Here is a 57,671-nt window from a genome sequence, read left to right on the forward strand (position 1 = left end):
ACCAAAAAGCCTACATAGACTTGGAGGCGTTTACTTATTTTAAAGGAAAAGTCAGCATTACTTTGCTGATCGAAGAAATAGAAAGCATTTTAAAATACTAAAAAAGGGATTTACAAATAAAAGGAATTTATCAATGAGTGAGAATACTCTTGAAAGTCTTGGTTACAAGCAGGAGCTTTCACGAACACTAGAGCTAAGAGATCTTGTGATCTACGGTCTTATCTTTATCGTTCCTATTGCACCCTTCGGCATCTTCGGGCATGTAATGAGCGCCAGTGGTGGTACGATTGTGACCGCTTATATAATAGGGCTGGTAGGTATGCTATTTACTGCTGTGAGTTACTCACAGATGGCTAAAGAGTTTCCTGTAGCAGGTTCTGTGTACTCGTATGTTTCTAAAGGAACCAACAGTTTTGTCGGTTTTGTCGCTGGTTGGATCATGCTATTGGATTATGTTCTTATACCTGCATTGCTTTATGTTGTAGGCGCATTTGCTATTCACGACATTTTCCCTTCGATTTCACCAGTATTCTTGATCATCGCTTTCGTTATCTTTAACACTTATGTCAATATTCGTGGCATCAGCTTCACTGCATTGTTCAATCGTTGGATGTTAATCGCTGAACTTATCGTTCTTGCAATATTTCTGGTAGTAGGGGTTGTTGCCATTAGCAATAATGTCAACGGAGCTATGTTTTCGATAGCTCCTGTTTACGATGTAGACAACTTTTCAATGGGATTAATTATTTCTGCAGTACCTATTGCTGTACTAAGTTTCCTTGGTTTTGATGGTATTTCTACCCTAGCTGAAGAAGCTAAGGGGGGTGGTAAGGCAGTAAGTAAAGCGATTTTCCTAGTGCTGTTTATTATTGGTGGCTTATTTATTGCTCAAACGTGGATTGCGGCCTTGATACAACCTGATCCAGAACAGTTCAACAACCTTGATACTGCATTTTATGAAACGGCTCGTATTGCTGGTGGCGAATGGTTGGGAGTGCTGACAGCAGCAACGACAGCGATTGCCTGGGGTATCGCGGACTCACTAGTCGCGCAGATCGCAACAGCGCGTATTCTTTACAGTATGGGACGTGATCGCCTGTTGCCATCGGCACTTTCTCGTGTGCATTCCCGCTACAAGACACCATATGTCAGCACGCTGTTGGTAAGCGTGATATCTATTGTGGTTGCGATTGCTTTTATGTCTCATCTTGCTCTGCTGACATCTATTGTCACTATTGGTGCTTTAACAGCCTTCTTGATCCTAAATATTAGTACCATCTATTACTTTGTGCTTAAGAAAAAGTCTTATAACTTCTTTCTACATATTTTGAGCCCGTTGCTTGGCATGGCTGTTGTGGGATACATATGGAGTGGCTTTGAAAGCTATACTATTATTATTGGTGCCATCTGGGCTGCAATAGGCGTTGGCATTTATTATTTGGCAAAAATGCGTGGCCGCCAAGTCAATATGGAGATTTAATATGAAATTCAAGACGATTCATGATGTTCATCATTGTTTTGATCATGATCTTAAGCCTGTTGAAACTATAAGTTCCGGTGATACCCGACGATTCGATATTCTCGATGCTAGCGGAGGGTTGATTACTCGTGACAGTAAGGCTGAGATTCTTACTCGATTGCCTATGGATGCTCTAAATCCTGTCTGTGGCCCGCTATTTATTGAAGATTCTGAACCAGGTGACGTTATCGAAATTGAGCTTTTAGATTTCGAACCTGGTGGCTGGGGATGGACAGGAATAATACCTAGTTTTGGTTTGCTGTCTGAAGAGTTTACAAAGCCATGGTTGAAAATTTCAGAGTATGATAATGAATCAGTATATTTTCATGACGATGTCGTTATTCCTTTCCGACCATTTGCAGGGACTATCGGATTAGCACCTGCTGAGCCTGGTGCGCACTCCATTGTTCCTCCGCGCATATGTGGCGGAAATCTAGATATTCGCGATCTAGTAAAGGGGTCTAAGCTCTACTTACCAGTTCAGGTGCCAGGCGGCCTTCTTAGCATTGGCGATACACATGCATGCCAGGGGGATGGGGAGGTATGTGGCACTGCGGTTGAAACGCGGATGGCAGCTACAGCGACAATCAGACTGCATAAGGGCGATAGTATTCCTGCTCCCATGTTTGATATGCCCGCTGTTGCCAGCGATAACCATAATGAGGGGTATATTGTTACCACGGGAGTGGGTCCAGACCTTATGGAAGGTGCGAAAAATGCTGTTCGCTTCATGATTGATCGGCTGAATAAAAAAGCTGATATGGACGAAGAGTTAGCTTATGCCCTGTGCAGCGTAGCCGGACAGCTAAAAATAAGTGAAATCGTTGATCAGCCGAACTGGGTAGTGTCATTTTACATTCCTAAATCAATTTTTAAGTCACATAGTCTCAAAGCTATGTAGATTTCAGTGAATTATTCAATCTTGGCCGGATTTACTATTTGGCTATGATTGAATACGCCATCTAGCGTATACCATCTATTAAAAGACAATTGACTTCTCACTACCGGCTCAAAGAGTGATACACCGCTTAACTCTATTAGGTAAGTGTCTTATATTTGGGATGATTATCCTTCTATCTAAAGTTATTTACCATAACCTCTCACAAGCGAGAGCGACCGTATTTTCATAACTCTGCTTAAGCTTATCAAATCTAGTTGCAACTACGCTGTAGTTTTTCAAACCCCCATATTAAGATCCTTACCTAGATAAAAACATGTGATCGATAAAGCCTTTCAAGCTATAAAGCTTGAAAGGCTTTATTGTGTTTTGAGAATGAGGAGTTGCGTTTATATTTTTAATGGATTTTGAGATTCTAAGCGCCTTGAAATTAAAAGCTTTGGCTCTCAACTCATTTCATAAAAACATGAATATTTTTCAATATATAATATAATATAACGAAAAATATTAAACTAAAACCAACTCAAAAGATTCTTATATTAAATAAGAACAATCTATTTATTCATAGTGATGCTAGAAAGTAACCAACATAGACCTACCTTTAGATGATTTTTGAGGCCCGAACATTACTAATATTTTCAAAAGATTGTTACTGCTTGACCCTTGACAACAGTTGATGATATATTTCGTAGCGTGGCGGATTCCAACCAAATTTAGGGTGTTTCGATAAATAATCTTAGGAATAAAAATAAATGATAAAAAGATTTGATCGGGCGGATGTTGAAAAGCTTTCACTAGAGTTTGCTAAAGAAATGATCGATTTTAGCGATGGTGGTAGTAATGCAATGATTGAAGGTCATTTAATCAAGCGTGCTACAAACATGGCTATTGCTTGGCTTGAAGGAGAGGATTTACGTTCGAAAATGTTTGAGCAGCAATGTGCTAACTGGATCGATTTGGCTGAGGTAGATATTTCAAGCCTTAATTTAGAGTCATATAAAAAATATTGGTTTATAGCGCGCGAGCACGGTTCTACTAATCCTCTTGAGTTGATTCATGGTAAATTTATAAAGCCAGTTGAAAGTAAGCTTGTAGATGCCGGAAAATACAACAAATACTATGCCTCGTTTGCTGATATTCAAGATGACAGAGGCACTAATTACATAGCTCAGTATATTATCCCTGCAGAAGATGGGGCGATATTTAATCAAGACTTTGAGCCATTAGCACCCAAAGGTGTAGTGGTTAAAAATAAAAGCTTTTCGTCTACTATACATATACAGCCGAAACACTAATTGAGTTCGAAAAACGGTATTATGATAATTTAACCCTGTTAGGCATCGCTGCCTGACTCAAGTAAATCAGCCTCCGATATACTCGGAGCGGTTCAGTATTTTCAGATACCTGCTAGAATACCTTTAAAATGCTGTATGAAAATACATCGTAAGTTATATAAAGCCAGGATGTAATATATTAAATAATCAAAAGACCCCACAGCGTATAGGCTATGGGGTCTTTTGATTGCTTCTGATAATATTCGTTGGTGCGCCCACCAAGACTCGAACTCGGATCGATCGCTTAGGAGGCAACTGCTCTATCCTGTTGAGCTATAGGCGCATTATGGAGTGCTATTGTAAAAAAAAGCCTGTACAAAAGCAATGAAGAAAAGACAAATAGAGACAATTTAAATTTATTCGCTGTTGCTCAGCGCATCAGAGACATCTACTGGGTTGTTGCCTGTTGCTTTTTTTGCCCGTGATGTTGGTTTAAATAAGTCATTTACGCTGTTTTTGTAGCCACTGATGTTTTCATAATCATATTTCTTCAATATGTCTTGCCCTACACTTGAAAGTAAAAAGTTACGAAAGCCGATCGCTGTAGGGTTGTGTGTCAAAATAACACCATCAAGCGCATGCTCGTCTTTTAACGCATAGCTGAAAGAATTTAGGCGACGTGCTTCAGTATTATCCGTTACCGCAATTTTATTTGCTTTCACGCTATTAGAGTTATCTTGAGCGGTACTACCAGTCTTAGCTTTGCGCTGGTTGTGCTTGCCTTGCTCGACGTCGATTTGGGTTTGTAAGGGTGACAGTCGCTCGGCTGACAAGCCATCATCAGCAATAATTATATCGGTATTGTTGATAACAGACGTGCCATTAGTATCGCCCTCTGGCAAAGTCAAAAGCGCTGTCGAAGGTACATAGCTTGCCAATACCTGCACATGCGGATAGCGGGTTTTAAAGCGAGCGATAACCTGGTCTAGTGGGGTTTGCAAACTGTCCTCTACTTGCAAATACAAGGTGCTATCGGTGGTAGTTTTAGCATCGTTTTCAGTTGCCCCAGCCATTGGCTCATTTTCGCTTGCCATAATGGGCAGCGGGTCTATGTTTTTACGATTGCTACTCCACAGCCAAGTAAAGACAGCGATAAGTATAATCAGCAGCAGCAAAAGCAGGCCAGCCAATAGCAGCTTGTAGTCTTTCATATATTATCGTTCTTGTTTTAGTGGATTTAATTAAATCTTCAAATGGCATATAGTGAGTGATTTTCTGCTAAATATAAAGCTATTTATATAACACTTCCTCTACCAAGTCTGCCAGCATATCAGCAAACACATCCTTTGCTTGCAAGTTATCATCTTGTTTGCATACTTTTTTAGTATCGCTATTTTGTACACGGCTCTGCTGTCCAGCGCTCTTGTTATCGACTGAGGGTGACTTGCTGTTTAGTGTTGCAGTAGAGTCAGTTTCGCCATCGTTGATAGCGCCTGTCTCAGTATGCGCTGCTAATGGTGATTCACCTGTTAATAGTCTGTCTTTTAACCATTTAAACCCATGTGCCTCCCACCATGCTTCAAAACGTGGCAACGTGCTACCACGTACTGCTACAGGTAGATCTAGCGTTCTCAATTTCTGCGCAAGTAGAGGATCGCTGATAGCTTGATGAATACTCAGGTAAAGTGAGCTACTATCATCCTTATAGGGTCGTCTGTTCTGCCATGATCTGTCATCGATTTTCATACGTGGCAATTGCCACAAATCACCGCGATAATACACGACGTATAAGCGTTGTTTTGGGTGGACAAAAATGGCATCAATGGGACGCAATGGCATAATATTAAGTAATCCCGTCAATAGAAAGTGTTATTTATATACAGGTTGTAAAGGCCAATTTAAAAACCGCAATGAAATTATTTCATAGTAAATATGAATGATAGTATAAAACGACACTAAATGTCGCAAGCTTATTATAATGTCGGCATCTACACTAGTAAACGATAACCATCAATGGCACACTGATAGTGAATTCGGCATGTCAACGTCATCAATGGATATGTAGAATTTGCTACTATGGTTGTTTTTGTTTATGGCCCTCATGCTAGCAGAAATGCATAACAGTAACGACCATCAAACATGGATTGATGAGTATTGATTTTTGTCTGAATGTTTTATAGAGATTTTGAAATTGGATACAGACATCTCATCTATAAGTTAAACCTTTTTTATCAATCTTAGTATCTCACCCTTATTCCAATCAGATTATTGTCTATGTTCACTATTATTCAGTCGCACCGTACCGAAAATCTTGTAGATCAATTGCTTATACAATACCAGTCCAAGGATCAGCCTGTTTTTGAGCCTTTTATTGTCATTGTACCGTCAATGGTATTGGGTGATTGGTTGGATAAGACTATTGCCAGTCGCGCTGGCATTAGTACCTTGGTGCGTACTAAGTTCTGGGGTCAGTATCAATGGACGCTGATGCAAGATGTATTGACTCGCCATAATGCGTACTTACTGGCGCAAAACCCTGAAGCGACAACTCTAAACGTGCCGGAAGTGGCGGTGTTGTCACCAACGGTAATGCAATGGCGATTGTTTGGGTATTTGACTTACTATCAAGAGTCGATTGTTGCAGATGAGAAACATCCAGTCAATCCACTACTGGCGTCTTTGATTGATGAACCGCAGGCAGATGCTCAGCAGGACAATGTGCGACAGGATAAGGCGCAACAAGATGCCCGTATTTGGCAGCTGGCAAGCGATTTGGCAAGGGTGTTTAACCGATACTTAACCCATCGTGAGGATTGGCTGGCGCTATGGTCACATAATAAACCGCTGAATGTGGATGAGTTGATAGCGGATAAAGATGCACTGTCATTGCGTTTTGATAAATATGCGCGTGGCACGCCTGAGTGGTTGGTCGAGCATTATGTTGAGTTAGAAATCGCCCAACGATTCTTATGGTCGCATTTATTTGCTGATGTTCATCTACACCGTGTGGCACTGGAGCGTGCGTTCTGGTCGGCCTTAAAAAATAACAAGGCGAATGAGCGCGACCAGTTGCCAACCATATTGCGTATTTTTACCATCCAGCAACTACCACAGACAGAGCTAGATTTCCTACAGCGCCTGTCGCAATACATAAATATCACGTTATTACATTATAATCCATCAAAGCTGTTTTGGGCGGATATCGTCGATAAATCATGGTTACAGCGTCAGCAGATCATTAACCCTGAAAGTGTGTTCTTGCGTGATTATGGTCACAGTTTGTTGTCGCGTCTAGGGAAGCAATCGCGTGATGCTTTTGCAATGCTTGCTAACTTGTCTGGTAATGAGCAGTACGACGATGCACTGGTTGAATGGCAAGATAATTTTGATAGTGGTTTCAATGATGAGGTTGCTGCTGAGTATATTGATGATGCTAGTAGTACTCAAAATAGTCCAAGTTTGTTAAGGCGTTTACAGAACGATGTGTTGATGCTTGATGAGCAATCGACCCAGCAAGCAACAGCCGCTACAGTCTCGCAAGCAGTAAGCAAGCAACTAGAGCCAAGCTTTGATGAAGCTAAGCCAGCAACGGCTTGGTATGAAGATGAAGCGTTAGAGAATAAGCGCTTTGAGATAGACCGTTTTTGGGCAATCTCTTCGCAAGATAATAGCCTAAGCATTCATTCGTGTCATAGTTTGCAGCGCCAGCTTGAAGTGTTGCGTATCATGATTGGTCGTTGGTTGAATGAACCTATCAAACTGGGTGAAAAGAAACGCCATATCTCTGACATTGTTGTGCTGCTACCCGATGTTGAGCGTCATCATGCATTGATTGGTTCTATTTTCGTCAATGGTAAGGGTCAAGACGGTTTGACTTTGCCTGCTAAAGTGACTGGTGTTGTTGATGCGGACATTCGCCAGTTATGGGAAGCCATTATCGGTTTTTACAAACTATTGGGTAGTCATAGCGCTCGTTTTGAAGCGGCTGAAGTCTTAGACTGGCTCATGTTACCGCCTTTATTTGAAAGCTTCGGACTGACTCATGAGCAAATGAGCCGTGGTTGTGATTTATTGGTAGAGGCGGGCTTTATTCGCGGTTTCGACGAGCTGCATCTTAAGCAAACGTTGGACAGTAATGATTACGACTATCGCTTTAGCTTTGCGCAAGCTTTAGACAGATTGACCTTAGGTCTGGTCATGCCAGAGGCTGAGTTGAGCGACTGCTTGTATCCTTTAGATGAGGATGAATGGCCAAGTACAGCTTTACCAGAAATGACCTTACCGCTACCACAAGTGAGCCTAAATGATGCGCTGATTGTTGAAGCGCTTTGCCGCATTTATACCGGCTTGGTCGCACGACGTGATGATCATACACAAAAAATGAAAGCGGAAGATTGGCTCGATCAGATTGAGACACAAGTTATCCATCGCTACTTTGGCGACGTGGACCAAACGCGTACCATGCGCGCCATTTACAACGCAATGAATGGCTTTAAGTCGAGCTTGAGAGCCAATCGTCACTATAGGCAGTACGCTAGTGGTGATATCGACAACAGAGAAGTGGAACAGAGGCTGGCAGGTGTGGAGCAGTTGCCGCTCAAGCTAAGCTTTATGCTAGACAGTATCGAAAACGAGCTTGAAAGTCAGCAAGTCAGTGCGGAGCCAACGGGTGTAATTACCTTTGGTCGTTTCGGTGCACTAAGAAACGTGCCATTTGAGCTGGTGGTGATGCTCAATATGGATCTCTCTGAGTTTCCGGGGCGTGACCGTGATAACCGCTATGATTTGATGAAAGCAACCAATGCACGCCGCGGTGACAGAGTTAGTGAAGATGATGACAACGGCGCATTTTTAGATGCGCTACTGTGCGCGCGCAGTGCATGCTGGATGTTCTACAACGGCCAAAGCTTGACGGACACCCATGAGCATTTGCCAGCCAACCCAGTGAGCGAGCTATTGCAGTTCTTGCAAGGTGAGGTGCAGTGGCAGGTGAACTCGCTGGAGACATTGCCTAAGGATATTGACCCCACTACCGAAAGTCTCAAGCGCTATTTACCTAAATTGATTAAGCAGTGGTTGGTGACTGAGCATCCTGCACTACCTTTTCATGAGAGTCTGTTTGAAACGGCAATCGAAGGCAATGATATTTTTGAGCAAGCGTCTCCTGATATTGATGGCAATGCTAATGCCAACGTTAATGCCAACATTACTATCAATGCTCAGGATTCCAGCCCTGTCGATATGATTGATGAGTTGGATACTCTATTAAATACAGCCATGCGCAAAACCAAACTGGCTCAGAAAAAACAGTTTCCGCCTGCGCCGCTTTGGCAAGCGGTGTTTGACACATTAAAAGGGCGAGTATCTAGTGAGCATAAAGAGTTGGTCGGCCTACCCACAAAGTCACAGTATCAGTCAATCGCTCAGGTGCTTGGCCAAGGCTTGGGTCAGCTAGGTCAAGTAGACAATCAAACCTTGTCTGCATTGGCTGAATTGTTGGGGCTAGATACAGCTGTTGCTGCCAGCGATGTCAGTAGCATGACCGAGGCGCTCATCCAAAATTTATCTGATAGCATATTTAATATCGGAGAGATTGATATTGAAGGGGTGTTGGCTTACCAAGTACGCCATCCTGCCAAAGCATTTTTACGGTCTCAAAAGGTACATGTGGTACAAGGTGAAGAAGCGCTGTCGCAGCAAGAGCCGCTATTCTTAGACAGTTTAACTACCTATCAAATCAAAGATCATTTGATTAAACAGTTGGTTACTGATGAGGCTAAGAAGAATGATAGTGATGCAGCGGCTGAAAGTACCACTCCAATCCTGATGTATCAAAAAATTATGCCCGCTGGTGTCGCTCGCCAAACTACATTACCCAATCAACAAAAAAAACTACAACAGCAATGCTTGGAGTTCAAAGAGCAATTAATGGCTAATGGCTTTGATGAGAGCAGTATTCTCAACGAGAGTGGAGCAGATGTCGCTACAGTATTACAGCTATTGACGCCAACCGCCGAACATCCTGTTCAGATAGAACTAAAAAATATACTGAGTAGCACTGACAACGAGTCAAGTAATCAGACGAATATAGAGGGTATAGAAACACTGTTTAAGCTGTTGCCGAAAGTCATTAAGATAAAGGGCTCAGTACCAATATCAGCACCCATATCAGTTATTCAGGCAGGCGTGCCTTATGCTCAGCAATCGCCTAAGCAATGGTTAAATATACTGCCCAATTCTGCTAGCCCTAGGCATTTGCTCAAGTTTTGGTTATCACATTTGTATTGGCAAGTGGCCAGACGTACCACTGCCGAGCAAGTGGCATTAAATGATGGAGTAAGTATTTGGCGCTTCAATAAGGCCAGCTCACAAGTTGGTAACTATAAAGATGTAATCGCATTTAAACTAAGCCCGATCGTGTATGAAGATGCAGTAATTGAGCTGATAAAATGGGCAGTTTTTGGCAAGTTAACGGGTCAAGTACCTATTACATTATTACCAGAATATGCACTCAATTACCTTGATAAGTATCTAAAGCCTGAAGAAGGTGGCGGTAATAGCTATTGGCCAAAACGTGCCGACTTCTCCGACTGGTTAAGACCTAACTATAATTCAGATACGGTATACGATACTTGCTCGCAGCATGCCATTTGGCAATACGTACTGCGTGACCAAGATGCGTTTAAGGCTTTGTCAGCAGCGTTGACTACATTAGCTCAGCCACTGTATGAGCCGATGTTTAATGCGTTAACTAACTTAGATGGTTAGCTCATTATCTAGAACAGCCTCTAATTAGTTTTTGCTATTTTGTTTTAATAAATAATAATTAAAAGTATGCGCCCATATGACAGACTTTACCGACCCAACCAGTACCATTGACTTGTCTACACAACCGAATTTATTTGATGAATATTCAGATGAGCTGACTTTATCTGCTGTGCCTGAACGTAAAAATGATGTCATACCGGCAGTTGATGTTGATCTGACGGGTAAACACCTGATTGAAGCCTCAGCTGGTACTGGCAAAACTTGGACGTTGACCGGTATTGTACTGCGCCTACTGATCGAAGCGCGACGTGCACCAGAGCAAATCATTGCCACGACCTTTACTCGAGCTGCCGCTGCCGAAATGCGTCAGCGTATCCACGATCGTTTGGTAGATTTCTATCAGTTATTACAATGGGTTAATAGCCTAAGTGCTGATACTAGTAACAAAGAGAGTCTCTATCCCAATATACTACAAGTCATGCCTGAGGGTAATAAAGATACAAAAGCAGGCAATAATTCAGACGTAGACGCAAACGTTGAAACAGATATTGATGATTTAAATCAATACCTTGCTGCTGATAGGCAAGCGGCGGCAGAGAAACGTAAACAAGCAAAAAAAGATCGTGAGGATTGGTTGATTAATCAGGCCAAATATGTGCGTTTAGATGGCATGATGCAAGATCCTATTAACTTGCATCTAGTCAGTTATTTGCTAGATCACGTGTACAGTTACCCCATGGCGGAAGCTATCAGGCGTACGGCACTGGTACTAACCACATTGGATAAGCTATTTGTAGGCACGCTCGATAGCTTGGCGCAAAAGTGGCTGACAGAGTACAGCAGCGAAACTGGTCACCAGCAGGGTATGGGGATTATTGAAGACAGCAGTATTGAACAGGTGACTGACAGTATTATCCATGATGAGCTGCGTCAGTTTCAAAGCCGTTTGTATTATAAGCAGCCTAAACTTTACGCGCTAATGGATCAGCAAGGTAAGCTGACTGCAGTTGGCGATCATAAAAAGTATGTGACGCGCTCGCTTAAGTTTATCTCTGCGCCGATTGACGAGATAAGGCATGAGAAAAGCTTTGATTTTGAGGCATACGAAAAGCTAATCAATGAGTTTTCTCAGTTAGATTTAGCCGATATTCAGCCTTACTTAAATCCTGATTATAGAAAGTCTCAAGGATTTCGTGGTGGTTCTAATTTAACCAAACAGTTTGATGCCATTATTGAAGTGCATCAAAAGATATCAGAGTATCAGCTGACATTTAATAGCTATTTAAATGAGAGCGAGAATAAGATTTTGACATCATTGCAAGATGCCAGATATCCAGATGAAGATGGCAAAATCAAGAACTTTAATAAGAATAAAGAAAAAGAGCATCAGACGCTTTTTGAGTTAGAGACCATTAGTAAGTTAATGGCTATCTTAGACATGCTAGACAGTTTAAATCAGCATGTTTTATTGGTCTTAGCCAATCTTAACCGTCATATTGTGCTGGCTGTGCGTAATAGACTGCCAGTTATTTTAGAAGAGCGAGGGGAAACGACCTTTAGTTTGCAGATGGTACGTTTAAACCAAGCATTAACTGGTCGTCAAGGGGATAAGTTGGCACGTTATATTCGTCATCATTACCCAGTGGCATTGATTGATGAGTCGCAAGATATCAATGGCGAGCAAGCCATTATGATTGAAAGCATTTATTTGCCAAAGAACAAGCGTAAACAGTCGAACAGTGACAAGCAATCAACCACTAAGAAAGCCAATCATGAGTTTCTGCTATTGGTTGGTGATCCCAAACAGGCTATTTATGGGTTTCGTGGTGGCGATGTAGCCAACTATAACTATATGAAAGCCCAGTTTGATAAAAGCACTATTTGGACGCTTGATATCAATCGCCGTTCAAATGCCGGTGTGATTAACGCATTGAACTGTTGGTTTGGTATGGCTGATGCAAGAACTGCTGAGAATAAGCTGTCGCAACTAGGAACTGGTATTCATTACCAGCATATCAAAGCAGCAAAACCGGAATATGAGCTGTCTTGGTTTAATGCGTCAAATAGTCTAGATGATGTGCTGGTGACAGAGGTGCTTTCTGCTCAGCCAGTGAGCTTATTGCACCTGCCTTATGATAAGGACAAAGAGTTTGATTACGATGAGCATGAAATAACAGCTCGCCATATAGCCACTTTGCTTGCTAGTGGTCAGACGCTAAAAGGTAAGCCGATACAGCCGAGTGATATTGGGGTGCTGGCACGTGCCAAAAAAGATCTGAAAAGAGTCGAAGATGAGCTGGTAAAACTTAATGTGCCGACCTTGACCACCAGTGACGTCAGTATCTTTGAGACTATCATGGCAGAAGATGTGGCAGCATTACTAAGTGCCATGCTATACCCGTATCGTCATGACATGATTAATCGGGTGTTGACCAGTCACCTATATGGACTGAGTATCAAAAACATCAAAGCCATGATGACGGACCATGAGTCAGGCGTTACTGAGGGCAGCAGTACAACAAGCTTCCATTCACAAAACTCTAATTCGAAAGACCTCCCAGCCAATGAAGCTACTGATAATAAAAAGAGCTATCAAGACTTTATTACCTATCTAAAAGAAGGTGCACAGCGTTGGCAGCACTTTGGCATATTATCGGCGCTACATTATTTATTAGATAAAAGTTCCGTGCAGCCGCAAGGCGTATGGCAGGCCTTAGCTGCTCATCCAGAAGGTGACCGTCATATCATGGACTTGCGTCATGTGATGGATATCTTGGCGCAGTACGGCCTCGGTATGGGTGAGCATGAGCTACTGGCGTGGTTCAGGCAGCATATAGATGCAGCGCCTAATAGTGATTGGGCTAAGCAATATCCGCTACCGACAGAATCTGGCGTGCAACTGATGACCATTCATAAGTCAAAAGGGCTTGAGTTCCCTATTGTCTATGTATTGGGAATGGGTGATGCCAGTAGGAAATCTGGGAATAAGGAAGACTATGGGCTGTATCTATACAACGCGCAACAAGCGCCCTCAGCGTTATTACAGCAGTCGACAGATAATCAATCGGGTAATCAGCGCCGCTTCTCACCATTGCAAGGCTCTGCCACGGATGAGGGTTACTATACCGATATCGAGACACAGGAGGGTTTTGATGAGATAAGACGGCTTGGCTATGTGGCATTTACTCGAGCCAGTGAGCAGCTTTATGTTGTGTTACGAGATCCGAGTAACAAGACAGGGTTCGAGCTAAAGCCGATGTTTTATTGGTTTGAATCGCCAGAAGCAAAGTTCGAGCTACCAGATAGGCTCAAAGGCATCGTAGGCATGCTCAGAGGGTATAAGGTCAATGAGTTTTATGACAATAATTACGCCAACTCAGCAGGCGTAAATGACAGTGCTCAGCTAGCCGCAACCAAATCAAGTGCTCATAAGCCTACAACAGAGGCTATTGAGTACGCGCCATTTTCTGAGGTGATGAAAACCAATTATTTTTATGGTTGGGCTAAGACCAGCTTTACCGCTTTGGCACGTCAGCTAGATGAATCTACACAAGCAATGGCGATAGTGGATGAGCGTATTGATGATGCGATAGACATTGATATGACAGAGTCTACAGTTTCGGATATCTCTTTACTTAATAACGATGAATTTAGAGAACAAAACAGTGAACTCAGTCTCAAGTCAGAGGATGATATTCGTTTTACCTTTGTAAAAGGTGCCAATGCCGGTACGTTTTTACATGAGATATTTGAACAGATTGATTTCACCAATAAAGCCCAGTGGTCTCAGGTTATTGATAGAGCGATTAGTAGCTATCAATTGCCGCTGATATATAGTAGTGCTGAACAGCAAAGCCGCAGATCACAAGGCAAGAAACAAAGAAATAGTGATGGGTTTGATCTTGAGTCAATAGATACAACAAAGCATGAGGCATTAATCAATTGGATCGAAGAAGTGCTACATGCGCCATTATTATCTTCCAACCAACCTTTGATATCTCTTAATAAAGGTAAGCGATTTGCTGAGTTAGAGTTCAATATGGGGCTTTCAGAAAGGTTTAAAGCACAGGATATCAGTAAGCTTTTTCAACAGTACTTACCTGATGAGACAGATAAACACGTCACTCTAGTGCCACAAAACAAAGCACATCTATATCGTTATTTGCGTGGTGAGATTGACTTGGTGTATGAGCATGCTGGCAAGTATTATGTGGTCGATTATAAGAGTAACTTTTTAGGAAATAGCCTAAGCGATTACAACGAAGATACCCTCAAGAAAGCAATGTCTAAGGCAGGGTATTGGCTACAAGCAGCGATTTACCAAGTGGCTTTACATCGGTTCCTTGCCATGAGAATCAGTGATTATACGGGTAACGAAGATAAGTACTTGGGCGCTGTAGAATATGTGTTTTTACGCGGTGTGTATGATCCGAATGCTAAAATCGCTGACACTATATCTCAAGATAATAATAAGCCTAGCAGTAACAATTTAGAGAATCATAACTGCTATGGATTGGTCACTTGGGATATTCCCATCGACTTTATCAAAGGTTTAGATGCACTATTTGGCACGCCAGATTAATAAACTTAATATGACAATTAAATGGGCAAATATTGTTATAACATTTAATCAGATCAAAAAGAGACCAGCACACGATGAGTAATAACAACAAGAGCAAGTCAGCCATTAGCTTACAAGAGAGCTGGGCAAGTAATCTCAGTGATTATATTTTGCTACGCCGTCAGCAAACGCATGTAGCATATAACGTGACAGATATAAAGGTAGAGGCTGAGAGTAAACATATCGGTAAGACAGAGGATAACGGCTTATTTACGGCTTTATTCGTTATGTTGGCCACTCATTTGGAAGAGGGCCATACCGTATTGACCATTGAGGCAGCTGAGCATGACACGCCGCTACAAGGTCAAATTAATGGTGAGTTGGTCGCACTATATGCGTGGCAGCAGAACTTATTAGAGATGATGGCAACGCCAATACTCGCATTGATGGACGCTCAAATAGACGCGCCATCAAAAGATGACTCTTCAATCGAGCCACCATTATTTGGCTCATTAGATGCCTTGTTTAGTAAACGAGCTCAGCTATGGGCGCAGCTAGCACTTAGCAATCATGAAAAAGAGATGATGGTCAAACGGTTTGATACGATTGCTATGCTATATCAGCGCCTAAAAAACACGGACTTAACGACTTTCCTTCAGTCAATTCACGAGCATACGTTATTTTCTGACGTTAATGTAGACACTAGTAGTGTTGAAAATAGCCTAAGTAAAAACAGACCTATCATATACCAAGTGCAAAAAATCGAAACAGATAATGAAACAAAAATATCGCTCACCTTTTGGTTACACCGTGCTTGGCAAGCAGAGTTTAATTTAGGAAAAAATATCAACAATATCTTGAGTCAGCAAGTAAGCCCTTTACAGATAGCAATACCTGAAAATCTTCATGAGCACCAAGTGAAGGCTATTAATGTCGCTAATAATAATGCATTTAGTATTATTACTGGTGGCCCAGGGACAGGTAAAACATACACCGTGGCTCAATTGGTCATTGCGCTGCAGCAAGCGACAGAGAGTAGGGGCGATGATCTTGAGAACATTAGATTTAGCACAGACAGCGCTAGTCTAGCCTTGGCAGCACCGACTGGTAAGGCCGCCCAGCGAATGCAAGAGTCTCTGCAGGCGGCTTTAGATGCAGCAGATGTTGAGCTACAGTTGCAAGAAGCAAAAACCATTCATCGTCTGCTAGGTATCGGCCGAACAGGTAGACCTCGTTACAATGCGGATAATCCATTAGGTGAAGATATTATCATCGTTGACGAAGCATCGATGCTCGGGGTCGAGTTGGCCAACTATCTTGTGAGTGCGGTAAAGCCAGGTGCAAGGTTGATACTATTAGGCGATGCGAACCAGCTAGCAGCGGTAGATGCAGGGGCTGTACTGGCTGATCTATGCCGTATTCCACTACTGCAATCTATTCATGCAGAGCTAACAGAAAGCCGCCGATTTAGCACCGATTCAGGTATCGGCAAGCTGGCCTCGCAAATCAATAAAGCAGAGGTAGATACTCAGGCCATTTGGAATTTGTTAAAACAAGATGAAGCGTTGAGCTTTCAGTATGTGAATACGCTACAAGCAGAGTCTATATCAGATAATCAAAGAAAAAATAGCCTAAGCAATAAAAATTTATTCTCAAGAATAACCAAAAGTTATCATACATACGTAAGTAAAATTCAAAATTTACTAGAAAATCCAATCGAAAAATCCATGCCAGAATCAGTAAAAAGTACTGTAGCTCAATTAGTGGAAACATTTAATAAATTTAGAGTTTTGAGTGCTGGCCATAATGGTGAGTGGGGCGATCATTATATTAATAACTATCTCACCCAGTGGCATCTGGCTGAACTAAAACTACCGTTGGGTCAAAACACATGGTTCCATGGTCGACCTGTCATGGTTCTACAAAACAACTATGAACTAGGATTGTTTAATGGTGACATTGGCTTTTGCTTGCAAACTGGCGATGAAAGAAGCCGACTAGAAGTGTTTTTTGAGAATAAAACACAGGGAATTGCGGTCAATTTACTGAATGAAGAAGTCATCGCCACCGCGTATGCCATGACCATTCATAAATCGCAAGGGTCTGAGTTTGATCATGTGGCTATTACTTTTGATAATAGTCATGCAAGATTATTGAGCAAAGAGCTTATCTATACAGCAGTGACTCGTGCTAAGAAGCAAGTGACCATTTATAGTACCAAGCAAGCTTTCGAACGCGCTGTCAAAACACCAACTGAGCGCCATACGGGCTTGGCATTACAGTTTTCTAAGCTTTAATAGATAAGTATTACAGGACATGAAAGTACAAGATGTATAAAAGGAGGGTTAAAGTTGCATACCTTTGATAGTGTGCTAGATCATATCAATGAAATCATTTATGAGCCTCACCAATTCATTGTATCCTCAATTAAACAGGAAGTACAAAACTCTGAATACGCAGCAGGATTATTTACCTTATCCTCTCGGTCGGCTATTAAAACAGCTAGAGGTAGAGTGGCTAAGCAAACAACTACCAAAATAGGGCAGTTCGTTACCTTTTGGGAAAAGGATTCTAAAGGCATTAATCAACCTTTCCAATATGATCAGTCACCAGACTTGTTAGTAATCACGACATTTAAAGACAATCATACATTTGGTCAGTTTGTTTTTCCGAAGTATGTCTTGCTTAAGCATAATATTCTTCAGTCTCATTTTACAAAAGGTAAGATGGGTATGAGGATGTATCCTAGCTGGGATAAGCCAACCAGTAATACTGCTGTAAAAACTCAGACTTGGCAGCTCGATTATTTCTTCACGGTTACTGATACAGGCATACTACCTACAGGAAAAATACGAGCATTGTATGAGTTATAAAATATAAGCAATAAAAAAGCATCCAATTTGGATGCTTTTTTAGAACTCAAATATTTTTAAGCATTTAAAGTATAAGACTTAAATTTTGCCTTCTTTGATTGCATAGATACCAGGCAGATGGCGCAAGTAGCCATGAAAATCCATACCACAACCATAAACATAACGGTCTGCAACATCAATACCCACAAAATCAACGTCAAACCCTTCAACTTTACGATCGTGTTGCTTATTGAGTAGGACGCAAGACTCGATAGACAATGGCTTTTCTTTACCCAGTTCTTCAACAATGGCTTTTAGAGTGATGCCTTCGTCAAAAATATCATCAATCAATAAAACGTGTTCGCCCTCGATGTTAACATCAGGCTTAAATTTCCAATCAAGCTCACTGGTACCTTCGTTATCACGATAGCGTGAGGCATGGATATAATGCATGCGATGATAGAAAGTAAGGTGAGTAAGCAATTGACCGGCTGGGATAAGGCCACCGTTCATAACGACCATAACGATTGGGTTTAAACCCACATAATGTAGGTTGAGCTGCGCTGCAAGGCGCTCATAAGCAGCGGCTACTTCGATACTGCTGATAAGGCACTCTGAGTTGCGTAGGGTTTTTTCAATTTCTTGATTACTAATTTGGGTCATGAGTTGCGCCTTGGATAAAAGTGCCGCCTATTTTAGCAAATTTTAGCAAATTTGCCCAACACTACCTTTTTAATAAAAATATAAATTTTATTATGATGGCTTTTTGACAATGAACGGACGGTAATAATTGGCCAAACGATTCAGTGATGTATCAGGTAGGTCCGGCAATAACTTGTTCAGCGCCATACTCATTCCTTTATCAATGGCGGCTTTGGCAACTGGCACAGACTTACGTTTAATCATGCCAAGCTTCAGCGTTTCAGCAAAGCGACTGACAAAGTGGGTAAGCGTCTCTTCATTGACAGTTTCGAGTGCTGTTTTGAACTTCGCTCTATCCACATGCTCAGGTGTAATAGCGGCAAAACCTTCATCGATGGTTTTTGCATCTGAATCTGATAATTTGAAACCTATACGCTTGACGCCTTCATTGTCGATAAATGTGGCACGATCCCTTAGAAAATGAAAGCTAGGAAGCACTTCTTCATTGTTCTCTTTACCCAATAAAATATTGAGTAGAGTATCGGTCGCACGTTCAATCGTTACAACAATTTTTCGCATAGAGGCTTGACGCTCGGGATTAGGAATAATATCTACCAAGCCAACCAATAAGTTATCTGTAAGGTCGCGAGCCGTCTGATGAGTAAGCGCATCGCGATACGGGTAATAATCCACTTGCTCATTTGAAGCAATGACTTGCTCGGCCTCAATGATTAATGCTTTTAATTTATCTGAAGGTACGAATCCAAAATAATGTTCCATGATACTTCCTTTATTTGTTGTTTTTTATGTCTTACTAGCATTACATTTATCGTCAAATCGGTTATTATTTAAACAAAGTCTTTAATCTCAGGCTCATCACACGAGATGCGAATTAGTGAAATGCCCTAGTTATAAAATATATGACTTTTGCATGACTTTGTTGATTGGCAATAGTTTTACAAATTGCTAGGATTTACCTAAACGATAGGTTAGCTGAGTCAATCATCGCATACTAATTTAGCATATTTTTCATATTTTAATTCAAAAAGCTTGAACTTATAAGGCTACCGATACTTGTCTAGGGAGAGATAAGATGAATAGTGCTATTGTACTGGTATTCGCTGTGGCTGCTATGCTCTGCGGCTACGTGTTTTACTCAAAATTTATCGCCACCAAAATTTTAGCATTGGACAACAGTCGTCCAACGCCTGCACATACAATGAAAGATGGGGTAGATTATGTGCCTACCAATAAGTATGTATTGTGGGGACATCATTTTACGTCAGTAGCAGGGGCTGCACCGATTATCGGACCTGCTATTGCTGTGATTTGGGGCTGGGTGCCTGCCATCATTTGGGTGGTATTGGGCACTATTTTTATGGCTGGTGTGCATGATATGTCGGCCATTTGGGCGAGTATGCGCAATAGAGGCCAGTCGATTGGCTCTATCGCTGGTAATGTTATGGGCACACGTGTCCGTAGTTTGATGATGGTCGTTATTTTCTTATTATTACTAATGGTGAATGCTGTATTTGGTGTTGCTATTGCTAATATGATGATCAAAACCCCATCTGCTGTGTTACCAGTCTGGGGTGCCTTAGTGGTTGCCTTTATCATTGGACAGTGTATTTATCGCTACAAGATGAATTTGGTCTGGGTATCAATTATCGGAGTAAGTGCTCTATACGGGCTGATCTATCTTGGCCCTATGTTCCCTATTGTGTTACCTGAAACCGTCATGGGTTTACCTGATAACGCTGTCTGGATTCTTATTTTGTTTGGTTATGCGGCGGTCGCCTCATTATTACCTGTCTGGATGCTGTTGCAACCACGCGATTATATCAATGGCCTGCAGCTATTTGTCGGTTTGATTCTGCTGTACGCGGCTATTTTTATTGCTACGCCAAATATTGTCGCGCCCGCTATTAACACCGCGTTGCCAATTGGCACGCCGTCACTCATGCCATTGTTATTTGTGACAATTGCTTGTGGTGCGATATCAGGGTTCCATGGTTTGGTCGCGACAGGTACGACATCCAAGCAGATTGATAAAGAAGAAGACGTTCGTTTCGTTGGTTACTTCGGTGCGTTGGGTGAAGGCATGCTCGCACTCGGTGCAATTTTGGCGGCAACAGCAGGTTTTGCTACTCTTGGTGATTGGCAAGCGGTTTATCAAAAATTTGGTGACGGTTCTATCGGTGCTTTCATCGATGGCGGCGCGACCATCTTGAATGCTGGTGTTGGTATCGATATGGTGCTATCACAAACGATGTTGACAGTAATGGCTGCGCTATTCGCAGGTACTACAATGGATACTGGCGTACGTTTGCAACGTTATATCTTCCAAGAAGTTGGTGAGATTTACAAGTTGCCTGTACTGAATAAAAGTGTCGTCGCAACACTATTGGCTGTCGGAAGCTGCTTGCTATTGGCATTTGGTGCCGGTGGTATCGATGGTGCTGGTGGTATGATTATCTGGCCACTATTTGGTACGACTAACCAGTTAATGGCGGCACTAACACTTATGATTGTCACTGTTATCTTGTTACGTAAAGGCAAACCAGTCTGGTATACCTTAGCACCATTATCATTTTTACTAGTTATGACCGTATTTGCACTGCTGATTCAGCTCAAAACCTTCTTTACTGATGGTAATTGGCTACTTATAATTATGGATATCATTATATTGGTGGCCACGATTTTAGTGACATTTGAGAGTCTATCGGTATTGCGTAAAGAATGGTCGCTACACAGAGGTAAAAGCGGCGACGCTTAAACGCTAAATCATACTGAATGTCTATCTAACAAAAAACGCTAGCAGCAATTGCTGGCGTTTTTTGTATCGGATAGGCATGATGGATTATAAGTATTAAATAAAATAAGAGGTCATTATGGACGACGAAAACACACCAAATGAGCTAGAAAACACCCAACCATGGTGGCAACGGTTTGTGGCTGGATTGAATGAGTTTTACCATGCGCCTTATCGACAGACGATGGCGCGCGCTGCTCGTGATGAAGAAGATTTTTTTATGTTGCTTATGTTTGCTGAGAGCTTGGGAATTGATAACCCAGCCAGCTTTTATACACTAGAGCTACAGCCATTGTTTTTAGAAAATTTCCACGAATGGCACACGCGTATGGGGATGGATAGATGTCCATTTGACCATGTTGGTTGCTGCTAACAATCTGTTGATTATAAAAAATAAGTATTGATTGAATAACGAGATAAAAATATGGCATTACACCCTTTACATGGATTGGTAGAGCAGCTGGCGACGCAGCCGATTATATTTATCGGTGGGAAGGGCGGCGTGGGGAAAACCACCACTGCTGCTGCACTAGCCAGCTATTATGCAAGCCAGCAGCAAAAAACACTGATTGTTTCGACCGATCCAGCACATAGCTTGGGCGATGTGCTCAATATGCGTTTAAAGAATGAAAAAACTACGATATCGCCTTATCTAGATGCTATTGAGTTAAACCCTGACGTGATCATCGATGCGCACTTTGCTCAAGTTGAACGTACGATTAAATCCTATGCCAATCCAGATATGATGCCAAAAATTCGTGAGCATCTACGACTATCTAAGTCGGCACCCGGCGCCCAAGAAGCAGCGATGCTTGAATCCATGTGCCACCATTTAGTCGAGGCGGCACATGCTGGTTATGATCATATAATATTTGATACCGCGCCGACAGGTCATACCTTACGATTGCTGGTACTACCAGAGATGATGGGTGCATGGACGGATGGTCTACTGGCTCAGCAACGAAGGCAGGCGAAACTGCGCTCGGTAGCAACACATTTGGACAGTCACAATCAAAAGGGCGATCAAACAGACAGCCTCAAAAACGATGTTGCCAATCCGTTTGCCGCAAAGAAATCTGATCGCTGGGAGCAAGCAGTATCGGTGCTGGAGAAACGTAAAAAGTTGTTTAGTCAGGCGGGAGCACTGCTACATGACCGTAAGCAGACTGCTATTGTATTGGTTATGACCGCCGATGTCTTACCATTGGCTGAGACCAGACGTGCTATCGAACAGTTAGAAGACAGCAAACTCACGCCAGCAGCGATAGTCATCAATCAGCTCATCGCACCCGCACAGTCTGATGAGTTTTGGCGCCATCGTGCTGAGCGCCAGCAGCAGCTGATGCAAGATATAGAGAGAATTTTTACCAAGTATCCGCTATATCCAATTTATCTGCAGCAAACTGACGTACGCGGCACTGAAGCATTGAGTGCGTTGTTAAATGCATAGAGTACATAGATAGTTCGCTAGCAATTTATGACTCACGCTTATGTGATTGTAGCTTTCCTGAAAGTGACCATGCCATGTCCAACCGTAAACTTTGGGCAAGCTCTGCTTTACCACTACTGAGCGATGACCATTGCGGTTTGCCCCGTGCTTTTTTTAGCTCGCTTGGTAGCTTATTCGTTGGCCATGGTGTCACGTTATTGTCTTCTCCAGACAGATCGTTACTATCTTTATCACCTTTGTATAATAGCTGCGTGGCATCAGTCGCAGCGTGACCACGATGGCGTAGGGCAGTGAGTAAATCTATCGCACGAGTGGCGAGCAAGGTTAGGGTAGCAGGGTCAATGTATAAGCGTTTTACCCCAGTAATCCGGTCGGCGATGCTACTGGTATTTGATAATAGCCCACCTGCGATACCACCTATTGCCGCACCCAATCCCAACGTCGTGCCAAGTGCTGCCGCATCAATGCCCAATCCGAGCAGTGCACCAGCTGCCGCGCCCGATGTCGTACGAATTCCATAGCTTTTGAGCAATTCAGGGTCAAAAGGATCTTGCTGATACGCTTGTAACTCAAGCGGAGTCGCTGCTACCGCATTATCATAAAATTTATATAAATTAAGCAGATTGTGCTGCATCGCGCGCTCACTTTGCCTAACGGCTTCTTGCATTTGCTGCAATACTGGCATCGGGTCGTCATCATCGCTAATCTCACGCACGAAAGCGGCAACGTTCAATAAAAAATCCGCAATGATGATATTAGCCTCATCGTATAGCTGTGCCCAGTCTTCTGTGCGTCTCTGCATGAGCTGTTCAAGCATCTCTGAATGGGTAAGCATGGTCGCAAGATTTTGCCACAAATGCATTTCATCTTCGAATTCAAAAGCGACTGAATCGAAGCGGGTAGAAATATGCAGATTGCGTCTTGCCAGCATGGTCTGCCACTCATCAATATTGGCATTTTGGCTGTCAGTGAAATTGAACACCGGCATAACAGGTATCGCTGCCCACGATAAAATGGCCAATTCGTCCTTGTATTTACCCAATACTGGTTCACGCGCATCGACGACATAAACCGCCATATCACTTGCCAGCAATTGGCGGATAACTTTGGCTTCTTGGCTATAGTCCTCATTGCTACTTAACGCATCAACACCTTGAGCGATATCTGCTGCCAAAAATTGCTGTAGACGTTCAATACCATCGCGACGACTAGCGGTATTGTCCTCCAACCAATCCATCAATCCCGATGCGTCCTCTAAACCTGGGGTGTCATATAACGCCACCAGTACTTCACCAGTCTGACTATCGGTCAGTTGGGCGCGTTCGACATGACGTGTCGTCGCGGCTTCGTTTTTGACTTCACCAAAATACACGTCACGTAATAAGGTACGCAAAATAGAGGTCTTACCCGTATTGGTATGACCGACTACCGCCAATTTTAATGCCTCACCGCTGGCTATCGTGGTTTGCTTACTCTCGCGAGTTGTCGAATCTTCTACTTCATAATTAGAACTGGTATTGATGGAAGTGGCGACGTCGGTTGTATGACTAGCACTGGTTTTATTAATATTAATAGGCTGAATAGGTACTGTCGTTGAGCTGTTTGAGCCGATAGGCTCATCTTTTAAAGCCTTGTCGGCGAAGAGACCAACAGGCTCATTCTTCGTTTTATTATTATCCATCATCTGATCCCGTATTATATTTATTAGAGTCTGGTGAAAATTTGAAAAAGTTATTATCATTTTTTATTAAGCAGTATAAGTACTTACCAAGCCAATCTTTCGTGCTGATAGAGCCGTTTGCCACTGCTGGTATCGCACATCTTGTTGCAAGGCGTCAGTAGTATCGGACTCATCATTAAGTAGCTGCACAATCAGCCCGTCTTTAGCATGAGCCGCAATTTGATCGAGCTTGCGTAGCGTGCCACGGTCGGGCAGTGCTTTGCCATGAATACCGAGCAAAACTTGTACTGGATGGGTCTTTAGATACACTGTTAATCGATCCATATCATCGCGGTCATCAACGATGCCGAAATTCTCTATCTCACTATTATCATCAGTATTGGCATCCAGACCTTTTTGCCACCAGTTATCTTGCTCTGAAGGATATTCCAGTAGCGCAACCAGCTTCTTGCCAGCGCTGACAGTTGCCTTTGGAGCGATAGGCGCCGCTACCTCCGTAAAATCGTCGGCATCAACCACATGACGCTGCCAAAAATTTAGGATTTTTTGATAATAAGGCAGCTTGATATCCAAACGCATTTTTTTACGACGGAACATGAAGGCACAAAACGCCCACGCTATCGCCCGTGGCACGATACCATACATCAGCAAACTACCAATTAACAAGCTTGCCCATTGCCGCGCGACAGACAATGGCATGGCATCAGTAACCAGTCGACTCTGCACGATAGCGGCATTGTCAGGTACACCAAATCCGACCATACTGGGCAGCCAGCCAAGCACTTGGGTGAGGGTAATCAGTGCCTGATCGGATAGCAGCGTCGACTCCCAGCTAAAGCTATATTGGCGTACGATTAATAAGAATATAATCGCAAAGAGCATACCGGTTAAGGTAGCAAGCCATAACTGATGACTAAAGCGACCCAAATACCAGCGCATACCGCTATGCTGTAATTGACGCTCGTACAAGTCAACCGCCGCTTGGGTGACATCGTCCTTACCACGGATAAGATAACTTGGGCTAACAAAACTGGCAAACCCGCTGGGCGACTGACGACCTTGGTTAAGCAAGGTCATGACTATCCAACCAGCCAGCATAAGGGTATGAAACCCAAGCAAACAGACCAATACATAAAAGAAATTAACGACATTGGCTTGTAGTAAGGTAAATAATCCTAAAAACCCCGAGATGCACCACACCACACTCATGACCACCATGATGCCTTTTATGCGCCCATCAATCTTGCCGAGTACACGTGCCAGCGCACCGTTACTATCGATACGTGAGGCACGGCGGTGCAGTTTTTGGACGGCTTTTCCATCCTCATTTTGCAGTTTTTCCGTGATTAATAGCGGGTCAGTGGCAAAGACATGTTGCTGCGTCTCAAGCGTGCGTACCAGCTCAGTCAATTGATCTTGGGGTGAGAGCATAAGGTGATAATATCCGTATAAAAGCGTTCATTTAGAAGACAATTTTTGATTATTGTAGCGTATATATAATGGCGATTACTGCTGTTATTTTGCAGCGTCACAAACCAATGCTAACTAAATGAGCCATTATTAAGCATTTTTGTCATGGTAAAGGTGATAAAAATCAGCCAGAATGAATGATAGACAGGATAGTCATAAAGATAAGCCATACACTAGGCATGTCCTCATTTTAGAAACACAAAAAAAGGAATCGTTATGAGTACCAAAACTTATCTAATCATCGGCGGTACGGGTGGCATTGGCAAAGCCATGGTAGAGCAATTGGTAGAGAGTACGGCCCACAATAATGATGGAGACAAGGACAACCTGCGCGTCTTTGCCACTTACCATAAGAGCGTTCCTGATTTTGCAGCGGACAATCTCTACTGGGTGCCCATGGACATCTGTGACGAACAAAGTATCAAACAAGCGGCGGATGTCATTAATCAGCATACCAGCCATATTGATTGGCTTATCAATTGTGCAGGACTCCTACATACCGCGACGCAGCAACCCGAAAAATCACTACGGCAGATTGAGACGGATTTTTTCTTAATAAATATGCAGGTCAATGCCTTAGCCGGTCTGCTTATTGCTAAGCACTTTAAACCTTTATTGGCCAAATCTGAGCGTAGTAATGACAATCCTGCCGTTTTTGCCACTATTTCTGCACGAGTCGGTAGTATCAGTGACAATCAGTTGGGCGGTTGGTATAGCTATAGGATGAGCAAAGCGGCGCTCAATATGGGTATGAAAAATCTGAGTATCGAATGGTCACGGTCGCTAAAGGATGTGTGCGTGGTGGTCATGCAACCCGGAACCGTCAACACGCAGCTGTCAGCGCCTTTTCAAGGCAATGTGGCTGATGGGCAATTATTCTCGCCGGCTTATAGTGCAGAATGCTTATTAGAAGTGCTAAGTCGCATGACGGCTGTGCAATCGGGCAGCTTTGTTGATTGGGCAGGGGAATCTATACCTTGGTAGCGCCAAACGATTGAACATTGAAATTGATTCAATTTAATAGAACAAAATAGGGCGTGTCGTTATCATGATATTAACGACACGCCCTATTTTACTGATAAGACAATGATAAATTAAGCGTAAATCTCTAGGTGAGCAAATGCTTAGTTCGCCATAAACAAGTCCATAAACTCATGCACGGGTGTCTGCTCCAAGCGTTTTTGATCGCTGCATAACGCAAAAATAGCCTCGCAGCGACTGTCGATAAAACGTGTCGCCAGACTGGCTCGAAACTTGGCTTCTAATACAGGCAAGCCTTCTTCACGGCGGCGTTTGTGACCGATAGGGTATTCTACAGCGACCTTATCGGTACTGGTGCCATCTTTAAAGAACACTTGAATGGCATTGGCAATCGAACGTTTGCTTGGGTCATGATAGTCTTTTGAATACCGCGGATCTTCCTCTACCACCATCTTGCGGCGCAACTCATCGATTAATATATGATGCTGCTCATGGTAATCATCTTCATAGTTCTCTGCCATCAGATCTCCCGTGAGCAACGGCACAGCCACCATATATTGTAAACAATGATCCCTGTCAGCAGGATTGGCAAGCTCACCTTGTTTGGAGATGATCCGAATCGCTGAATCATGGGTCGTCAAAACGATTTTTTCGATGTCATCAATTCTGTCTTCGATACGTGGGTACAAAATAACCGCCGCCTCGCATGCCGTCTGCGCGTGAAACTCAGCGGGAAAACTTATTTTAAATAAGATGTTTTCCATCACATAACTGCCAAAGTCACGCTGGAAGGTAAAGCGACGCTCGCTTTCGGGCTTGGTGGCTAAGTCCTTATTGGTGTGGCTAAACAACACATCATAGAATCCCCACTGCGGTGCGGTTAATGCCCCGGGAATACCCATCTCACCGCGTTTGGTGATATCTACCAAGCGTACAGCACGGCTGGTCGCGTCACCTGCGGCCCAAGACTTGCGGCTCCCTGCATTGGGCGCATGACGATAGGTGCGTAGAGCTTGTCCATCGACGAGGGCTTGTGAGATAGCCGCCATAATACGCTCACGGGGTAGATTATAGAGCTTGGCGACGACCGCAGTTGAGGCCAATTTGACTAAGAATACATGGTCAAGCCCAACGCGGTTAAAGGAATTGTCTAGTGCCAATACACCTTGGATTTCGTGCGCCATAATCATCGATTCGAGCACGTCTCTCATGGTGAGCGGTGCGCGACCTTGGCTGACGTTTTGCTGACTGAGATAATCTGCGACTGCCAAAATACCACCGAGATTGTCTGACGGATGTCCCCACTCAGCAGCCAGCCACGTATCGTTATAGTCTAGCCAGCGTACGATGCAGCCTATGTCAAAGGCGGCTTTGATAGGGTCGAGGCGATAATTCGTGCCGGGCACACGCGCGCCATTTGGGGTGATTTGATCGGGGCAATCGGGGCCCAAGTGCTTGGTGCATTCAGGGAAACGTAGCGCCAGTAAACCGCAGCCCAGTGTATCCATCAAACAGTAACGGGCAGTACTCCAAGCGTCATCACTGTTTTCGGAGTCTTTATCGATAGAGTAAGTTAAAACATAGTCGGCGATTTTTTGGATTTCATCGTCATATTCTGGACGGACGTTGCTTTCTACTGTCGCACTACTTATATCCGGATTGGTTGTATCTGAGTTGCTATTTGACATGGTCGTCTCCTTTTCCTTGAGTGTGCTACTTCTTTAACCAATTATCTTGGTTATCCTTTTAAAGCAGTCATCATTTAAAAGTAGCATACTCAATATGGAACAACCAAATTGAATTATGTTAAGAATTAAGACGTTAGCAGCCGTTTAAATCATTAAATACAGCAGACCTAAAATAAACAAAGCGGCCATAATAAACAGCAAAAATCCCAAAATTTTGGTCGTCGTTGTCGCGGTATCCGTGCTCTCTTTTTTGACTTTGTTTTTCTTAGCAACGTATAGCACCATTTTCACATGCTCGATATTGTCCTCAAGATAATGCTCGCCTTCAGGTACAAAACCCAAAGACTCATAAAAGCTGAGTAAGTAAGCCTGTGCAGAGAGTATGATCGGGCGCTTCTTACCATACTTTTTGCGGCAATGCGCAATGGCTTGATTCATCATCTGCCGTGCTAGACCGTCCCCTCTATGCTCTGATAATACCAGCACTCTACCGATGGCAGGCATAGACGTATGATTGGTCTTAACCGCGGGATCGGCGACCGACAAATTGGACTTCAGCTTATTGAATTCAGGTGGAATGATGCGGCAATAGCCAATTAGCGTTTCATTTTTATGCGCAACTAAGTGCAGACAATCAAAGTCCACCTCATCCATATCTTGATACGCACAGTTTTGTTCGACAACGAAGACCTGCGAGCGCGCTTTTAAAATATGATAAAGATCAACTGCGGTCAGCTCGTCAAAGGTTTTTATAGAAAATTCACAAGTCATAGTGGGCTAGCTTCTGGCAATAGGCGGTAAAATAATGGGCATTATAACGATTTAGGCAGGTATTAACCATTCCTAACCGTTTAGGGTCTGGCTGATCTTATCTAAGTTTAGGCTATCCGACATGGCGCTAAAGATTTCAAAGTATTTGCCACGCTGGGCATAAAGTGCTTCATGCGTACCGGTTTCAACCACGCGACCATCTTCTATCACGACCAAGTCATCAGCATCGATGATTTGGGCAATATTGTGTGAGACCATAATCACGGTGCGATCTTTTTTGATGAGATCTAGGCTTTTCTTAACTTGTTGGCTGGCGATGGCATCGAGGCTGGCAGTTGGCTCATCCAAAAACACAATAGGTGGGTCTTTTAAAAACATCCTTGCCAAGGCGATACGCTGCTGTTGACCGCCTGATAGGGATTTTGCGGTGCTCTCATAACCTTTAGATAAATTAATGATTTGCTCATGGATGGAGGCTTTTTTTGCTGCGATGATAATATCTTCATCAGTCGCATTCATATCACCATAGCGGATATTTTCGCTAATCGTACCGGAAAAAATATGATTGCTTTGTAGTACCAAACCGATATGTTGGCGCAATTCATGCGTATCGCAGTCGGCTAAATTATGCCCGTCTAAGCATATCATGCCAGCATCCGGCGCGTAAAATTTTACCAATAAGCTAATAATCGTACTCTTGCCAGCACCACTTAAGCCTACCAGTGCAGTGATACGATTTGGCTTAATAGTAAAGCTGACATCTTTTAGTGCTTGTGTACCGTTAGGATAGGTAAAATCAACGTTCTTTAGCTCAATGTGACCTTTTAAGTCTTTACTACTTCTGCCACTGATATTTTCAACTTGCTCGTCATCTTCTAATATCTCAAAAAAACCTTCGGCATAGGTCAGGGCGTTATTAATCTGATCATAGATGCGATGCAATTGACGGATAGGGGCCGCGACGTTTTGGAACAGCATGACATGAAACAAAATCATGCCAATCGTCATCTCACCTTGTAACACAAAATAAGCGGTGAGAAGAATGATAACCACCACACCAATCTGCTCGATAAAGGTCTTTATCGCATCATAAATAAAACCGATACTGCGAATACGTAGCTGATTATCGGTCATCTCTTTTTGAATGGTTAAATGCTTCTCCGCCTCAATAGATTCGCGGACAAAGGATTTAACCACGCTGATAGAGTTAATCAGCGAGATAACCAAACCACTCTTAGCTTCTCTATAGCCACGCATCTGCCGACGAAAGCCTTGCAAACGCCGTGCTTGTTTTTGGCTGATGAAGAAATATATCGGAATGATAATAAGACCGACCAAACCAATCCAAAAGTTGGTCGAAAACATGATAATGAGTGAGACGATCGCACTGGCAAACAGCGGCAGCATATCGATAAAGAAGTTTTGCACTAAACTGGTTAAGCTACTGACCCCATAATCAATACGCGTTTGCAATTTGCCGCTGTCATTTTCACTACTGGTATAAAACGCCATGCGATAAGTGAGAATGCGCTCAATGATTTTTTGGGACAAATCGCGAGACAAGTTAATACGAATCTTTTCACCAAAAAAGCGCTGACCAAAAGAGATAAATATTGATAGTATTTCTTTGGTCAAGAGCACTGCACTAATAATCCCTAGCATCCGAAGACCAGCCTGCCATGGATCAGCAAGCGTGGCAATTTCGGTCAAGGTATCAACGGTATAACGCAATACAAAGGCGTTGACCTGAGCGGTAAACGAGCCAAGCACTGTTAGTATTAAAGTGGCGATAATTAAGGTTTTATAAGGCGCGGCAAATACTGCCAGTTTTTTGAGGATATCCCACAGCAACGCCCTCCGTTCAGTTTTCTTGATCGGAGGTTTCTTGTCTAGTGGCTTATCTAGTGACGTGCGGCTCGGTTGGGGAGAATTTGGCATAAACGCTTAACTCATAGGTATTAATATTTCACTAAATCGTATTTATATTAAATTTTTGAAATAAAGTTTAGTATTATATAGAGAGATTTTTTATTTCATTTTGGTGGATACCGTTTGAAAATCCTTCCTTACGTCTTAATCAGCCTTTTAGGTGGTGCTATTGTTCCGCTGCAACTGGCCATCGTCAATGCTTTTCGAGAAAGTACACAAGCCTCTCAAATACAATCTACCTTTTATTTATACTTAGGAGGTGCATTAGCTTCTTTAGTACTGTCGTATATAATGAGTGGAGGTATCAAGCCGCCAATGATCGAAAACGCGACGTGGTGGATGTGGTTGCCAGGATTTTTGGGCAGTTTTTATATCTTATTCATGTTTATTGCCGCGCCAAAGATAGGCGCAGGTAATACACTGCTTTGGGTGTTTCTTGGGCAAATGTATTTTGCCCTGATACTAAGCCAAACTGGATTGTTTGGCTTAGAGGTTAAAGCGATAGATATCTATAAAATCGCTGGCTTAGCATTAGTTACTATAGGTGGGATGTTAATGATATATGGTGAGACGAGAGTTAACGTTTAAAAAGCATCCGCTGGCACAAAAACTTCACCAACCATGATACGCCTTGCTGAGCGACTCATCGATACCTTTTTGGCTTGCCAGCGTCCATCCACTAGTTCGGTTTTTCCGCCGACGAGCAATGTACCTGAAGGATGACCAAAACGCACTTCATTAAGCTGCTTTTCAGATTGACCTTCACCAGCTGCCGCTTGATTGACGAGCGTGCCTTGTGTGGTTGCGGCGGCGGCGATAGCAACTGCTGCTGTACCCATCATGGCATGATGCAATTGCCCCATACTCATGGCACGTACGACTAAATCAATATCGCTTGCATCGACCGATTTACCACTAGAGGCCGTATAACTTTGTGCTGCGCCCACCCAAGCGATTTTAGGAATGTGTTGGCTGGTCTGCGCCTCGCTCACATCTTTAAACAATCCCATTGCCACGCCGCCTGTGGCACGGATTTTCTCCAGCTTGGCAAGTAGCTCACTGTCACTGTTGATATCACCTTGCAATTCAGTACCGATAAAGCCCAAATCTTCCGCTTTCATAAAGATGGTTGGGATACCTGCGCTAATAAAGGTGGCTTTGACGCTATCAGCATCTAGACCGCAGCCAGTTACATCGAAGTCATCGACCAAGTTTCCAGTAGGGAACATATCGCTGGTGGCATCTACAGGGTCGATAAACTCAATTTTGACTTCAGCAGCTGGGAAGGTCACACCGTCTAATTCAAAGTCACTGGTTTCTTGCACTTGTACCTTGCCTTGCTCATCTTGATACACAGGCACATGAGCGATAATCGTTTTACCGATATTCTCTTGCCAAATACGCACTTCACAAATACCGCTTTCAGCACCTTTATCGATGCTGTTATTGATTTTGTCAGCATCAACTAGACCCATATTAATAGCACAAGCACCAACCGCTGCGGTTAAGTTGCCACAGTTTCCCGCCCAATCAATCATTGGCTTGGCGATATTGACTTGTCCAAACAGATAGTTCACGTCGTGATCTGATTTGTCAGAGGCCGATAAAATGACCGTTTTTGACGTGCTGGAGCTGCCATTACCCAAACCATCGATTTGCTTGCCATAAGGGTCAGGACTACCGATGACACGTAGCAAAAACTTATCACGTGACTCGCCAGCGACTTGGCAGCGCTCAGGTAAGTCAGATAATTTAAAGAAAGTGCCTTTTGAAGTACCGCCGCGCATGTAGGTAGCCGGAACTGAGATTTGTGGGGCGAATTTTGGTTTTGATTTAGAATTGGTTTGGGTCACTGTATTAAGTCCTTTTTATATGGTTATAAGATTGGGTATAGTTTAATCGACAAACAAATCTTGACGACTAAGAACGCTCATTAATAATGATAGCGACAAGAGATAATCGTCAGGTAATTATCATCGACGGCATAGACCAAACGATTGGAATCATCAATGCGTCTTGACCAAAATCCAGATAGATTCTCTTTTAGGGGCTCAGGCTTGCCAATGCCATCAAACGGACTACGCTTGCATTCGGTGATGAGCTTATTGACGCGTTTGAGTGTTTTTTTATCTTGCGTTTGCCAGTACAGGTAGTCTTTCCACGCAGCATCTGTCCATGCTAGTTGCTCACTCATTATCAGACCTTTTATTGTTATTAAAGCCTTTGAGTTCAAGCATTCTCAATGTTGCTATCCGTATGCTCACTATCATCGCTGCTACCATCACCTTTACCACTGCCTTCTGCCGCATCAATTAGCTCACGCGTAACAGTTTTGCCAGCTTTATATTGGGCAATAGACTCCGCTAAGTGCGCCGCATTGGCAGGAGATTTTAATAGATAGACGGTTTCCATCAGGCTATTGTAATAATCAAGTGACATAACCACTGCATCATCAGCGTCACGGCGGGTCACGATAGTGGCGTTGGCATCATCATTTACCGTGTCTAGGACGGACTTTAAGTGCTTTCTAGCTTCTGAAAAACTAACGACTCTCATGGTTTACTCCTTTCATGACATACTCTATAACTTGTACAATATATCGTACATATTACGCTATTAAGTACAACCATTCAATATCATTATGACTTATGGCTCTTTTGCCGCTGTACTATCTTTGGTTAGGGTGAACTTGTCTTCGTGAGGCTGAATACCCATCCGAAACGACTGATTGCCAGTCAAAAAAGCAGTCATCCAATTCCAAGTTGTTGCCAAACGATTTTTGGCAGTGCTGAGCGACAAGATATGAATAACCACCCATGCAAGCCACGCTATGATGCCTTTTAAGTGCATGCCTTTTATATCGGCGACTGCTGTTAAGCGTCCAATCATCGCCATATCACCACTATGTTTATATTGAAATGGTTCAACTGTTTTGTCACTTAAGTATTTGCCAAGGTACGTACCCTGACTACTCGCAACCTGTCCCAATTGAGGATGACCATTCGGATAGTTGTCATCATGAGTCGCCAGTGCAATATCACCAAGCGCATAGATATCTTTGTGGTGTTGTAAGGCCAGATGACTATTGACAACTAGTCGATTTCCTCGACCATAATCGTCTGGATTAAGACCGTTTATAGGCTCGCAAGTGACACCCGCCGTCCAAATCAGATTGTGTGTGTGAAGGGTTTTACCACTTTTTAGTGTGACTATATGACCATCGTAACGCGCTACAGGATCACTAAAAACAAGGTCAACTTTGAATTTTTCCATCTGTAATTGAGTATAACGTTGTGCCTCAGCACTCATCGGTGCGAGCAAAACGGGATCAGCCGTGACCAGCGTGATACCACCGACATTTTCTAGTAGCTCAGGATATTCTTTATGTAGCGTATATAAGCGAATCTCGGACATTACACCTGCCAGCTCAACACCACTAGGGCCACCACCTGCAATCACAATAGAGAGATAAGGCTCACGCTCTGCTACTGGCAAAGAGGCAGCGTAATTAAATTGCGCCAGCATATGATTGCGAATACTCAAGGCATCCTTGATCGTCTTCATAGGCAATGCATGAGCTTCAATATCCTTATTACCAAAATAATTGGTCTCAGCACCAGTGGCGATAATCAGGCGATCGTAAGACACATTGCCTGTATCAAGGGTCACGACTTTATCTTCGGTGTTGATACGAAGGAGATTGCCTTGACGGTAGCGCACATTGTCATAATTTTCGATGAATCGTCGTAGCGGATAACTAATGTCTGATGACGCTAAAAATCCAGCAGAGACTTGATATATCAGCGGTGGGAAAAAATGATAGTCATTACGGTCAACTAAGGTGATACGATCAGCGCTATATTTGGCCAATTTCTCAAGACAGCGAATACCGGCAAATCCTGCGCCAATCAATACGATATGGCGGCGATTATCTGTTTTTGCAGGTAGCTTTGGAGGTAATGATGCTTGATGACTGCTCAATGGCGGGTTGCTTTTATTCAGCTTGATTTCATTGTCTACGATAGGAGTGCTCATTATATTTCCTTTTTGTCTTTACAGTAATTTGTGAAATAACAAAAACTGATAAGAGGTCAATAAAACAATGCAATTATCAGGATAATACGTTGTGAACCAAACCAGTATATTATAAATCAATGGGGTTTGAAACCTATAGCAAGAGAACAAAGGCTGAATTTTGTTCATTAATTTAGCGAAAATTAAAAAAAGAGCCACTCTTAAAGTAGCTCTTTTTGTCTCTACGTTTTAAAAAACTTGAAGCAAAGGCAAGGATTTACACAATATCTAGCGTACCCTCGATAAACTCTTTAGCAAAACGTTGTAGCATACCGCCTGCATTGTACATTTTTACTTCGTCAGCAGTATCTAAACGGCAGATAATTGGCGTCTCAGTGGTACTACCATCAGCACGATAGATTACCAACGTCATTAACCCGCCAGCAGAGACTTCGCCCGTGACATCAAAGGTTTCCGTGCCATCGATATTTAATGTATGGCGAGTCGTGCCTTCTTCGAACTGTAGAGGCAGCGCGCCCATACCCACTAAGTTTTGACGATGAATACGTTCAAAGTCTTCGGCAACGACGGCTTCTACGCCAGCGAGACGCACACCTTTGGCAGCCCAGTCACGGCTTGAGCCTTGACCATAGCCATCACCTGCGATGATGATAAGCGGCTGCTCACGGTTCATATAGGTCTCAATCGCTTCCCACATCCGCATGACTTGACCTTCTGGCTCGACGCGCGCCAGTGAGCCTTGGATGACTTCACCGCTGTCGTCGAGTACCATCTCGTTCAATAGTTTAGGATTGGCAAAAGTGGCACGTTGCGCGGTTAAATGGTCGCCGCGATGGGTCGCGTATGAGTTATAGTCTTCAGCAGGCAAGCCCATAGTATCGAGATACTCGCCAGCTGCCGACGCACCAAGAATAGCATTCGACGGTGACATATGGTCAGTGGTGATATTGTCGCCCAATACTGCTAATGGACGCATACCTTTTAATTTGTTCATCGCTGCCATTTTGCCTTCCCAATACGGCGGACGGCGGATATAAGTGGTCATCTCGCGCCAGTTGTATAATGGGCTTAAAGCCTTGCCAGTGTCTTTTTTGGCCTCATCAAACATCGGGATATAGACGGCATTGAACTGTTCAGGCTTCACGGCTTCTGCCACGATAGCATCCACTTCGTCATCGTCGAACCAGATGTCTTTTAGGTAAACCTCATTGCCATCTTGGTCTTGGCCTAATGAGTCTTTTTCAATATCAAAGCGAATATTACCCGCGATAGCATAAGCGATAACAAGCGGCGGTGATGCTAAGAAAGCTTGCTTGGCATACGGATGGATACGACCATCAAAGTTACGATTGCCTGATAAAACTGCGGTGGTGAATAGATCATTATCGATGATTTCTTTTTCGATATCAGGATCAAGCGCGCCACTCATACCATTACAGGTGGTACAAGCAAAGCCAACCACATCAAAGCCTATTTGCTGCATCTCAGACATGAGACCAGCTTCTTCTAAGTACATCTTGACGGTTTTAGAGCCGGGCGCTAACGATGATTTTACCCAAGGCTTACGTAATAAGCCTTTTGCATTGGCATTACGGGCGACGAGGCCTGCGGCAACCATGTTGCGAGGGTTAGAAGTGTTGGTACAGCTGGTAATGGCAGCAATGATAACCGCACCATCTGGCATCAGACCGTCTTTTGGTTCTGGTAGTTTTTCGTCAGCGCCATGAGCAATGCCTTTGGCCACTAAATCCGTGGTCGATACCCGTGCATGTGGACGCGAAGGGCCAGCCAGATTACGTACGACGGCTGACAAGTCAAACTCAAGCACGCGCGCGTATTCGGCGTTTTCCATGCCATCAGCCCATAGGCCGGTTTGCTTGGCATACTGCTCGACTAATTTGATTTGCGCTTCACTACGACCCGTTAGACGCAGATAATCGATGGTTTGCTCATCGATATAGAACATCGCTGCGGTTGCGCCATATTCAGGGGTCATATTAGAGATGGAGGCGCGATCACCAACGGTTAGCTGGCGTGCGCCATCACCGAAAAATTCAATATAAGTAGAGACCACGCCTTCGTTGCGTAGGAACTCAGCCATGGCGAGGACTAAATCAGTGCCAGTAACGCCTTTTTGCAGTTTGCCAGTTAATTTTACGCCAACAAAATCAGGCAGGCGCATATATGATGGATTCCCCAGCATGACGCTCTCGGCTTCTAAGCCGCCAACACCGATTGAGATAACACCTAAGGCATCAACCATAGGCGTATGGCTATCCGTACCAACGAGCGTATCAGCAAAGGCCACTTCACGACCGTCTTTGCCTTTTACGACTTGTACCACTGGCGACATTTTTTCAAGGTTAATTTGATGCATGATGCCGTTACCAGGCGGTACGACGTTGACGTTATCAAAGGCATATTCACACCAGTTGATAAAGTGAAAACGGTCATCGTTACGGCGCTCTTCAATGGCACGGTTTTTCTCAAACGCGTCTTCTTCAAAGCCTGCATGCTCAACGGCTAATGAGTGATCGACAATTAATTGAGTGGGTACGATAGGGTTTACTTTAGACGGATCGCCACCTTGTTCAGCGATGGCATCACGTAAGCCTGCCAAGTCAACAAAAGCGGTCTGACCCAATATATCATGACAGACGACGCGAGCCGGATACCAAGGAAAATCAAGGTCTTGCTTACCCTGAATATGCTGGGTCAATGCGGCGGTTAAGTCTTCAGGTGGGCAACGACGAACCAAGTTTTCACACAGTACTTTGGATGAGTACGGTAGTTTGTCATATGCGCCCACTTCGATATTTTCAACGGCTTCACGGGTATCAAAGTAATAAAGGTCAGTATCGGGTAGTGGCTTTTTGAATTGCTCATTCATGGGTTGTACTAGGGCGTTGTCCATAAGTCACCTTTGGCGGTTGGCTGGTTAATTTAGATTGAAATTTTTTTAGCAAAATCATTGCTATGCCGTTGTTATCGCTAATGTTGTCATTAGTAGTGCTGGCAGGCTTTGCTAAAAAAACGGTATAAATTTGCAAGGAAAATAAAGGTAAGAATGAGAAAATGTAGGGTGCGACCTGTGTACCTGAAAGTCGTTATTAATACGATGGAACACACCCTACCAAGCTAAAACTTACTCAACATTAAGTGCTAAATTAACGCGCACTCATATCTGGTACAGGGCGCAACTCTTCACCAGTATATTCGGCACTTGGGCGAATAATACGGTTATTCGCACGCTGCTCAAATACATGAGATGCCCAGCCCGTCAAGCGTGAACAAACAAAGATAGGTGTGAACAGTTTGGTTGGAATACCCATGAAATGATAGGCAGACGCATGGAAAAAGTCAGCATTACAGAACAATTTCTTCTCGCGCCACATCACTTCCTCACAGCGTACTGATACGGGGTATAGCACTTCATCACCAACGTCAGCGGCCAGTTTTTCCGCCCAACCTTTAATCACGACATTGCGTGGATCTGACTCGCTATAGATGGCATGACCAAAGCCCATGATTTTGTCTTTACGAGCCAGCATTCCCATCATTTCTTCTTCGGCTTCATCAGGTGAGCTAAAGCCTTCAATCATATCCATCGCGGCTTCGTTGGCACCGCCATGTAAAGGACCACGTAAGGTGCCAATTGCACCAGTGATACAAGAATGGATATCAGATAGGGTAGAGGCACAAACGCGCGCAGTAAAGGTTGAAGCGTTGAACTCATGCTCAGCGTATAAAATAAGCGAAACGTTCATTACTTTGGTGTGTAGCTCGTTTGGTTTCTCACCTTTAAGTAGATGTAGGAAATGTCCACCGATGGTTTCATCATCCGTCTCGGTTTCGATACGTACGTTGTCATGCGTGAAGCGATACCAATAGTTAATGATAGATGGGAAAACAGCAAGCATACGATCAGCTTGGTCGTTTTCTTCGTCGAAACTCATTTCAGTCTCAAGGTTACCGAGCATAGAGCAGCCAGTACGCAAGACATCCATCGGATGGGCGTCAGCTGGGATACGCTCAAGCACGTCTTTTAGCGGCTGTGATAGACCACGTAGACCTTTTAACTTGGTTTGATACGCATCAAGCTCACTCTGCGTAGGTAGGTTACCATAAAGCAATAGATAGGCGACTTCTTCAAAGATGCATTTGTCTGCCAACTCTGACACATCGTAACCGCGATACGTCAAGCCTGAGCCTGATTTGCCAACGGTAGATAAAGCGGTCTTGCCAGCGACTTGACCGCGTAGTCCTGCGCCTGACAATACTTTTGTTGATGGGTTCTGTGCTGCCATGATTAAATTCCTTTTGTGGGTAGCTTTTTTGAATTGAAAAGGGAGTATTTCTTACCGTTAATTTATGACTTACTATATCGCTGACTGACAGCTACGTAGGCTGTTCAGGCTGTAGACCATCTAAATCGACATTGCAACGCTCAAACTCAGCTTCAATAGGCACGTTCAATACTTCCATCGCGCTGCCTGCGCCTTCTGCATTGTTAATTTTCATGTACTTGACGCCAAGCGGTGATTCCATAAAGGTTTGGATTTCAGTCATTTCTTCTGGGGTAGGGTCAGCCATTGGCGTTGCAACTTCTTCACCGTTCATGACGCGCAATTGCTCGTTGCCAAACGCAATCAACTTTTCCCCTACATCTGAGGTATAAAACTTATCCAGCTCTTTTAACTCAGCATCGGTGAACTGACTTTTATAGAAGCTATCGACTTCGACTTTGCCCAAGTCTTTGTCACGCGATTCAAGGCAGCTTACTTGCTCTGCACTGAGCGCACCGCTAGTGATAATCGGGGCGAACAACAGACTGTTGACGGTATCTAACGTAATTGTCGTCATCACAAGATCGTCTTGACTGGCTGGCTGTGCAGCAGACGTATCGGCAACAGCAACGTCACTTGCATTACTGGTCGTGTCATCAGCGGTTTCTGGTGTTTTATCACAGCCTGTTGTGAATAACAAAGCGGCAAGCGTACTGCTAAGTAATGAAGCTTTTACAACAGAATTAGAATTAAAAAATGACATAAATAACCTAAAATTAAATAAAGACGAATTTCATAGAGATAAAAACACTCAAAGGTGATTTATCTCTACGGCGTTGCCATGTGCTAATTACTAACTACTAACTACTTATTATCAGCGAACAAGTTATCTAGCGTTCGCTCAAATTCATGATAATTCAAGAAATCATACAGCTCCATGCGGGTTTGCATGGTATCCACAATTTTGTCTTGGGTGCCATCATTCAATAGATGCTGATAAACGTTTAATGCCGCTTTATTCATCGCGCGAAAAGCTGATAGCGGATACAGCACCATATCAACACCAACGGCATATAATTGCTCCGTGGTGTATAAATCTGTCTGACCAAACTCCGTCATGTTCGCTAGTACTGGGATATCAAGTACATCAGTAAATTTACGATACATCTCGATATCGGTTAAGGCTTCTGCAAAGATCATGTCAGCGCCCGCTTCTTGAAAGGCAACGGCGCGCTCAACGGCTGCATCAAGCCCTTCAACAGATAAGGCATCAGTACGAGCCATGATGACAAAGTCTTTATCCGTTCTGGCATCAAGAGCGGCTTTTAAGCGGTCAACCATTTCTGAGATGCTAACGATTTCTTTATTTGGGCGATGACCGCAGCGCTTTTGAGCGACTTGATCTTCGATATGTACCGCTGCCACGCCTGCTTTTTCCATTTTTCTGATGGTTTGGGCGATATTGAATGCGCCACCAAAGCCAGTATCAATATCGACAAGCAGCGGCGTATCAACCGCATCCGTAATACGGCGGGCATCTTCTAGGACATTATCAAGGCTAGTCATACCCAAATCAGGTAAGCCGAATGAGGCATTGGCCACGCCAGCCCCAGAGAGATATAAAGCCTGATGACCGACCTGCGTCGCCATCATCGCTGTATAGGCGTTAATCGCGCCAGCGATTTGTAATGGTTGATTGTTATCATTTTTTTGTTTCATTGCACTGCGGAAGCGCGCGCCAGCGGATGGTGAGGTCATGTCGTAGTCCTTACGTGGAGGGATAGTGTTATCGTTGTTGTTGATTATACCCAATTAATCACCCCTGCAAAGGCTATACATTGAATTATTGTTTATTTATTTTAATAAGTTAATGTAGTTTTTTTAAAAATATTCATAAATCGAATAGCATTATGTATTTTATAACGATCTGTTCGGTTAACTATTCATTTTTCTCAAGCAATCAAAATTCTTATCATTAATTTTTTACATTTAGTTACAATTATTGGAAGCATTATCGCTTTGTCTACTTATCAGTAGCCATTAAAAAAGCCCTAACAACTCAGCTATTAGGGCTTTTATGACATACGACTAGACGCGTTAGGTTGTCAGTGTTTATTTAACCAAACAGACCCGCCAAATTAGCTAGGAATAGTAGCGCAAAGCCGCCTAAGAAAATTAAGCCTGCAACTGATAGCGCATTCATGCCTGCCGATAGCTTTTGATGACTACGAACCAACGAGTAGTTTAACCAGCCAAAGATAGGCGCGGAGACAAAAGCGGATATCATGGCAAATTTGAGCATAGAGCCTAACTGTCCAGTAAAGAAAGTAATAATAACCAAGCCACCACCGATGGCATAGGTCGTCCAAAAAGCAATTTGTTTTTTGGTGATTTCACTTTCGCCTTTAATCAAACGCCAGCACTCTGCATTGGCGCGACCATAGCCATCCGCACAGGTAATCGTGGTGCCAAACATACACATAAAGGCGACGAAGGCGACCAGTAATCTCGACCATTCACCAATGGTGGCGGTATACATGTTAATCAGCTGATTGATATATGCACCGCCGACCAGCTCAATCTCTTGACCCGACCCATATTGCACAAAAACACCAAGCGATAAAAAGAACAACGCCAAAATAGCAGAAATTGAATAACCAACATTAAAGTCCAGTAACCCTTGACGCTTGGTTGTATGATCGGCTTTGACTTTAGCAGACGTCCACATAGAGGTAATGGCGGCAAATTCGAGCGGCGCTGGCATCCAGCCCATTAGCGCGACGATGAAACCCAAGGTCGCCAAATTCCAAGGAGAGGCAGCAACAAAGTCAACGGTCATCACTGTCGGCTTGCCAGCAGCAATAATCACGGCAGCGACGGTCGCCGTCGTCAGCGCAATCATAATCCACTTGGTCAGGCCATCGAGCAACTTATAATGTCCTGCTATCAAAAAGAACCAAGAAACGGAAACGATGATTAACGACAACGCCATCGTCGATAACCCGAGGGAGGCGGGGAGCATAAAGCCCAATATCACTGCGGCGATCAAAGAGACTGCGCCAGTACTGATGACGGCTGATAAAATGGATAAGATAAAGTAAATCCACAGATAGGCTTTTGAGCGTTTGGCATAGCCAGCGATTAAACTCTCGCCCGTGTCATAGACATAATCTGTCGCGAAACGAAAGAACGGATACTTGAAGACATTGGCCAAAATAATCATGATTGCCAGCTGCCAGCCATAGATAGCACCCGCCTGCGTTGATGAAATTAAATGCGAGCCGCCAATGGCAGCCGTTGCCATTAGAATGCCAGGACCAAAGATGCGCCAACTAAAGCCTTCCTGGGCAGTAGCGCTATCAGGGTTGTTCATACGTTGTGTGGTCATAAATACCTCGAAATGGTTAAAACGGCAAATTATCACTTTCCTGTGTCAGCTTGCCAATGATCATTAGAGAATCGGTCTATCACTTGCTTAAATATAAAACGATTCATCTTGTATCGACTTTAGCACACCAATGCTACTCAGGAGAACGATTATTCTAGTCATTATTACTATTTGTTTGCATTGCCATTCTTTTTATTTAGCATAATCAACCCATAATATCAAGCATTAGGATTGATTATTTTTTGGCGGTTCTTTATAACACAATATTCATTCGATAGCTGATAATTTAAGGCTCTGACACAAATTTTTGCTGCCGGTATGTGATGCCGCGCTGCTCATACACATGATAAATGGCGACGAGCAAATCAGGTATTTTTGGATGCACAAAATCTTTGAGGGTGTGCAGAAAAATAGGCGAGGTGACGTTTTCATGAACCAAACGTTGATAGCTGATTTGTTCCGTGCGTACCGTTTGTAGGCTGGCAGGCACTAAGGTAATACCTTCGCCCGCAGCCACCAAACCAAGTGCGACTTGCAAATCGCTCACTGTGGTGGTCATAAATGGCGAGATGCCATATTGTGCAAACAGATGTAGCAAAGGTTCGGTGATGGGCTCATTCAGCGGTGACTGCTCACTATTGGCGTTTACCGCGCTACTTCCCGTATCAGCTGTTAATGTGCTTGCTGTCGTCGTCAAGACTGGCAGATGCGTTTGATGATATAGAATCAAGCGGTTGTTTGCCAAATCAATCAAACGCTGCTCACGCACATGAGCCAACGGATGGGCTTTAGGAAGCGCCACCACATAACGCTCATGACGCAATAGTATCTGTTGAATCCATGCATCCTGATGAGCGAAACGACCAAAACCAATGTCAATTTCACCACTCTTTAGGGCATCCATTTGTTGATAAGAGCTAATGTCCTTTAAATTGACCTCGATATCAGGATTGGATTGCTTGAGCGTTGCAATTATTTCAGGCAGTAGTCCATATAACACTGACGGCACAAAACCGATGTTTAAGACGCTACTTGGCGCTGATAAGCGTTGCGTCATACTGGTAACGGTATCGATCTCTGTCAGTATGGTACTGATTTTATCGTAAAAAAACGCACCCGCCTCAGTCAGATGCAGTGGTCTATGGTAGCGATCAATGAGTACCACGCCCATATCGGTCTCAAGCTGTTTGAGCAGGCGACTCAGACTTGGCTGTGACAATCCAGTTTTAGTCGCTGCTGCGCTAAAGCTACGCAAATCTGCAACAGCAATAAACGCATTGAGCTGTTTTAAATCCATATTATTGCGCCTGTTCTGGTATAGGGTGTCTCTATAGAGATCGGTTTTTCATACGTATTCGCCTTACTGTTTGAGAGGCGACGTATAAATATTAGTGATATCGAATAAATTATGCTTGAAGATAGTGAGGTGAGCAACTATATTGAGGGTTGGTAACATTGTTACACTTGCGCAAGAAAAATTACAATTTCATTTTAGCAGTCATTTAACGCCAGTAGAATAAACTGGCTTGGTGTTATTCTATGAACGATGAAAAAAAAGACATCGGTACTGATTTTGACGAGGAGTTGACCAAACTTGTTAATAAAAAATCGCGTAAGCTTGTCAAAAATAATATCTATGAACGCTTTATCAGTCGTGTTGACGGTACAGAAGATGACAATCAAAATGAAGGCAAGTCTGACCAATTAACGCCATGGGAGAATATACGACAATCTCCTAATTATGAGTCTTTAAGCTCAGAAGAATTGCAGTTTTTTGCCACCTCAGAGGATAATGAGGGGATAGACATAGATGTATCAGATACGACAACTACAGATGTCAGCTTTGACTTTATTAATGAAGAGAAAATCTTTGGCAACGATGAATCACTAGCAGATACGCCTCAATCATCAAATAAAGACTATCCAGATAGCTATGATTTGGATGAAAATTCAGACCTTGAACTAGACAGCAGTCATGTTGAGCATACCAGTGACGATACTGATACTGATACTGATACTGATACTGATACTGATACTGATACTGATACTTTTCACCCAGCTCATAATGATGAGCAAGTGGTTGAAAGCAAAGTTGCTGAAAATACAGTCGTTGAAAACATGGCAGAACCTGTTAACAACGAAGCAGTAAAACCGCAGGGTAAGCTGGCCAGTAATAAAAAGCCTCTCATCATTGGCATTGCTATCGGGACATTATTGGCCGCTATTATTGTGTTAACCATTAATGCCAGTGGCATCTTATCTCCTTCGACAGAAGGTACAGTGTCTGATGCCTCTAAAGAGGTGGCGAGCGATATTGACACCAATGTCAGTAGCGCTACTCAACCTAAGATTCAGGCTAAGGCAGCTAAGGCGACAACCCTCTCGAATAATCCACCAGTGACTGAAGCTGAATCATCAGCAGTCATCAATCCCAATCAAACTGATGCGCCATCAAGTGTCGCAGCAGATGAAGAGACAGAACAGATAGTAGAAGCAACTACCGATGGCTTGGACAATGAAGCCGCGATTTCTTATGAAGATTTTAGGCAAGAGTCACAAAGTACGTTGTACCGTGAGACCAGTGATTGATGCTATCAACCAAATAACGCATTGATATTGATCAATGCTACTATCCAAATAGTCTTAGAGAATTGTCTTAGAAAAACGACAACCCAAAATGATACTTTCGCAAAAAAATGTACCGTTTGTCTGTCAGTCATAGCGCTCATACCAAAATAAGTTGAATAGAATCAATATATTTGTATTATTACGAATATACAACACGATTATGTGCCGTTGCTTACGAAGACTGACTTGGTATTGACTTATGGAAATTGCAGATAGTGAAAGTAGCCTTAATAAGGGCATGGAGTTACCTAAACATGGTGACATTGAGCTGAATATTAACAAGCGCACTCGTGATGTCTACGAACAATATTTGAAAAACACCATAGAAAACGTGGTCCAAGCGCAAGAGCCTATCTCAGAAACCGCAGCAGCAGAAACAGCAGCAGCAGAAACAGCAGATCGGGATACTTATAATTATCTCAATCAAACACCTATAAAAGCTGCATCCGAACAAACACAGCCAGTTCCCAATATCCCAAAAAAATCAGTAAGTGAGTCTCACAGCAATATCAAATTAATGGCTGTGACTGCTATAACCAGCGCCTTAATTATTGCCGCCACCGTCGTAACTCTTGATATGAATGGCATTTTAGTCGCTTTCTCTGAGCGCTCAACTTCGTTTATTGAGCAAACGCCAATAACGAGCACCGATGCGGCTGTTGCTGAAGATGAGCTCGTAGCAAAGGCAGTTTCAATAATCCAACATACCGTTGATGACAGTTTAAACACAGTTAATCATGCGGGTGCTTATAGCAATGCAAGAGATATCAACCAAAACATAATAGTAGAGAATAGGTCTGTCAGCATTGAGCCTGCTATTACTTACGAAGATTTCATGGCAGAGGCGCAAAATCCCTTATACCGTGATAATGAATATTAAGTCCAGTTGTTTACCAAGACTCAGGCTGAACAACAAAACGTACTATCAACCAATATAGTTAATTTTTAGAGAAACTATAAATGAGTTGATGGACATTAGGGTCAGTTGAACATGCAAATAAAAAAAGCAGATATCATAATCGATATCTGCTTTTTTGTTTCTAAATTACTTTTTAAACAACAATTAAGATTGAGGCGTGATTAAGTACTTCTCACCGGTCGCTTGCTTACCGTAAGCGGCGATTGATTGTAGTTTTAATGCCTCTGCTAATGACACTTCATGCGTATAGCTGCTAGCAAATGTCGTGGTGATTTCTTCTGCAACACGTTTGCGCATCGACATGACTGTCTTGGTGCCCAGTTTGCCTAGCGCATTGAACAATAGGAATCCATTAACACCCCAAGCAAAACCAAAGTTACGGTTCAATGTAATAGGGCCGCGGTTTAGGGCGCCATAAATATAAGCTTGTTTAAAAGTGTCAGACCCATAAACGCTGTATTCTTCTACATCACGAGTGATAGCAGTTTCCATACAGTTCAGAATATCGCTGCTTAACTGACCGCCACCAATAGGGTCAAACGAGATAGTGGCACCTGTTTCGATAATCGCTGCCGTTAAATCAGCAATGAAATTATCACTGCTTGAGTTGACCACATATTTTGCGCCCATATCACGCAATAGCGTTTCTTGCTCATCTCTACGTACAATATTGATCAAATCAATGCCATCAGCCATACAAATACGGTTTAACATTTGACCAAGGCTAGAGGCTGCCGCTGCATGAATGATGGCTTTATGCCCTTCAGCACGCATGGTTTCAACCATCGCTAACGCAGTAAGCGGGTTTACAAAAGAAGAGGCGCCTTCTTTAGCCGTGGTGCCTTCTTTTAGTTCTAGGCAGCTCTGTACATTGACACAGTGGTATTGACGATAAGTCCCACCGCCAATCACAGCTACCGTCTTACCCATCAATGCTTGTGCGGCATCTGATGAGCCCGCTGCGACCACAGTCCCTGCGCCTTCATTGCCCACAGGCGTGGCTTTACCCACACGTGTTTTTAGCGATGGCATAAACTGGGCGGGGACATCAGCCGTGATGACTGGGTTTTCGTCGGTGCCTGATTGTACAGCGGTTGCCATATTGGCGGCGCTGAACATAACCCCCAAATCAGATGGGTTCAATGGTGCCGCTTCAATGCGCACAACGACTTCATCGGCACCAGGTTGCGGCATATCAATCTCTTGTAATGCCAATGTTAATTTATTGTCTTCACTGATGGTTGAGGTCAGTTGGATATTTTTATCAGTCATAAAGTTTTCTCCTGCAAATCGTTATAGTTATTGAACCAATGACGGTATTGTATTGGCCCTATTTTTTGGTTATTGAATACAAAGGTTGTTCTGTAGTTAAGTACTTTTTAATATCAAACTAGCCAGCGTTTGCGGCTTTAATTTGAGCTGTCACATGCTGCATAAACTCTGGCATGTTTGCTAGACGACCTTCTTCTACTTGTTTGGCAGTATCAGACTCTCTCATAGCAGCATTCCACTCTTTCATACCTGGGATTTCTGCCAGCACATCCCAGTTAAGTTGGGTAGAGGCAAATGCGCTGACAATAGTATTCACATAATAAACATAGATGTCAGCCATCGTGAACTCGTCACCTGCAATCCAAGGCGAGAATTGACACAAGCGATTCAAGGCAATAATACCGCGGCTCAATACTTGGCGTACTTCATCCTTGACAGATTCAGGGGCATCAGTGCCTGAAAAAACATAAGGAATCAGGCGACGGCTTGGTAGCTCAAAATAAAGCTCTGATATCTTCATAATTTGACGCACAGTCGCGCGTTCTGCCGCATTTTTAGGATATAACGGCTTTTCTGGGTAGGTCTCTTCTAAAAAATCACAAATAACGCTCGATTCTGACAAGTTAAAGCCATCAGGGGTTGTGATGGCAGGTACTTTGCCAACTGGGCTGACTTTCATCAACTCATCACTACTACCGTAGACAAGGTTTTCTTGGAATGATAGTTCTTTGAATAAAAGGGTGTGTTTCACGATATTGTAATAGTTGCTCGCAGCAAAACCATGCAAAGTAATCATAAGTCCATTTTCCATTGTTGATATAAAAGTTGTAATTTTTAAGTTAAACACATTATTACTGGTTTTAATATGGTTATATATAAGGGAAAACGTGAATCACTATTGTTATTAAGACAATAATAGAGCGAAAATACTCAAATATTTATAGAATGGAGAAATAGGTTGGATCAACTACGTGCAATACGGTATTTTAGTAAAGTCGTCGAAATGGGTAGTTTTACCAAAGCGGCAAGTGCCTTTAATGTGCCGCCATCCTCATTGTCGAGACGTGTTTCTGATTTAGAAAAGAGTTTGGGCGCGACATTATTAAAGCGTTCGACTCGCATCGTTAAGCTGACCGAAGTTGGGCAAGTCTATTACAACGACGTGCAGCAGATATTGAACCAATTAGAACAAAGCAAAGAGACGGTTCGCAGCTACCAAACGACGCCAATGGGGCGTTTGCGAATCAGCTCCATGGTGGGTTTTGGTGAAAAAATACTGCTACCCTTATTAGATGAATTTAGTCTGTTATACCCAGAGATTGTATTGGATGTCAGTTTGAGTGATGAGCTGTCAACGCTTGGGCGTGATGATGTCGATATTGCGATTCGCGGTGGCTACGCGCCCAATGAGCGAGTGCTCGCAATCAGGCTGATGGACAATGGCTTTATTCCAGTTGCATCCCCTAGTTATCTGAAAAAATGCGGTATACCTAGCCATGTGATGGAATTAAAAGATCATAATGGCCTTTATTTTAAAGCACCAACAGGGCCAACGCCTTGGCTATGTCATGTGAACGATCAGTGGCATGATGTCTCAGGGCCTGCGGTAGCGATTTCAAACAACGGGCCGTGGCTGGCAAAAAAAGCTTGTGACGGTGACGGTGTTTTAATGTCAACTCGATGGGCGTTAGCGTCATATCTTGAGTCAGGACAATTGATAGAACTAAACTTTGAGCATACATTAACGATTACCCAACATGCTGATATGGCGGTGTATTTGTTGTACCAAAAACAGCGCTACTTAGTACCAAAAGTAAAAGCTGCTGTGGATTTTTTGGTTGAGAAAATAAAAATCGATAATGAACCTATAATAAACGTATAAGGAAATAGATATGTATAAAGCACCGGTAGCCGTGGTCATTGGCGCAGGCGATGCCACTGGCAGCGCTGTTGCAAGACGTTTCGCGAAAGAGGGTTTTACCTTATGCGTGACCAGAAGGAGTGTCGAAAAACTGAGCGCTTTAGTCAGTGATATTGAAGCGGCTGGGGGAGTCGTCAAGCCATTTGGTTGTGATGCGCGTGTCGAGCAAGAGATGGTTGAGCTGTTTGCTCATATTGAAAAAGACATTGGAGCGATTGAAGTGGTGGTATTTAACATAGGTGGGAACGTGCATTTCTCCCTCTTAGATACCACAGAAAGAGTTTATAGAAAAGTGTGGGAAATGGGAGCGTTATCTGGGTTTTTGACAGGTAGAGAGGCGGCGAAAGTCATGATTCCGCGTGAAAAAGGAACCATTATATTCACTGGCGCCACGGCTTCTGTACGAGGTGCTAAAGGTTTTTCTGCTTTTGCTAGCGCTAAATTTGCGTTACGGGCTTTGGCGCAAAGCATGGCTCGGGAGTTGGGACCAACAGGCATACACGTGGCACATACTATTATTGATGGCATTATTGATACGGCCTTTATTCGTGATAATTTCCCTGAGCGCTATGCCCTAAAAGATGAAGACGGTATATTAAATCCGGAGCATATCGCGGAGCAGTATTGGCAATTGCATTGTCAGCCAAAAGATTGCTGGACGCACGAGCTTGATCTACGCCCATGGCTAGAGACATTCTAAATGTATAACGTGCCGTTTCGCTTTAATCCTTTTTTTCAATTGAATACGATGCAGCTGATGCGCGGCGCTACCGCTTATCTCGAACAACCTGATTTTCAGGCGTATCTAACAGCAGTATTCAATGGTATAAAGAGTTCTGTAGCGAATTGACCATCTCCTGCAATTGAGTAATTTTTTGGTTTAATAAGGTGTTAAGCGCGCTATAGAGGCTTTGTTCGAATATACACTCTAAAGGAATAACAATGACAGTATGGCTACTAGCAATTGATCGAGAATATTCTTCTTATGAAGAATTGAAGTATAGGAAAGTTTTGGGGCAAGGTTGGTCGGCTATAGGAGACTTATCCCCTCTATTACCTGTTAAAAATGAGCAAAAATTTAGAGAAATTATTACCAATTTTGTTAGTTATGTTTATAACGACTGGACAGACAATCGAGATCCGAGTCGAATAATTCTGAACCTAACAAAATTTTCTAAAGATGATTATGTTATTTGCTGTGAAGGTGAGTCCGTTAGAGGGATTGCAAAGTTAACAGAGTCTGTTGAGTATCATTACGACAACCCAAAATTGTACGAATACTCTCAAGTTGTTTACCCTGTAACGAGCTGGGTAGATCTAAATGATAATGGCAACATTAAAATTAAGTCAATGGGGCCTGTTGGTATTCAAAAATATGGTGGCGACTTTGAGTATATTGCATCGTTCTTCACTCCACCATTATAACCAACAATTTTAATCCGCTTAACACGGCGTTATTTCTCTAGGAGTTTTCTTTCATGGATTTGCGACCTACATCACAAGAAGAAGTTTTTTTAAGCCTTGCTTACAATAGGTTTTATGATCTTGCCGATGAAATAATTGAAGACTCATTTTGGGAACAAGAAGACTGGTATCGTTTTAGCAAAGTGATTAACCTATTTTCAGTTTATGCAGAGTTACTAGCTTATGAGCCCTTTAAGTATGTTCTTGAGGCAATTAAGAAACAAAGACCTCTAATGGAGTCTGAAATTGGTGGCCCATTGTTTAAATTTATTAGAAATACTTTTGCTCACTTTCCCTTGTTTGAGAGTTGGAATGAGGTTTGGTTAACAAAAGGCTTAGTAAATTGGCAAAAAGAAGGGTTAACCATTGATCGCTTTCTCCAAAAGTACGCTGGTCATACCGAAATAAAGTATAGATTCTGGGAAGCTGAGAAGAAAAATATGACATATATAAGTATCAATTTTCCAGAACAATATGATGATAAAAAAATATATTTAAGCGAGATTCTTTCCGAAAAAGATGGCGTAAAGTTCTCGCTTATAATGATGCGGAATATATTAAACACACAAGTAGAGTCTATTAAAAACGGGATATAACAAGCATTTGAAGCGGAACTGCTAACAGTTTTCTCGGTTCTGCTTCACTACACATTTGAGCCAGATAATACTCACAACTTATGACTGCGTTACCACCAACCACTATTCATACTGAACTGACCGCCCACACTTGAACAGTATGAATATTTACTTCTATTCTAGTTATGCAAAACAGCATAACGCCTTCTAAGTTGGGAAGTGCCCTATTTAGCTTGCCCAAGATCCTCTAAAATAGCGCAGTCTGCATTATCATCGCCTGCGCAATGATCAAAAGAATTCTGTAGCGAATTGACCATCTCCTGCAGTTGTGCAATTTTTTGATTCAGCGTTGTGATGTGCTCTTGTGTCAGTTGCTTAACATCCGCGCTCTGACGATTGGTGTTTTTGCGCAGATACAGTAACTCTTTCATTTGCTTGGATGAGAATCCCAAGTCACGAGAATGTCTCAAAAAGCATAGGTCGTCTATATCGTCTTTAGAATACAAACGATACCCTGAGTTCGAGCGATTTACGGTTTCTAGCAAGCCAATCTGCTCATAGTAACGAATCATTTTGGTAGAGATACCTGATTGCTTTGATGCTTGACCAATATTCATATTTATCATCCTAACTTAAAAAGGGACTTAAATAACAAAAGGGTTTAAATAACCTGTGTATTTAAACCCTATATGGATATCCTTTACGATTCTACATTCACTCTGTAGCGGTTTAGTAGTTCGCTGACTATACTTTAAAGTACTTGAGGCGTAACGCATTACCCAATACGAAAATAGAAGACAGCGCCATTGCCGCTGCTGCAAAAATGGGTGAGAGCAGGATACCAAAGGCGGGGTACAAGACACCTGCGGCAATCGGAATCAAAGCAACATTATAAATAAATGCCCAAGCCAGATTTTGTCTGATATTACTGATGGTGGCTTTACTCAAGGCAATCGCAGTAGGCACACCTTGCAGACTACCTGACATTAGCACCACTTCTGCCGCCTCAATCGCCACATCTGTCCCTGTACCAATGGCCAATCCAACATCGGATTGAGCCAATGCAGGGGCATCATTGATACCGTCACCCACGAATGCCACTCGGCCATATTGTTCTTGCAACTGGCGTACTGCATCCACTTTTCCTTCGGGTAATACTTCTGCCACTACCTGATCGATATTTAATTTTGTGGCAATCGCTTGGGCGGTATGGCGATTATCACCTGTAATCATGGCCACTTTTAAGCCTAGCTGATGTAGTGCGGCAATGGCGGCATGAGTCGTCTCTTTAATAGGATCTGCAACGGCGATGATAGCGGCCAACTGCTGGTCAATCGATACATAGAGTGGGGTTTTACCTTCTTGCCCCAAACGTAGCGCATCTTGTTCAAAAGGCGCAACATCAAGCCCCAATTGTTGCATATAACGATCCGCGCCAATATGAATCACTTGGCCTGCCACGTTTGCTTGAATGCCCAAACCTGTCATCGCTTCAAAGTCAGTAATAGGTAGCAGTTGAATATGCTGCTGTTCTGCAGCTTGTACAATGGCTAAGGCAATGGGATGCTCAGACTTTGCTTCAACCGATGCCACCACACGTAGGACCTGTTCTTTCTCAAACCCTTGTTGGACTTGGAAATCCGTTAACGTAGGTTTGCCTTCAGTCAATGTACCTGTTTTATCAACGGCAACCACGCTCACATCCTGAAGCATTTGTAGCGCTTCACCTTTACGGAATAGCACACCCAATTCTGCACCACGTCCCGTACCAACCATAATAGAGGTGGGAGTGGCCAATCCCATTGCACAAGGGCAAGCCACAATGAGCACGGCAACCGCATTGATTAAACCGAAAGTTAAGGCAGGGTCAGGACCAAAAATCAACCAAACTATAAAGGTTAATGCTGATAAAAACATCACCGCTGGTACAAACCACATGGTGACTTTATCCACCAATGCTTGAATCGGTAATTTAGAGCCTTGGGCTTGTTCTACCATACGAATGATTTGTGCCAAAACAGAATCTTCACCGATGGCCGTTGCTAGAATATTTACGGTGCCGTTTTGATTGATAGTACCGCCGACCACTTGATCGCCTGCTTGTTTTTTCACAGGGACAGGTTCACCAGTAATCATAGATTCATCAATATAACTGTGACCGTCAACCACCTCACCATCGATAGGCACACGCTCGCCTGGACGAATCTCAACTATCATTTGTGCGGTGACGTTTTCTACAGGGACTTCAATGATTTTACTATCTTGATGTACACGAGCAGTCTTTGCCTGCATGCCTACTAAATGCTGAATGGCCCCAGAAGTACGTCCTTTAGCCTTTGCTTCAAAATAACGACCTAATAATATCAAGCTCACAATCATAGCAGCGGCTTCGTAATAGACGTGCACCGTGCCTTCAGGTAACGCTTGCGGGATAAAGGTCGCTATGAGAGAAAAGCCATATGCTGCGATAGTACCAATCGCCACTAGCGAATTCATATCTGGCGCAAAACGCAATAAGGCTGGCACGCCTTTTTGATAAAAGCGTCGGCCTGGAAAGAGTAGTACCAATGTGGTCAAAACAAACTGTATCAGCCAACTTTGCTGAGTGCCGAGGTTATTCACCACCCACATATGAAAGGCGGGAATCATATGAGAGCCCATTGCTAGAATGAATACCGGCAGTGACAACAGCGCAGAAAGCCCTAAATCTCGTTTAAGCTGCTTTTGCTCCGAGGCTTTTTTATCTTGTCGATCGCTTTGATCTTGTTCTACCAGTTTGGCCTCGTAGCCCGCTTTTTTGACGGCCTCAATCAATTCACTCGTTTGTATTTGCGCATCGCCTTTAATCCAAGCGCGTTCAGTCGCAAGGTTTACTGTGGCTTGTTGCACGCCAGCGACTTTGGCCAAGGATTTTTCTACTCGTCCAACGCAAGAGGCACAGCTCATGCCTTCTATGGATAGCTCGATGGGTTTGGTTTCCGTCACCTTATAACCTGCACGCTCTACCGCTTTATTTAACTGGGCAACATCTACAGGCTGAGAGGAATAAACAGTCGCCTGTTCAGTGGCAAGATTTACCTCGGCGTTTTCAACATGTTCAATATTTTTTAATTGTTTTTCGATACGCCCGACACAAGAGGCACAACTCATGCCTTCAATGCTCAGCACTTCATGATAAGTAGGGACTTTAGTATTTTTTGTTTTCATAACAACCTCTGTCGTTTTTAATTCTATTTTTAATCTATAGTGACAGCATATAGGTTGACATCATGGTAAGGTCAAGCGTATTTCTACAATACTTTCAAAAAAGCATACTTGAGCCTTATTGCGGTGACGAGGTGAAAGTGCGGAAGGTTAAAATGAGAGGAGTTGTAGATCACGAAGGAGGGTATTGCCAATAAATTATCTCATAGAAACAAGGGCGGCACCCTAGTGAGGACTTGAATGTTTGGCTGTAGTCTAATGATATCGGTATATTGAGTTATTTAGGTAGTCGCGGTGTACTTCGTTGTGTACATGCAGTGAGCTTTTGGTAATAGATAACATCATCTTTATTCGTCATAAGCATTGTTATGGGTGCAAAAAGGATTTTAGGGATATATTTGCAAGCATCTCACTGTTCAAACAGACCAGTTAATATTAGAACGGTAGAAAAGCTTAGAAAACATAAGTTTCTCATCCTTGATTCCTGACTCTATAGAACTTTCAATTAACTTTTCATCAATATTATCACCTTCGTAAACCCTACTAATTATAGTTCGAACTCTATTTTCAGTATCAAAATAGATAGCTAAGATATTTTGTTTGTTCTCAATAAAAATATCTGGGAATGTATTGGTTGATATTATACTTCTTATACTACACATAATATCTATTAATTCCCAAGTATACTCCGGATATTGTATCCAGACCTCACAGCAGTCTTCTAGCATAGGATAGCCTTGCTCATAATTGATACCTTGGACATGCTTATCATCAAAATCAGACATATACCATTCACCAAGCTCGTTGAAGTTCTCGGTAGACAATAGAAATTCTATTAACTCTTCTTTAAACATAATTCAGTCTCTAAACCCATTTTCAAAGTGGTATATTCACTCAATGAGTTATCAGTATATGTTCGATGCGCTATACAGGCATCGAACTGCTAGAGCATAAAATCTCTTAAGTTCATTTTGATAACAACAATTATTATGTTTTACGAAAGTTTAAAACCTGTTGTCTGACTACCTGCTCAATGTGTTGCCAATCAGTAAGATTATGACGAGAGTACTGTACATTGATATGTAAGGCCATCTGTGGCTCTAGATCGAATCGGTGACTACAAGGCGGCCTTGGCACATCTCTATTACTACACTCTATGTAAGTAACGATTTGCCCCATTTTATCTCGCTGAATAAACACATCCTTTGCATATCTGTCTTCACGGTAAGGGCGATCCGTCTTCGGGTCTATACCCGGCGGTGCGTAAACTTCCAATCCGTATTGATCACTGTCAAGCTGTTCATACTGATGGACAGGACCTGCTTCCTTGCTAGGATTAAGTGTTCCATCGCCGATACGGTGAATAGCACCTGCCCCATAATACCTGTCTCCAGAGGAGACATTAACTGAGACCCAAGGATCATTCGGCAAGTACTGTTCTTTATCATAAGCACGCTTGAGGCTCTTATTGCTTTTATCGAGTATGGTATTGTCGGTATAGCGCACATCAATGCCAAAACTATTGATCTTTGAGTCATAGCTGCGTGTGGGTTTTGGACCTTCCCGTTTTTTACCCCATGCAGGGTCGCCGTCATACTCAATCAAATGCACGAGGTTTTTGGGTAGATCAACGGGAACACCGCCTAAATCACCAACGTAATTTGCAGAAAACACATCGGTACAAGATGATATAAGAGTAGAGGTCATAACAATAATCATAACCATGGGCTTATTTAATGCTTCAATGAACATTGAGCACCTCAATAAATGAATGATAAACTCTGCTGTCAAATTCGTAAATATCAACTTGAGAGATTATCATTTTAGAAAAGCCTAGGTTTATTTTTATTAAGGTATACCCTAAGGGAACCAATGAAACCGAATCCTTCTATCCAACGTCGTTTGTCATAACGTCCGTTATGGGAACAGCAAGCATTATCACTTTCCATCACCACTATAATCGACAAGATGATGACATGACAACCTTACTCCTAAAAGCCAATTAAAATTTATTTAAAAATTCTTCCAAAAATATCATATACAAAACAGACTATTATGAAGATCCAGGACATCATAACCCTAACGGCGGTAACGTTAAATATAATCCAGTCAAAAGTTTATTGCCTTCAAATGCTGCCGAATTATTTAAGATTAGCAGAGAATACAAAGGTGCGCGATATACTAAGGATTCTACTAATAATATACATCAGTTTCAAGACACTGATGGTGATGCGAGCGCTTTTCACTGGGCTGGTTCAGAGAATGGTAAAACACTAAGCGGTAAAGTAGATGGACTTGAAATCCCTAAGGAAATGAAGCATGCTAATTTTTGGAAATAAAGATAAAATCGCTTTCGAAGTTCATAAGATGGAAGAACAAGTTGTAGTAATGAACGTAATTGTAAACTCCTTGAATATCAGTTATAAAGATAATTCTTACTATGTGTTTGCTTTGATTCTGAATATAAAGAAAGAGATAGATTTTATTTCGGAAAACGATTTATCGCTTAATAGTAATTTGGTAGACATTCCGCTAAGTGAACTTTATAATATTTTTTATAATTCAGAAATAGATGTTTATAAGAATTCCAAAGATAGAATTGACATGTTATTTTATGATTTATCAGCTAAAAAATCCTTGTTCTATGTTTATCAAAAAAATGATTTATTAGTATTTTTTGGTA

44 protein-coding genes, 1 tRNA gene and 2 pseudogenes (1 of these 47 cut by a window edge) are annotated in these 57,671 nt (G+C 42.9%); 20 read left to right on the forward strand and 27 right to left on the reverse strand.

The window, feature by feature from the left end; translation table 11 throughout:
• Positions 1–133 precede the first annotated feature (133 nt).
• Together J5X94_RS00470 and J5X94_RS00475 are read left to right on the forward strand one after the other, a co-directional pair.
• Positions 134–1,480: an APC family permease gene (locus tag J5X94_RS00470; RefSeq protein ID WP_210539273.1), complete on the forward strand. Its 1,347-nt coding sequence runs from the start codon at positions 134–136 to the stop codon at positions 1,478–1,480.
• A gap of 1 nt (position 1,481) precedes the next feature.
• On the forward strand, positions 1,482–2,420 hold the full coding sequence (locus J5X94_RS00475) for an acetamidase/formamidase family protein (RefSeq protein WP_210539274.1): 939 nt from the start codon (positions 1,482–1,484) through the stop codon (positions 2,418–2,420).
• Positions 2,421–2,606: 186 nt separating this feature from the next.
• Here J5X94_RS00475 and J5X94_RS00480 read toward each other — a convergent pair.
• Positions 2,607–2,708, reverse strand: a pseudogene (locus J5X94_RS00480) (IS5/IS1182 family transposase); the annotation flags it as partial.
• Positions 2,709–3,169: 461 nt separating this feature from the next.
• Here J5X94_RS00480 and J5X94_RS00485 point away from each other — a divergent pair.
• Entirely contained in the window at positions 3,170–3,712 is a 543-nt protein-coding gene (locus tag J5X94_RS00485) for a hypothetical protein (RefSeq protein ID WP_210539275.1), read from the forward strand.
• 246 nt (positions 3,713–3,958) lie between these two features.
• Here the strand turns inward: J5X94_RS00485 and J5X94_RS00490 are convergent.
• The 3 genes from J5X94_RS00490 to J5X94_RS00500 all read right to left on the reverse strand — a co-directional run bounded on the left by J5X94_RS00490 (position 3,959) and on the right by J5X94_RS00500 (position 5,530).
• Positions 3,959–4,034: transfer RNA gene (locus tag J5X94_RS00490), tRNA-Arg, on the reverse strand.
• Positions 4,035–4,107: 73 nt separating this feature from the next.
• Positions 4,108–4,902 carry a hypothetical protein gene (locus tag J5X94_RS00495; protein ID WP_210539276.1) on the reverse strand — a complete coding sequence of 265 codons (795 nt, stop codon included), beginning with the start codon at positions 4,900–4,902 and terminating at the stop codon, positions 4,108–4,110.
• Positions 4,903–4,981: 79 nt separating this feature from the next.
• Complete coding sequence (locus tag J5X94_RS00500) at positions 4,982–5,530, reverse strand: hypothetical protein (RefSeq protein ID WP_210539277.1); 549 nt, start codon at positions 5,528–5,530, stop codon at positions 4,982–4,984.
• Positions 5,531–5,965: 435 nt separating this feature from the next.
• Between J5X94_RS00500 and J5X94_RS00505 the strand changes: the two genes are divergently transcribed.
• The 4 genes from J5X94_RS00505 (at position 5,966) to J5X94_RS00520 (ending at position 17,893) form a co-directional block, all read left to right on the forward strand.
• Positions 5,966–10,459, forward strand: coding sequence for an exodeoxyribonuclease V subunit gamma (locus tag J5X94_RS00505; protein ID WP_210539278.1), 4,494 nt, complete (start codon positions 5,966–5,968; stop codon positions 10,457–10,459).
• Between the two features lie 76 nt (positions 10,460–10,535).
• The gene (locus J5X94_RS00510) at positions 10,536–15,041 is read left to right on the forward strand and encodes a UvrD-helicase domain-containing protein (RefSeq protein ID WP_210539279.1); all 4,506 of its coding nucleotides are present in this window, start codon (positions 10,536–10,538) and stop codon (positions 15,039–15,041) included.
• 74 nt (positions 15,042–15,115) lie between these two features.
• Complete coding sequence (recD, locus tag J5X94_RS00515; protein WP_210539280.1) at positions 15,116–17,317, forward strand: exodeoxyribonuclease V subunit alpha; 2,202 nt, start codon at positions 15,116–15,118, stop codon at positions 17,315–17,317.
• A 54-nt stretch (positions 17,318–17,371) separates the two neighbouring features.
• On the forward strand, positions 17,372–17,893 hold the full coding sequence (locus tag J5X94_RS00520) for a MepB family protein (RefSeq protein WP_210539281.1): 522 nt from the start codon (positions 17,372–17,374) through the stop codon (positions 17,891–17,893).
• A 78-nt stretch (positions 17,894–17,971) separates the two neighbouring features.
• Here the strand turns inward: J5X94_RS00520 and J5X94_RS00525 are convergent, their stop codons facing one another.
• Together J5X94_RS00525 and J5X94_RS00530 are read right to left on the reverse strand one after the other, a co-directional pair.
• Positions 17,972–18,535, reverse strand: a complete 564-nt coding sequence (locus J5X94_RS00525) for a hypoxanthine-guanine phosphoribosyltransferase (protein ID WP_189582132.1) — start codon at positions 18,533–18,535, stop codon at positions 17,972–17,974.
• Between the two features lie 90 nt (positions 18,536–18,625).
• A complete protein-coding gene (locus tag J5X94_RS00530) occupies positions 18,626–19,294 on the reverse strand; it encodes a hypothetical protein (protein ID WP_189582129.1) in 669 nt (222 codons plus the stop codon).
• Between the two features lie 313 nt (positions 19,295–19,607).
• On the opposite strand from J5X94_RS00530, the gene J5X94_RS00535 reads away from it, so the two are divergent.
• The 3 genes from J5X94_RS00535 (at position 19,608) to J5X94_RS00545 (ending at position 22,776) form a co-directional block, all read left to right on the forward strand.
• Complete coding sequence (locus J5X94_RS00535) at positions 19,608–21,290, forward strand: carbon starvation protein A (RefSeq protein ID WP_210539282.1); 1,683 nt, start codon at positions 19,608–19,610, stop codon at positions 21,288–21,290.
• A gap of 115 nt (positions 21,291–21,405) precedes the next feature.
• Positions 21,406–21,699 carry a cory-CC-star protein gene (locus tag J5X94_RS00540; RefSeq protein WP_189582123.1) on the forward strand — a complete coding sequence of 98 codons (294 nt, stop codon included), beginning with the start codon at positions 21,406–21,408 and terminating at the stop codon, positions 21,697–21,699.
• A gap of 51 nt (positions 21,700–21,750) precedes the next feature.
• The gene (locus J5X94_RS00545; RefSeq protein ID WP_210539283.1) at positions 21,751–22,776 is read left to right on the forward strand and encodes an ArsA family ATPase; all 1,026 of its coding nucleotides are present in this window, start codon (positions 21,751–21,753) and stop codon (positions 22,774–22,776) included.
• Positions 22,777–22,801: 25 nt separating this feature from the next.
• Here the strand turns inward: J5X94_RS00545 and J5X94_RS00550 are convergent, their stop codons facing one another.
• On the reverse strand, positions 22,802–24,457 hold the full coding sequence (locus tag J5X94_RS00550; RefSeq protein ID WP_210539284.1) for a DUF3482 domain-containing protein: 1,656 nt from the start codon (positions 24,455–24,457) through the stop codon (positions 22,802–22,804).
• 66 nt (positions 24,458–24,523) lie between these two features.
• Entirely contained in the window at positions 24,524–25,888 is a 1,365-nt protein-coding gene (locus J5X94_RS00555) for a DUF2868 domain-containing protein (RefSeq protein ID WP_210539285.1), read from the reverse strand.
• A 255-nt stretch (positions 25,889–26,143) separates the two neighbouring features.
• Here J5X94_RS00555 and J5X94_RS00560 point away from each other — a divergent pair, with 255 nt between their 5' ends.
• Complete coding sequence (locus tag J5X94_RS00560) at positions 26,144–26,911, forward strand: SDR family oxidoreductase (RefSeq protein WP_210539286.1); 768 nt, start codon at positions 26,144–26,146, stop codon at positions 26,909–26,911.
• Between the two features lie 140 nt (positions 26,912–27,051).
• Here J5X94_RS00560 and J5X94_RS00565 read toward each other — a convergent pair whose 3' ends face one another.
• From J5X94_RS00565 to J5X94_RS00575, 3 genes are all read right to left on the reverse strand, one after another.
• Positions 27,052–28,596 carry a bifunctional 2-methylcitrate dehydratase/aconitate hydratase gene (locus tag J5X94_RS00565; protein WP_210539287.1) on the reverse strand — a complete coding sequence of 515 codons (1,545 nt, stop codon included), beginning with the start codon at positions 28,594–28,596 and terminating at the stop codon, positions 27,052–27,054.
• Between the two features lie 144 nt (positions 28,597–28,740).
• Positions 28,741–29,367 carry a GNAT family N-acetyltransferase gene (locus J5X94_RS00570; protein ID WP_010200440.1) on the reverse strand — a complete coding sequence of 209 codons (627 nt, stop codon included), beginning with the start codon at positions 29,365–29,367 and terminating at the stop codon, positions 28,741–28,743.
• A 72-nt stretch (positions 29,368–29,439) separates the two neighbouring features.
• Positions 29,440–31,305, reverse strand: coding sequence for an ABC transporter ATP-binding protein (locus J5X94_RS00575; protein WP_228293093.1), 1,866 nt, complete (start codon positions 31,303–31,305; stop codon positions 29,440–29,442).
• A gap of 114 nt (positions 31,306–31,419) precedes the next feature.
• Here J5X94_RS00575 and J5X94_RS00580 point away from each other — a divergent pair, with 114 nt between their 5' ends.
• Entirely contained in the window at positions 31,420–31,884 is a 465-nt protein-coding gene (locus J5X94_RS00580) for a DMT family transporter (protein WP_010200434.1), read from the forward strand.
• Here J5X94_RS00580 and prpF read toward each other — a convergent pair.
• From prpF to J5X94_RS00630, 10 genes and pseudogenes are all read right to left on the reverse strand, one after another.
• Complete coding sequence (prpF, locus tag J5X94_RS00585; protein ID WP_210539288.1) at positions 31,881–33,149, reverse strand: 2-methylaconitate cis-trans isomerase PrpF; 1,269 nt, start codon at positions 33,147–33,149, stop codon at positions 31,881–31,883. The genes J5X94_RS00580 and prpF overlap by 4 nt on opposite strands.
• 80 nt (positions 33,150–33,229) lie before the next feature.
• Complete coding sequence (locus J5X94_RS00590) at positions 33,230–33,490, reverse strand: Txe/YoeB family addiction module toxin (RefSeq protein WP_210539289.1); 261 nt, start codon at positions 33,488–33,490, stop codon at positions 33,230–33,232.
• Between the two features lie 113 nt (positions 33,491–33,603).
• Positions 33,604–33,852: pseudogene (locus J5X94_RS00595) on the reverse strand (type II toxin-antitoxin system Phd/YefM family antitoxin); the annotation flags it as partial.
• 90 nt (positions 33,853–33,942) lie between these two features.
• On the reverse strand, positions 33,943–35,331 hold the full coding sequence (locus J5X94_RS00600; protein WP_228293094.1) for an NAD(P)/FAD-dependent oxidoreductase: 1,389 nt from the start codon (positions 35,329–35,331) through the stop codon (positions 33,943–33,945).
• A gap of 256 nt (positions 35,332–35,587) precedes the next feature.
• A complete protein-coding gene (gene acnD / locus J5X94_RS00605) occupies positions 35,588–38,221 on the reverse strand; it encodes a Fe/S-dependent 2-methylisocitrate dehydratase AcnD (protein ID WP_210540006.1) in 2,634 nt (877 codons plus the stop codon).
• A 277-nt stretch (positions 38,222–38,498) separates the two neighbouring features.
• On the reverse strand, positions 38,499–39,638 hold the full coding sequence (gene prpC / locus J5X94_RS00610; RefSeq protein ID WP_210539296.1) for a 2-methylcitrate synthase: 1,140 nt from the start codon (positions 39,636–39,638) through the stop codon (positions 38,499–38,501).
• A gap of 91 nt (positions 39,639–39,729) precedes the next feature.
• Positions 39,730–40,380 (reverse strand): DUF2059 domain-containing protein, encoded by a 651-nt coding sequence (locus J5X94_RS00615; protein ID WP_210539298.1) that lies wholly within the window; start codon positions 40,378–40,380, stop codon positions 39,730–39,732.
• Between the two features lie 101 nt (positions 40,381–40,481).
• Complete coding sequence (prpB, locus tag J5X94_RS00620; RefSeq protein WP_210539301.1) at positions 40,482–41,375, reverse strand: methylisocitrate lyase; 894 nt, start codon at positions 41,373–41,375, stop codon at positions 40,482–40,484.
• A 358-nt stretch (positions 41,376–41,733) separates the two neighbouring features.
• Complete coding sequence (locus tag J5X94_RS00625; protein ID WP_210539302.1) at positions 41,734–43,005, reverse strand: NRAMP family divalent metal transporter; 1,272 nt, start codon at positions 43,003–43,005, stop codon at positions 41,734–41,736.
• 286 nt (positions 43,006–43,291) lie between these two features.
• Positions 43,292–44,302, reverse strand: coding sequence for a LysR family transcriptional regulator (locus tag J5X94_RS00630; protein ID WP_210539304.1), 1,011 nt, complete (start codon positions 44,300–44,302; stop codon positions 43,292–43,294).
• Between the two features lie 242 nt (positions 44,303–44,544).
• Between J5X94_RS00630 and J5X94_RS00635 the strand changes: the two genes are divergently transcribed.
• Both J5X94_RS00635 and J5X94_RS00640 read left to right on the forward strand, forming a co-directional pair.
• The gene (locus tag J5X94_RS00635; protein WP_210539305.1) at positions 44,545–45,594 is read left to right on the forward strand and encodes a hypothetical protein; all 1,050 of its coding nucleotides are present in this window, start codon (positions 44,545–44,547) and stop codon (positions 45,592–45,594) included.
• A gap of 238 nt (positions 45,595–45,832) precedes the next feature.
• Positions 45,833–46,513: a hypothetical protein gene (locus tag J5X94_RS00640; protein WP_210539307.1), complete on the forward strand. Its 681-nt coding sequence runs from the start codon at positions 45,833–45,835 to the stop codon at positions 46,511–46,513.
• A gap of 183 nt (positions 46,514–46,696) precedes the next feature.
• Here J5X94_RS00640 and J5X94_RS00645 read toward each other — a convergent pair whose 3' ends face one another.
• A complete protein-coding gene (locus J5X94_RS00645; protein ID WP_210539309.1) occupies positions 46,697–47,824 on the reverse strand; it encodes a zinc-binding dehydrogenase in 1,128 nt (375 codons plus the stop codon).
• A gap of 118 nt (positions 47,825–47,942) precedes the next feature.
• On the reverse strand, positions 47,943–48,620 hold the full coding sequence (locus J5X94_RS00650) for a glutathione S-transferase family protein (RefSeq protein ID WP_210539311.1): 678 nt from the start codon (positions 48,618–48,620) through the stop codon (positions 47,943–47,945).
• A 162-nt stretch (positions 48,621–48,782) separates the two neighbouring features.
• Between J5X94_RS00650 and J5X94_RS00655 the strand changes: the two genes are divergently transcribed.
• The 5 genes from J5X94_RS00655 to J5X94_RS00675 all read left to right on the forward strand — a co-directional run bounded on the left by J5X94_RS00655 (position 48,783) and on the right by J5X94_RS00675 (position 51,805).
• Positions 48,783–49,706, forward strand: a complete 924-nt coding sequence (locus tag J5X94_RS00655) for a LysR family transcriptional regulator (RefSeq protein ID WP_210539313.1) — start codon at positions 48,783–48,785, stop codon at positions 49,704–49,706.
• Positions 49,707–49,716: 10 nt separating this feature from the next.
• Positions 49,717–50,445: an SDR family oxidoreductase gene (locus J5X94_RS00660; protein WP_210539315.1), complete on the forward strand. Its 729-nt coding sequence runs from the start codon at positions 49,717–49,719 to the stop codon at positions 50,443–50,445.
• Positions 50,446–50,595 (forward strand): hypothetical protein, encoded by a 150-nt coding sequence (locus J5X94_RS00665; protein WP_210539317.1) that lies wholly within the window; start codon positions 50,446–50,448, stop codon positions 50,593–50,595.
• A gap of 92 nt (positions 50,596–50,687) precedes the next feature.
• Positions 50,688–51,170, forward strand: coding sequence for a hypothetical protein (locus J5X94_RS00670; protein WP_210539318.1), 483 nt, complete (start codon positions 50,688–50,690; stop codon positions 51,168–51,170).
• 53 nt (positions 51,171–51,223) lie between these two features.
• A complete protein-coding gene (locus tag J5X94_RS00675; RefSeq protein ID WP_210539320.1) occupies positions 51,224–51,805 on the forward strand; it encodes a hypothetical protein in 582 nt (193 codons plus the stop codon).
• A gap of 203 nt (positions 51,806–52,008) precedes the next feature.
• Here J5X94_RS00675 and cueR read toward each other — a convergent pair whose 3' ends face one another.
• The 4 genes from cueR to J5X94_RS00695 all read right to left on the reverse strand — a co-directional run bounded on the left by cueR (position 52,009) and on the right by J5X94_RS00695 (position 56,695).
• Positions 52,009–52,401 carry a Cu(I)-responsive transcriptional regulator gene (gene cueR / locus J5X94_RS00680; protein ID WP_210539322.1) on the reverse strand — a complete coding sequence of 131 codons (393 nt, stop codon included), beginning with the start codon at positions 52,399–52,401 and terminating at the stop codon, positions 52,009–52,011.
• A 127-nt stretch (positions 52,402–52,528) separates the two neighbouring features.
• Positions 52,529–54,991 (reverse strand): heavy metal translocating P-type ATPase, encoded by a 2,463-nt coding sequence (locus J5X94_RS00685; RefSeq protein ID WP_210539323.1) that lies wholly within the window; start codon positions 54,989–54,991, stop codon positions 52,529–52,531.
• 413 nt (positions 54,992–55,404) lie between these two features.
• Entirely contained in the window at positions 55,405–55,842 is a 438-nt protein-coding gene (locus J5X94_RS00690) for a hypothetical protein (RefSeq protein WP_210539325.1), read from the reverse strand.
• Positions 55,843–55,975: 133 nt separating this feature from the next.
• Positions 55,976–56,695, reverse strand: a complete 720-nt coding sequence (locus tag J5X94_RS00695) for a hypothetical protein (protein WP_228293095.1) — start codon at positions 56,693–56,695, stop codon at positions 55,976–55,978.
• 612 nt (positions 56,696–57,307) lie between these two features.
• Here J5X94_RS00695 and J5X94_RS00700 point away from each other — a divergent pair.
• Positions 57,308–57,671 carry the 5' portion of a hypothetical protein gene (locus tag J5X94_RS00700; RefSeq protein ID WP_210539327.1) on the forward strand. 116 nt of this gene lie beyond the right edge of the window, so only the first 364 of its 480 coding nucleotides appear in the window; the start codon lies at positions 57,308–57,310; its stop codon lies beyond the right edge, outside the window.

The organism is Psychrobacter sp. K31L (assembly GCF_017942195.1).
GTDB classification, from domain to species: Bacteria; Pseudomonadota; Gammaproteobacteria; order Pseudomonadales; family Moraxellaceae; genus Psychrobacter; species Psychrobacter glaciei.

What these genes read in the sequence shown, in the direction of transcription:
- J5X94_RS00650 (WP_210539311.1), bottom strand. Translation starts at nt 48,620, where the DNA reads ATGATTACTTTGCATGGTTTTGCTGCGAGCAACTATTACAATATCGTG.
- J5X94_RS00485 (WP_210539275.1), top strand. Translation starts at nt 3,170, where the DNA reads ATGATAAAAAGATTTGATCGGGCGGATGTTGAAAAGCTTTCACTAGAG.
- J5X94_RS00685 (WP_210539323.1), bottom strand. Translation starts at nt 54,991, where the DNA reads ATGAAAACAAAAAATACTAAAGTCCCTACTTATCATGAAGTGCTGAGC.
- J5X94_RS00555 (WP_210539285.1), bottom strand. Translation starts at nt 25,888, where the DNA reads ATGCTCTCACCCCAAGATCAATTGACTGAGCTGGTACGCACGCTTGAG.
- J5X94_RS00635 (WP_210539305.1), top strand. Translation starts at nt 44,545, where the DNA reads ATGAACGATGAAAAAAAAGACATCGGTACTGATTTTGACGAGGAGTTG.
- J5X94_RS00505 (WP_210539278.1), top strand. Translation starts at nt 5,966, where the DNA reads ATGTTCACTATTATTCAGTCGCACCGTACCGAAAATCTTGTAGATCAA.
- J5X94_RS00550 (WP_210539284.1), bottom strand. Translation starts at nt 24,457, where the DNA reads ATGGATAATAATAAAACGAAGAATGAGCCTGTTGGTCTCTTCGCCGAC.
- J5X94_RS00475 (WP_210539274.1), top strand. Translation starts at nt 1,482, where the DNA reads ATGAAATTCAAGACGATTCATGATGTTCATCATTGTTTTGATCATGAT.
- J5X94_RS00590 (WP_210539289.1), bottom strand. Translation starts at nt 33,490, where the DNA reads ATGAGTGAGCAACTAGCATGGACAGATGCTGCGTGGAAAGACTACCTG.
- J5X94_RS00495 (WP_210539276.1), bottom strand. Translation starts at nt 4,902, where the DNA reads ATGAAAGACTACAAGCTGCTATTGGCTGGCCTGCTTTTGCTGCTGCTG.
- J5X94_RS00575 (WP_228293093.1), bottom strand. Translation starts at nt 31,305, where the DNA reads ATGCCAAATTCTCCCCAACCGAGCCGCACGTCACTAGATAAGCCACTA.
- J5X94_RS00525 (WP_189582132.1), bottom strand. Translation starts at nt 18,535, where the DNA reads ATGACCCAAATTAGTAATCAAGAAATTGAAAAAACCCTACGCAACTCA.
- J5X94_RS00615 (WP_210539298.1), bottom strand. Translation starts at nt 40,380, where the DNA reads ATGTCATTTTTTAATTCTAATTCTGTTGTAAAAGCTTCATTACTTAGC.
- J5X94_RS00570 (WP_010200440.1), bottom strand. Translation starts at nt 29,367, where the DNA reads ATGACTTGTGAATTTTCTATAAAAACCTTTGACGAGCTGACCGCAGTT.
- prpB (WP_210539301.1), bottom strand. Translation starts at nt 41,375, where the DNA reads ATGACCTCACCATCCGCTGGCGCGCGCTTCCGCAGTGCAATGAAACAA.
- J5X94_RS00640 (WP_210539307.1), top strand. Translation starts at nt 45,833, where the DNA reads ATGGAAATTGCAGATAGTGAAAGTAGCCTTAATAAGGGCATGGAGTTA.
- J5X94_RS00630 (WP_210539304.1), bottom strand. Translation starts at nt 44,302, where the DNA reads ATGGATTTAAAACAGCTCAATGCGTTTATTGCTGTTGCAGATTTGCGT.
- cueR (WP_210539322.1), bottom strand. Translation starts at nt 52,401, where the DNA reads ATGAATATTGGTCAAGCATCAAAGCAATCAGGTATCTCTACCAAAATG.
- J5X94_RS00510 (WP_210539279.1), top strand. Translation starts at nt 10,536, where the DNA reads ATGACAGACTTTACCGACCCAACCAGTACCATTGACTTGTCTACACAA.
- recD (WP_210539280.1), top strand. Translation starts at nt 15,116, where the DNA reads ATGAGTAATAACAACAAGAGCAAGTCAGCCATTAGCTTACAAGAGAGC.
- J5X94_RS00645 (WP_210539309.1), bottom strand. Translation starts at nt 47,824, where the DNA reads ATGACTGATAAAAATATCCAACTGACCTCAACCATCAGTGAAGACAAT.
- J5X94_RS00560 (WP_210539286.1), top strand. Translation starts at nt 26,144, where the DNA reads ATGAGTACCAAAACTTATCTAATCATCGGCGGTACGGGTGGCATTGGC.
- J5X94_RS00545 (WP_210539283.1), top strand. Translation starts at nt 21,751, where the DNA reads ATGGCATTACACCCTTTACATGGATTGGTAGAGCAGCTGGCGACGCAG.
- J5X94_RS00565 (WP_210539287.1), bottom strand. Translation starts at nt 28,596, where the DNA reads ATGTCAAATAGCAACTCAGATACAACCAATCCGGATATAAGTAGTGCG.
- J5X94_RS00625 (WP_210539302.1), bottom strand. Translation starts at nt 43,005, where the DNA reads ATGACCACACAACGTATGAACAACCCTGATAGCGCTACTGCCCAGGAA.
- acnD (WP_210540006.1), bottom strand. Translation starts at nt 38,221, where the DNA reads ATGAATGAGCAATTCAAAAAGCCACTACCCGATACTGACCTTTATTAC.
- J5X94_RS00530 (WP_189582129.1), bottom strand. Translation starts at nt 19,294, where the DNA reads ATGGAACATTATTTTGGATTCGTACCTTCAGATAAATTAAAAGCATTA.
- J5X94_RS00675 (WP_210539320.1), top strand. Translation starts at nt 51,224, where the DNA reads ATGGATTTGCGACCTACATCACAAGAAGAAGTTTTTTTAAGCCTTGCT.
- J5X94_RS00670 (WP_210539318.1), top strand. Translation starts at nt 50,688, where the DNA reads ATGACAGTATGGCTACTAGCAATTGATCGAGAATATTCTTCTTATGAA.
- J5X94_RS00660 (WP_210539315.1), top strand. Translation starts at nt 49,717, where the DNA reads ATGTATAAAGCACCGGTAGCCGTGGTCATTGGCGCAGGCGATGCCACT.
- J5X94_RS00690 (WP_210539325.1), bottom strand. Translation starts at nt 55,842, where the DNA reads ATGTTTAAAGAAGAGTTAATAGAATTTCTATTGTCTACCGAGAACTTC.
- J5X94_RS00540 (WP_189582123.1), top strand. Translation starts at nt 21,406, where the DNA reads ATGGACGACGAAAACACACCAAATGAGCTAGAAAACACCCAACCATGG.
- J5X94_RS00695 (WP_228293095.1), bottom strand. Translation starts at nt 56,695, where the DNA reads ATGACCTCTACTCTTATATCATCTTGTACCGATGTGTTTTCTGCAAAT.
- J5X94_RS00600 (WP_228293094.1), bottom strand. Translation starts at nt 35,331, where the DNA reads ATGAGCACTCCTATCGTAGACAATGAAATCAAGCTGAATAAAAGCAAC.
- J5X94_RS00500 (WP_210539277.1), bottom strand. Translation starts at nt 5,530, where the DNA reads ATGCCATTGCGTCCCATTGATGCCATTTTTGTCCACCCAAAACAACGC.
- J5X94_RS00535 (WP_210539282.1), top strand. Translation starts at nt 19,608, where the DNA reads ATGAATAGTGCTATTGTACTGGTATTCGCTGTGGCTGCTATGCTCTGC.
- J5X94_RS00470 (WP_210539273.1), top strand. Translation starts at nt 134, where the DNA reads ATGAGTGAGAATACTCTTGAAAGTCTTGGTTACAAGCAGGAGCTTTCA.
- prpC (WP_210539296.1), bottom strand. Translation starts at nt 39,638, where the DNA reads ATGGCAGCACAGAACCCATCAACAAAAGTATTGTCAGGCGCAGGACTA.
- J5X94_RS00665 (WP_210539317.1), top strand. Translation starts at nt 50,446, where the DNA reads ATGTATAACGTGCCGTTTCGCTTTAATCCTTTTTTTCAATTGAATACG.